This is a genomic window from Streptomyces sp. NPDC057616 (assembly GCF_042800575.1).
Taxonomy (GTDB): Bacteria; Actinomycetota; Actinomycetes; order Streptomycetales; family Streptomycetaceae; genus Streptomyces.
On the sequence record NZ_JBHVGU010000020.1, the window covers coordinates 88854 to 144276 of the forward strand.

Below are 55423 nucleotides of genomic sequence, written 5' to 3' on the forward strand. Positions count from 1 at the left end.
GGGGGTTTAGGGGGGGGGGGGGGGTGGGGGGTGTGGGGGGGGCGGGGGGAGGGGGGGCCCGAGGGGGGGAGCGGGGTGTGGGGGGGCCCCTCGCCACGTCAGCCGATCCCGGTGATCTCCAGCTCCCGGCCGCTGCGCAGCTCGCTGGAGGGCCGATCGCAGCGCGGGCACCAGAAGAACGGCGGCATGCCGACCGCGAACTCCTCGGCGCACGGGCCGCAGTAGGCCTGCGCGGGGACGTGCTCGACCACGAGCCGGGCCGCGGCGAGGGCGGTGCCGTCCCGGGCCACCTCGAAGGCGAAAGTCAGGGCGTCGGGAACGACGCCGGACAGCTCGCCGACCCGGACGGTCACCGCCGAGACGGCGTCCGTCCCGTCCGCCCGGGCGAGCTCGTCGGCCCGCTCGACGATCGCGGTCGCGATCGACAACTCGTGCACGGCGGGCTCACGGGTAGCGGTTGCCGGCGCGCATCCCGCCGGCCATCCGCCAGATCCGCAGCTCGCGCCGCAGGCTCGGCAACTCCCGCACGAACAGCGCGAGGACCAGGGCGCCGACCACCGCGGCCTCGGCCATCAGCAGCCGCTGACCCGTGCGCGATGCCGTTGTGCTTCCCGTTCGTTGGACCGTCATGTCCGGCGACTCCCTACTGTCTGTTCCCTCATGCCGGAGAGATGTTCGGCATGACGTCCAGGAGGGCGTCGTGCCGCTTCCAATGGATCCCGGTGGAGCGGCGCGCGTCGGCGGTGCCGTCCTCGTGATGGCCGACCTGGCGCTCGTACGGCCCCTTGTTGCCCTGGTGCATGCCGGGCACATGCCCGGTCTGGTCGGGCTTGGCCTCGGCGCGGCCGACCCTGATGCTGCCCATGGATGTGCTCCTTCCTCGCCTCCGCGGAGCGGAGTGCGTCCTCACGACCGTTCGGTGAGGTCCGCGAAGAACCTCTCGACGGCCGGCCAGACCTCGCCGCCCCCGGACAGGCCCTGCCACGCGTGGCGTACGACGGCGACCATGCGGAAGCAGTCGTCGACCGGTACGAGCCAGTGGTGGTCGAGGCCGTGGACGGTGTTGACGAGCAGGGCCTCGACGTCGGGCTCCATGGCGGCGAGCTGCGGATGCGCCGCGGCCAGGCGCTGCCAGGCCGCCGCGTCCACCTCCCACCGCATGGCCCCGGCCGGGCTCGGACCCTCGGCGGTGACCGTGCCGTCGGCCCGGGGGACGAAGAAGACCAGCCCGACGGGCACGCCCAGGACCTCAGTGTCCACCCGGGGCAGCCTGATCCGCCTGCGGGGAACGAGGCGGTAGCGGCCCTCGCCCGCTCCGTCGCCGGCGAACAGCACGGAGCAGGGGCCGCAGGCGCAGCAGATCCGGTGCTCCCCGGTGTCGTAGAGGTGCGGATGCTCGCCGGCCACCGGCGCGGCGCACAGGTCGCACCGCTCGTCGGCCTCCACCGGTGTGCGGATGAGGCGGGCCAGGGCCCCGTCCGTGGTCACCGTGCCACCCGGCGCGTCAGGTCGGTCAGCGGCACGAAGGCGGCCGGAGCGGCTGCCTGTACCGGCTCGACGGCCGTCAGCTCGGGAGCGGCGGCCAGCACCGCCTCGCGGACCACGGCCGAGACGTCGGCCGACCCGCCGCCGCACCCGGAACCGCAGCCGCCGCCCGCGGTCAGCCGGACCCGGCCCACCCCCTCCTCCACGCCCGCCCACTCCACGTCCCCGCCGCGCTCGCGCACCGCGGGCCGCAGACGCTCCACCGCGCGGGCGGCCCGCCGCTCGGCGGGTTCCGGGTGGATGGCGTGCAGGACCAGCAGGTGTCCCACCAGCTCGTCCTCGGTGAGGTGCGCCGCCAGCCGCTCGTCCGCGTGGTCCATGACGCGGGCCAGCGCCTCGCCGTAGATCTCGGTCAGCAGCCGGACCGCCTCGATCGCGGAGCGGTTGGCGGGGCCGGGCGCCGACTCCAGTCCGGCCAGCAGCTCGTCGAGCCGGGCGAGCCGGCCCTCGACCGCCGGGTCCGCGAGCCGCCCGGCCGGTGCCCCGGCCTCAGCCATGGTCGGCCCCGTACGTCGGCGAGTGCAGGGTCGTCAGCGTCTTGCCGTTGCCGACGTACATGTGCACACCGCACGGCAGACACGGGTCGAAGCTGCGCACGGTGCGCATGATGTCGACGCCCTTGAAGTCGTCCGGCCCGTTCTCCTCGAAGATCGGCTGGCCCTGGACGGCGTCCTCGTACGGGCCGGGGGTGCCGAACTTGTCGCGGGGGCTGGCGTTCCACGGGGTGGGTGGATACGGGTGGTAGTTGGCGATCTTCTTGTCCTTGATCACCAGGTGGTGGGAGAGCACGCCGCGCACCGCCTCGTGGAAGCCGCAGCCGATCGCCTCGTCGGGCACCTCGAAGTTCTCGAACACCTTGGTGTCGCCGGCCCGCACCAGGCCCATGGCCTCCTCCACGAACTGCAGGGCCATCGCGGCCGCGTAGGCGACGAAGTACGGCCGGGCGCGGTCGCGTTCGAGGGTGTTGCTCCACTTCGGGACCCGCCATTCCAGGGTCGTCTCCGGCAGCGTCTCGCCCTTGGGCAGCGAGATGCGCACGCTGTTGCCGGTGGCCTTGACGTACGGGGTGTCGACCAGGCCGCTGAGCGCGGTCGACCACAGCCGGGCCAGTGCGCCGCCGCCCGTGTCCAGCGCGAGGTGGTCGCCGGTGCGCCCGTCGAGCCAGCGCGGGCTCATCACCCAGCTGTACTTGTCGTCGAAGTCCCGCTTCTGCGGCACCGGGACGGTGGTCTGGTTCCAGGGGTGGCGCATGTCCACGGGGTTGCCGAGCGGGTCGTGGGTGACGAAGGGCTGCTCGTTCACCCAGTCCTCGTAGTACGAGCTGCCCAGCATGATGCGCAGGCCGAGGTTGATGTCGACGAGGTTGTTGGTGACCAGCTCGCCGTCGACGATGATGCCCGGGGTCACGTACATCGCCTTGCCCCAGGCGTTCATGTTCTCGTAGCGGTAGTCCACGACGTCCGGGTTCTGCCAGGCGCCCCAGCAGCCGAGCAGGGTGCGGCGGCGGCCGACCTCCTCGTAGCCGGGCAGCGCCTCGTAGAAGAAGTCGAAGACGTCGTCGTTCATGGCGACGGCCTTCTTGACGAAGTCGATGACCCGCATGAGCCGGCTGAGGTAGTCGGTGAAGACGGTCGGCTGCGGCAACGTGCCGACACCGCCCGGATACAGCGTGGAGGGGTGCACGTGCCGCCCCTCCATCAGGCAGAACATCTCCCGCGTGATCCGGCTGACCTTCAGGGCCTCCTTGTAGACCTCGCCCTCGAAGGGGTTGAACGCCTTCATGATGTCGGCGATGGTCCGGTAGCCGTGGATGTGGCCGTGGGGTGCGTCGGTGCGCTCGGCGCGGGCCAGCACGCCGGGGTTGGTGGCCTTGACCATCGCCTCGCAGAAGTCCACGAAGACCAGGTTGTCCTGGAAGATCGTGTGGTCGAAGATGTACTCCGCCGCCTCGCCGAGGTTGACGATGTGCTCGGCCAGCCGGGGCGGCTTCACGCCGTACGCCATCTGCTGTGCGTAGCCCGAGCAGGTGGTGTGGTTGTCGCCGCAGATGCCGCAGATGCGCGAGGTGATGAAGCCCGCGTCGCGCGGGTCCTTGCCCTTCATGAACACCGAGTAGCCGCGGAACAGGGACGAAGTGCTGTGGCACTCCACGACTTCCTGGTTGGCGAAGTCGATCTTCGTGTAGATGCCCAGGTTGCCGATGATGCGTGTGATCGGATCCCAGGACATGTCCACGATCTGCGGCGGCTTGCGTCCGGTGGGCCGTGCCTCGGTGGTGGTCATGGCTGTTGCTGCCCCTAGCTGTCGGTGTTCCTCGGGTCCGTGGGTGGAGTGCGGGCGTTCGCGCGGTGTCAGGGCCGCCAGTGCGGGTCGTAACCGCTGGTCAGCTTCTCCTTGTTGTGGCGCCATCTGGGCTCGTGGTTGACGAGCTCGTTGGTGAAGCCGCGCAGGCGGCGGATGACGGCGCCGTACGGCTTGATGACGAGCGACGACAGCGTTCCGCCGGGCGGCTCGTCCATGAACGGCATGAAGGCGTCGGGGAAGCCGGGCATGGTGCAGCCGATGCAGATGCCGCCCACGTTCGGGCAGCCGCCGACGCCGGCCATCCAGCCGCGCTTGGGCACGTTGCAGTTGACGACCGGGCCCCAGCAGCCGGTCTTCACCAGGCACTTGGGGGAGTTGTAGTCGCTCGCGAAGGTCGCCTGCTCGTAGTACGAGCCGCGGTCGCAGCCCTCGTGGACCGTCTTCCCGAACAGCCACTGCGGGCGCAGCATGTGGTCCAGCGGGGGCGGGGGAGCGTCACCGGCCGCGTGCTGGAGGACCCAGACCAGGGTCTCCATGAAGTTCTCGGGCTGGATCGGGCAGCCGGGCACGTTGACCACGGGCAGCCCGGCCTGCGACGTGTAGTCCCAGCCGAGGTAGTCCGCGAGGCCCATGCAGCCGGTCGGGTTGCCGGCCATCGCGTGGATGCCGCCGAACGTCGCGCAGGTGCCGGCGGCGACCACCGCCCAGGCCTTCGGGGCGAGCTGGTCGATCCACCAGTTGAGGGTGTGCGGCTCGCCGGTCTCCGGGTCGTTGCCGAAGGACGTCCAGTAGCCGTCGCCCTCGATGATGTTCTGGTTGGGGATCGAGCCCTCGATGACGAGGATGAACGGCGCCAGGTCGCCGCGGGCCGCGGCGCGGTAGGGCGCGAGGAAGTCCTCGCCGCCCAGGCTCGGGGAGAGCACCTTGTTGACCAGGTTCACCTTCGGCAGGCCCGGGATCAGGCCGAGCACGATGTCCTCGATGGAGGGCTGGTCGGCGGCCGTCAGGGAGACGGTGTCGCCGTCGCAGCTCATGCCCTCGGAGATCCAGAGGATGTGGATCTCGTCGATGCCCTTGCGGGCCTCGGTGTGTTCGCCTTCGGTGGGTTGCGCTGTCATGTCATCGGCCTCCGCTGCAGGGGGTGTCGGAGTCGGTCGGGAGCACTGCCGGGGCTGCGGCGGAAGCCGGGGCCCGCGGCCGGTCCGGTGCGTCGGCGGCCTCGAGCGGTTCGAGTTCGTCGGGCCGGAAGTAGTGGAAGCGGCCGTACCAGCTGTTGAGTTCGGCCGCGGGGTCGTCGTCGAGGGTGACGGTCAGGTGGGTGCTGCCGTCCACGTCCCGCAGCACGGCGGCCACCTGGGCGGTCCGCCCGGCCAGGAACATGTCCTGGGCGTCGGCGCCGCGGCCCCGGGGACGCAGCCGCACACGGCTGCCTCCGCGCAGGGCGATGCCGTCGACGAGCACGGTGTCGGTGGCCGGGGACAGCCCCGCCTCGGCGTCCTCGCGCCACCAGGCGGGGCGTTCGGGGGCGGGGGCGGCCGGTGTCAGGGAGCGGACGGCACCGTGCAGACGCGCGAAGACCTCCGGCGGCATCGTGTCGACCCGGTCGAGGATCGCGGCGGCCCGCGGGTCGGTGGCGCGGGCCTCCAGCTTCTCCTCGTCCGTCAGCAGCATGGTGCGCAGGGTCAGGATCTCGTCGATCTCCGCGGCGTCGTGCAGATCGCCGGGGCTCTCGGGCGCCACCTGGGGGTGGTCGGGCAGGATGATCGGCGAGGACAGCACGAGCGCGCCGGTGCCCGTCTCCTCGGCGGGGACCTCGCCCCCGAGTACCGGGAAGGTGAACTCGTTTCGGCACGCGCGGGCGTGCTCGCGCAGCTCCTCGGGCGGATCGATCAGCGAGGCGAACTCCAGGCCGTCGCCGGTGATCAGCGTGTGCGTGGCGACGAGGGCGCGGCACAGGGCCTTGTCGCGCGGGGCCCGCGGATCGGGCGCCGGCCCGCAGTTCACCGTGCGCACCCGGAGCCGGCAGACGTCCTCGCAGAGCCGCTCGGCCGTGAGCGTGGCCTCCGCCCGTACCTCCTCGCGCCACCGGACCACCCGCCCGGCGAGCCCGGGCAGCGGTTCGACCTCCGTGGCGCCCGGTGCTCCGACGGAGACGGTACGTCCGCTCCTCAGCAAGTCGCGCAGGGGGACGGAGAGTTCGGCCTCGCGCGGCACGGCCTCCTCGAAGGTCAGATGCGTCGTGCCGTCTGCGGTCCGCAGTGACGCGACCGCACGGTGGCCGCCCTCCGGGCCGGCCTCCTCCACCTGCTTGTGCTGCGTCTGCAGGTACCGCACCCGCACCCGTACGACGGCGTCGGCCCGCCGGGCGCGCACCAGGCACTCGGTCTGCTGGTACCAGGAGTCCGTCGCTCCGGACAGCCCCGGGAGGACCGGCCCGGACGCCTCCGCCCAGTCGCGGGGGAAGAGCACGCCGAACTGCCAGCGCACACGGTTCTTGGCCGAGGAGCGACGGTACGGGTAGAGCAGATAGCCCTCGTAGAGGACGGCGTCGGCGACGGCGCCCAGCTCCTCGAAGCCGCGGCGCACCGGCTCCGGCGCCCGCCCTGCGCCGCTTTCCGGCACAGCGCGCACCGCCTCGGCCTCGGTCAGGCCCTCTGCCATCCCGCCTCCTCGGATCCGGATGCGCGCCCATGCCTTCCACCACGGTCACCCGGCAAACCGGGCCCCGCCTCTTCCGGCAGACCTGCGTGAGCCGTTCAGGTGACGAGGTGGTGCGGGGCGGGACAGGGGGAGCGGGTCCGGTACGAGGTGACCGCTAGGCGCTCAGCGGTATCCCGTGCTCGTCGGCGAAGATGCGCCGGCACTGGCCGTTGCAGAACCCGTGCACGGTGCCGTCGACCTCGAGGGTGAGGTCGGTGGCGGCGAGGTCGACGGTCATGCCGCAGACCGGGTCGATGACGGTGCCGGGCGGCAGGTCGTCCGTGGCCAGCTGTGCCACGGCGTCACGGTGCGGGGCGGTCAGGTGCCGGATGAGGTCGAGGCTGCCCATGGGACGGCCGTACAGGCCGAGGCTGCCCTCGGCGACACCGACGACGTGGACCAGGGCGTGCGGCTCGTCGCGGAGCCGATCGGGATCGCGGCCGGCCGCCGCCTCGGTCTCGCAGAGGGCCTGGGTGAGGCGGTCGATGGCATGACCGCTCATCTCCTTGCGCCAGGCGGCCGGGGCGGTGACGCGGACCAGGTAGCGGGGCGGGTTGGCGGGAACGGACGAGCCCTCGGGATCGGTGGGGTCGACCCCAGCGCGGTCGCCGGTGACCCACGCGGCGGGCTCGTGGACGAGGACCTGCGTCAGCGCGCGGGCGGAGTCCATCACCGCCTGGGCGTGGGAGTCCTCGGTGCCCATCAGCGCGTCGACGAGCCGTCTGCCCGCCTCCTGGCGCTGTGCCTGGTCCAGGACGCCCGCGGGTGCGAAGAGTTCGATGAGAATCATTCCCTCATGCTCGGCCGACGGGCCGGGGCGGTCGTCCTGCCGGGGAAGCGGGTTCCGGCTACTCCGAGCGCAGTGGCGGAGTACTGCGGCGGGAGTAGGTGGTGCTGGCGGATCACCCACGCCGTCGCGCACGCGCGGCGACCGGTGGTCGCTCCGTTGGGCCGGATGCAGCAGCCGGGAGGGCCCGGTGCCGGGCGCGGGGAAAGGCTGGGCTGCAACATCGGTCCGCCCAGGGAGTTTTGATGCCCCTTCGCCTCGTCCCGACCCGTTCGCCCGCGCTCCGTTCCCGCCTGCGCGCCGGCTGTGTCGTCGCCGTATGCCTGACCGCGCTGTGCCGGCCGGCCACGGGCAACGCGGCCGTTCCCGCGCCGCGCGACGGCGACCTCCAGGCGCAGCTCGAGCAGCTCGTGCGGGCTCCCGGCGGGCCGCCCGGCGCCATCGCCGTGCTGCAGCGGGACGGCGCCACCCGGGTCGTCCGGGCAGGTGTCGCGGACCTCGCCACCGGACGGAGCCCGAGCGTCCGCGACCACATGCGCATCGCCAGCACGGCGAAGGCGTTCAGCGGGGCGGTGGCGCTGAGCCTGGTGAACCGGCACGCGCTGCGGCTGGACGAGACGCTGGGCGAACGGCTGCCGGGCCTCCCCGCGGCCTGGCACGCCGTGACGCTGCGCCAGCTCCTCAACCACACCAGCGGTCTGCCGGACTACTCGCAGGACGCCGAGTTCCGGAGCATCATCACCGCCGACCCGCACCATGTCTTCGACTCCCGCCGCCTCCTCGACTTCGTCGCCGACCAGCCCCTGAACTTCCCGCCGGGCAGCCAGTACCGCTACTCCAACTCCGACAACATCGCCGTGGCGCTCATGGCGGAGGCCGCGACCCGCACCCCGTACGAGCAACTCCTGCGCACGCTCGTCTACCGGCCGCTCGGCCTGCGCGCCACCAGCCTTCCCCAGGGCTACCGGATCCCCGAGCCCTATTTGCACGGCTACGACACGGCCCCGCCGCCGGAGGACGTCAGCGAGGTCATCGGCGCCTCAGGTTCCTGGGCGTCGGGAGGGATCATCTCCACGCCGGCCGACATGACACGCTTCGTCCGCGGCTACGTCGGCGGCGCGCTCTACGACGGACGGCTCGTGCGCGAGCAGCGGCGCTGGATCCCCGGCGCGTCCGAACCGGCGGGCCCCGGCGCGAACATGGCCGGTCTCGCGCTCTTCCGGTACACCACCCGGTGCGGCGTGGTGCTGGGGCACACCGGCAACACCCTGGGCTACACGCAGCTGATCGCCGCCACACCCGACGGCCGGCGCTCGCTGACCTTCTCCGTCACCACGCAGATCAACGCGTCGCAGACCCCCGACCTGTTGAGCCGCATGCGTGCCGTTCAGGAGAACTTCGTCTGCGCGCTGCTCTCGCGTTCCCGGCACTGACCCGCTCTCGCTGTCCGCCCGGTGACGAGCGAAGATGGGGCGGCAAGCGTTTTGGTCAACCCATGTGGAGGAGCGGGCACATGCAGCACGAGCGAGCGGGCAAGCCGGCCGCCCCCGAGGACCTCGTCGACGTCGCCCGGCTGGTCACGGCGTACTACGCCCTGCACCCCGACCCCGCCGATCCGGGGCAGCGGGTGGCGTTCGGCACGTCGGGGCACCGCGGATCGTCCTTGGCGACCGCGTTCAACGAGGACCACATCGCCGCGACCAGCCAGGCGATCTGCGAGTACCGGGACCAGCAGGGCACCGACGGCCCGCTCTTCCTCGGCGCCGACACCCACGCCCTGTCCGAGCCCGCGCGGGTCACCGCGCTGGAGGTGTTCGCGGCCAACGGCGTGACCGTGCTCGTCGACAGCGCGGACGGCTACACGCCCACGCCCGCGGTCTCGCACGCCATCCTCAGCCACAACCGCGGCCGCGCCTCCGGCCTCGCGGACGGCGTGGTGGTCACCCCCTCGCACAACCCGCCCGCCGACGGCGGCTTCAAGTACAACCCGCCGAGCGGCGGCCCGGCCGGCTCCGACGCCACCTCCTGGATTCAGGACCGGGCCAACGAGATCATCGGCAGCGGCATGAAGGACGTACGGCGCATCCCGTACACCCGCGCGCTCGCCGCCGAGACCACCCGCCGCCACGACTACCTCGGTGCCTACGTCGCCGACCTGCCCAACGTGCTGGACCTGGACGCGGTCCGCGCCGCCGGCGTCCGCATCGGCGCCGACCCGCTCGGCGGGGCGTCGGTCGCCTACTGGGGCCGTATCGCCGAACAGCACCGGCTCGACCTGACCGTGGTCAACCCGCTCGCCGACCCCACCTGGCGCTTCATGACGCTCGACTGGGACGGCAAGATCCGGATGGACTGCTCCTCGCCGTACGCGATGGCCTCCCTCATCGAGCAGCGCGACCGCTTCCAGGTCGCCACCGGCAACGACGCCGACGCCGACCGGCACGGCATCGTCACGCCGGACGCGGGGCTGATGAACCCCAACCATTACCTGGCCACGGCCATCGCCTACCTGTACGCCCACCGCACCGAGTGGCCCGCCGACGCCGGGATCGGCAAGACCCTGGTGTCCTCCGGCATGATCGACCGCGTCGCCGCCGACCTGGGACGGCGGCTGGTCGAGGTGCCCGTGGGGTTCAAGTGGTTCGTGGACGGACTGGTCGGCGGCTCCATCGGGTTCGGCGGCGAGGAGTCCGCCGGGGCGTCCTTCCTGCGCCGCGACGGCTCGGTGTGGACCACGGACAAGGACGGCATCATCCTGGCGCTGCTCGCCTCCGAGATCATCGCGGTCACCGGGAAGACGCCGTCGCAGCACTACGCGGCCATGACCGCCCGCTTCGGCGAACCCGCCTACGCGCGCATCGACGCCCCGGCGACGCGTGAGGAGAAGGCGCTGCTGGCCAAGCTCTCCCCCGCACAGGTCACCGCCGACACGCTGGCCGGCGAGCCGGTCACCGGCGTGCTCACCGAGGCGCCCGGCAACGGCGCGCCCATCGGCGGCATCAAGGTGAGCACCGAGAACGCCTGGTTCGCCGCCCGGCCCTCGGGGACCGAGGACGTCTACAAGATCTACGCCGAGTCCTTCCGCGGCTCGGACCACCTGCGGCAGGTGCAGGAGGAGGCGAAGGACGTGGTGATGGCGGCGCTCGGCGGCTGAGCCGCCGGTTCGAGGGGCACAGGCCGCGGCGAGGTGACCGGCGGAACCTCGCCGCGGCCTACTCCACCCGTTATGTCGCTATCATCCCCTTAAACGCGTCATGATGCGGTTTACCCTGAAGGGGCTTTGGCCCACGGCCCCGCCGGAGTGATCGATGTCCCTCGAGCGTGCAGAGCACGGCGACGAACTGCTCACCAGACTCGGGTCGCTGACCGCCCAGGCCCGCGAGCTCGCCGAGCTGCAGCGCTCCCAGGTGGAGTTGGCGCTCGCCCTCCAGCGCGGCATGCTGCCCCGGGACCTGCCCTCCGCCGGCCGCCTCCACCTCGCCGTCCGCTACGTGCCCGCCTGCCACGGGCTCAACGTGGGCGGCGACTGGTACGACGCCTTCGCGATGCCGGACGGCCGTATCGGACTGTCCATCGGCGACGTCCAGGGCCACAACATCGAGGCGGCCGCCTTCATGGGCCAGGTCCGGGTCGGCCTGCGTGCGCTCGCCTCCGTCACCAGCGAGCCCGGCGAACTCCTCTCCCGGACCAACGACCTGCTCCTCACCCTCGGCACCGACCTCTTCGCCACCTGCACCTTCATAAGGCTCGACCCGTCCACCGGGGTGCTGGAGAGCGCGCGGGCCGGGCACATCCCGCACATCTGGGCCACGGCGGACGGAAAGTCCGGCATCGCCGAGGACGAGGGCGGGCCTCCGCTGGGCATCCAGCACGGGACGTGCTACCCGGTGACCCGTTACCAGCTGACGACGGGCGGCGTCTTCGTGATGCTCACCGACGGCGTCGTCGAGGGACCGTCGCTGTCCGTCGAGGACGGCCTGCAGCAGGTCGTACGGCTCGCGGGTATCGCCGCGGTCGCCGGGATGGAGGCCGACGCGCTCGCCGAGGGCGTGATGAAGGTGGCCGAAAGTGTCGGTCACGAGGACGACGCGGCCGTGCTCGTCGTCGGCCACGACGGGCCGTTCGCTCAGCCGTAGGGCCGCGCCACGGCCCTGTTCGCCTCGCCGTCGGGGCGGCCTCGGTGTCTGATGGCAGCTGTGGTGGCTCTTCAGGACCTGCGGCGGCCGGCCGTCTTCGCCCTCCAGACGCTGGCCGTCGCCGCCTGCTACTACGCCGCCGGCCGGCTCGGGCTGCTGCGGCAGCTCGTCGTCGAGCACGCCGTCGTCACACCCATCTGGCCGCCCACCGGCGTCGCGGTCGCCTGCCTGCTCCTGTTCGGGCTGCGCACCTGGCCGGGTATCGCGCTGGGCGCGCTCTTCGTCGTCATGTCCATCACCTCGATCCAGCCCGCCGTGGTCGGCACCCTCGTGGGCAACACCGCGGCCCCCCTCTGCGCGTACTTCCTGCTGCGCAGGGTGGGCTTCCGCAACGACCTCGGCCGGCTGCGCGACGGCTTCGCCCTCGTGTTCCTGGGGGCCTTCACGGCCACGCTGATCAGCGCGACCGTCGGTGCCGGCCTGCTGGTCCTGACCGGCAAGCTCGCCGGGGACGGCTTCTGGGTCGTCTGGTCGGCGTGGTGGGCCGGCGACGCGATGGGCGTCCTGATCATCACGCCGGTCCTCCTGGTGCTGTACGAGGCGCGCGGCCGGCTGCACGCGTCCCGGTGGAAGGAGACCGTGGGCCTGGTCGCCGCCGCCCTGGTGATCGTGCCCTACGCCAGCCGCAGCGACGTGAGCATGCTGTTCCTGGTCTATCCGCTGCTGATCTGGGCGGCCCTGCGCTTCCAGCTCGCGGGCAGCATGCTCTGCGCCCTCTTCGCCTCCGTCATGGCCACCGTCGCGGCGACGGACCAGATCGGGCCGTTCGCCCGGATGACCCGCATCGAGGTGATGATCAAGCTCCAGGCCTTCAACGGGGCGATGGCGCTGACCGCTCTCCTGCTCTCCGCCGTGATCAGCGAGCAGCTCAACACCCGGCGCTCGGTGGAGCAGGCGTGCAAGGAACTCGTCGAGGTCCTGGAACACCTCACCGCGGGGGAGAATCCGCAGGTCCGGCCGCCCAGGGACACGGACGACCGTCTGTGACGGCGTCCGGAGGGGGACTCAGTCCCACAGGGGGTACGACACCGTCTTCGGGAAGTTCGCCGGCGTGCGGCCCTCGTACGTCAGGGTCATCCGGCCGTAGTGCGGCAGCCGGGGGTGCTTCTTCCAGGGCTTGACGTGGTCGAGCCGGACGGTCACCCGGTAGGAGTGGAACCGGCCCGCCGCGCAGTAGGGCTTGCAGTCGTTGACGAGGTTGACGCCCTCGGCCCGCGCCGCGTGCCGACCCCACTGCGACCAGTGCAGCGAGACCAGCCGGCTGTTGCCGTCGCCGCACGCGAGGATGAAGGAGGCTGGGCGCACCTTCGGGTGCCACAGACAGTCCACGAGCACGGGAGAGCGTGGCTGCTGGCGCGCCTCGTCCGCGGCCGGCGCCGCCGTCGGCCGGGCGGACGAGGGCGCTCCGGCCGCCGCCGCGAGCGAGGCGGCGAACAGGACGGTCACCGCGGTCCTCAGTGCGTACCTGCGCATGGTGCTTCCCCCAGTCGTCACGTACCGACGCTACGACGCTACGACCGCCCACACGGATCCACCACTCGGACGGAGCAACCGGATCAGGCCGGGCGGACAGGACCGACGGTGAAGGTCGTCAGGACCGCCGCGTGGTCCGAGGGCCAGTCGTTGCCCGTCACGTCCGGCCAGTCGCGCGGGGTGCCGGTGACGACGGTGCGGGAGTCGACGACGCTCAGGCCGCGGCCGTTGTGCAGGACGTAGTCGATGCGGTCCTGCGGCTCCCGGCGGGAGGGGTCGTCCTCGTTCCAGGTGTGCACCGGCGACCAGGTGTGGCCGGGCGCGCGGCCGGGGTCGGGGTGGGCCTCGCGGTAGGAGTCGCGCAGCCCGGCCGCCTCGGCCGCCCGTGTCACGGGCCAGGCCACCTCGGGCCGGTCCAGGTGGGACGGGCAGTTGAAGTCGCCGGTGAGGATCACCGGGGTGGCCGCGTCCGCCGACTCCCCGATCCGCCGCAGGGTCTCCCGCATCTGCTCCAGCCGTACGTCCTCATGGGCGATCAGCTCCTCGGCGCCGAGCCCGTCGAAGGCCGCCTCGTAGGGGCCGTACGGCGTGTAGTGGAGATGGGCCGTCCATACGTCCACCTCGTGCGCGGCGTCGACGCGGATCCGGGCGCCCGCCGCTCCGTAGAAGCCGACGTCCGGGTCGCCGAGGCGGGCCGTGATGGGGTGTCGGCTGATGATGCCGAGGTTCTCGCCGGCCTGATGGTGGTGCCACCCGAGCGCCTCGGCGAGCTCCGCGGCCGAGGTGGCCGCGGTCTCCTGGAGGCCCACGACGTCGGCCTCGGTGTCCAGGATGACCTTGAGCTGTTTGGCGCGGTGGTCGTCGACCTTCGTGCCGCCGTACCAGAGGTTCCAGCTCAGCACGCGCAGCCGGGGCCGGCCGACCAGGGAGCGCAGCCGGTCGGGGGTCACCTGCTCCAGGCTCGCCACGACCGTCCGGCCCGGTGCCGGGTCGATCGGGGCCAGCGACGGCACCGCGAGCACCGTGCAGCCGGCCGCCTCCGCGGAGCTGACGCCGGTGGGGGTGTCCTCGACGGCCACGCAGTGCGCCGGGTCGACACCGAGGGCCCGGCAGGCGGCGAGATAGGGGTCGGGGGCGGGCTTGGTGTGCGCCGTGTCGTCCGCGGTGACGCAGACCCGGAAGCGGTCGGTGCCCAGCACGGTCAGGACGTCGTCGGTGACGGTGCGCGGGGAGGCGGTGACCAGTGCGGTGGGGACGCCTTCGCGGGCGAGGGCGTCGAGGAGGGCGATCGCGCCGGGGCGCGGCTCGATGCCGGTGCGGACGCGTTCGGTGAACTCCCGGTGCAGGAGGTCCGCCAGCCGCCCGGCCGGCTCGGCCGTGAGCCCGCCGAGCCAGGCCGCGGTGTGCTCGACGGGCCGCCCGAGCACCTCCGGGCGGTCGGCGTCGGTCAGCGGCCGGCCGAGGTCCGACGCGATCCGGTGCACCGCCTCCCACCACAGGCGCTCGGTGTCGACGAGCGTGCCGTCCATGTCGAAGAGGACGGCCTGGAGCGGGGGTCGGGTCACGGTCTCTTCTTTCGCGTGGGGTGCGGGTGTGTGGGGGAGTGCCGGGTGACGAGTCTCGGGCGGGTCACGCCGCGCGTGCGGTGACCAGCACCGGCCGCTCCGGGAGCGACACCCGTACGGCCGCTCCGGCGCTCACCGCGGCGGCCTCGTGCGTGGGCAGGTCGGCCTTCACCTCGGTGCCGTCGGCCAGCCGCACGGTGAGGCGGGTGGCCGCGCCGAGGAACGCGGTGGCGATCACCCGGGCGTCGCCGGTGTCGTCCGCGGTGACCTGCACGGCCTCGGGCCGCACCAGCACGTCCACCTCGCCCGCCGCGGGGAGGGTGCCCTCGGCGGGCAGCCGCAGCCCCAGGACCTCCACGGTGGAGCCGGACAGCTGCCCGGGGATCCGGCTCATCGTGCCGACGAACTCCGCGACGAAGGCGGTGGCGGGGCGGCCGTACAACTCGGCCGGTTCGGCGCACTGTTCGAGCCGGCCGGAGCGCATCACGGCGACCCGGTCGGCGACCGACAGGGCCTCTTCCTGATCGTGCGTCACGAACAGTGTGGTGATGCCGAGTTCCTGCTGCAGTCGGCGGATCTCCTCGCGCAGCGTGAGCCGCACCTTGGCGTCCAGCGCGGACAGCGGTTCGTCCAGCAGCAGGACGCGGGGGCGCAGCGCGAGGGCGCGGGCCAGCGCGATGCGCTGCTGCTGGCCGCCGGAGAGCTGGTGCGGGAACCGGTCGCCCTTGTCGGCGAGACCGACGAGATCCAGCAACCCGGCCGCCCGCGACCGGCGTTCGGCCGTGCCCACCTTCCGCATCCGCAGTCCGAAGGCGACGTTGTCGAGAGCGTTCAGATGCGGGAAGAGGCTGTACGACTGGAACACCATCCCGGCGTCCCGGCGGTGGGCCGGCACCCGGGTGACGTCCTCGCCGTCGACCAGCACCTCGCCGGAGTCGGGGTGCTCGAACCCGGCGAGCATGCGCAGCGCGGTCGTCTTGCCGCAGCCGGAGGGGCCGAGCAGCGCCAGGAACTCGCCGGGCTGCACCGTCAGGTCCAGCCCGTCGAGGGCGACGGTCGCCCCGAACTCCCGGCGCAGTCCGCGGAATTCGACCGTGGCGGCCTTGTCGACGGAGGTCTTCTCAAGCGTGGTGGCGGTCATGGTTCATCCCCGGGACGAAGCGGTACGGTTGCGCCCGCCGACACCGGCGAGCGCGAGGAGCAGGGCCCATGTGACGAGCAGGCTCAGCACGGACACGGCGACGGACAGCTGGGCCTGCGAGCCGCCGACGCTGTAGATCCACACCGCGAACGGCTGGAAGCCGAGCAGCTGGGCCACGGTGAACTCACCGAGGACCAGTGCGAGGGTGAGGAAGGAGGCGTTGAGCAGGGCCCCGCGCAGATTGGGCAGCACGGCCCGCAGCAGCGCCTGCGGCCAGGGGGCGCCGCAGCTGCGGGCGGCCTCGACCAGGGTGCGCACGTCGATGGCGCGCAGCCCGGAGTCCAGCGCCCGGTACACGAACGGCAGCGCCATCACGACGTACGCGAGGACGAGCACGAACGGGAAGTCCGGGTTCTGGACGGCCACGAAGGTCTCGAAGAGCGGGGTGCGAGAGAGGTACTCGGGACCCCACTTCAGCACCGTGGAGATGCCGGCCACGAAGGCGATCGGCGGCACGACCAGCGGCAGCGAGCACACCACCTCCACCACCGGCCGCAGCCGGGGCGCGCCGAGCCTGAGCGCGACCATGGCGGGCACCATCAGGAGCAGGACCAACGCGATGGTGGCCAGGGCGAGTTCGAGCGACAGCAGCAGACTGGAGCCGAAGCCCGCGGTGGAGACGATCTCGCGGTAGGCGTCGAAGGTGACGCCCTGGCCCGGCACGTCGACGGTGAAGACCACGGACGCGGCGAGCGGGACCAGGAAGTACAGGGCGGCGAGGCCGAGGACGACCCACCGCCACGGGTTCAGGCGTCGAGCCATCGCGCGCTCCGTCGTTGCAGGGGCAGGTACACGGCCATGACCAGGCCCGCGACCAGGACCATGTCGAGGCTGAGGGCGAGCGCCACGTTCTCCTGGCCGACCAGCACGTTGCCGGAGATGGCGTCGGCGATCTGCAGGGTGACCATCGGGACCGAACTGCCCACCATGGCGGCGGCGGTGGCGTACGCGGCGAACGCGCTGCCGAAGAGCAGCACCAGCCCGCCGAGCAGCGACGGCAGCAGGACGGGCAGGGCAACGTGCCGCCAGTACTGCACGGAGGTGGCCCCGTTGTTCTGCGCCGCCTCCCGCCACTGGGTGCGCAGGCCCTCCAGGGCCGGCGTGATGGTGAGCACCATCAGCGGGATGAGGAAGTACAGGTAGACGATGACCAGTCCCCAGAAGCTGTAGAGGTTCCAGCCCTTCGCGGTGAGGCCCAAGTGCCGTGTCAGGACACCGGCGTTGCCGAGCGTCGCCACGAACGCGAACGCCAGCGGGACACCGCCGAAGTTGGCGAGCACCCCGGACGCGGTGAGCACCGCCTCGCGCAGCGCGCGGAACCGGGAGGTGACCACGACCTGTGCGAGCGGCAGCCCGAGCACGGCGGCGATGCCCGCGGAGACCGCGGACAGCTTGACGCTGCCGAGCAGCGCCGTGAGATACGCGCCGTGCAACGAGGTGGTCAGGTTCGCCGTGCTGTACGAACCGGCGCCCGTGGTCTGGTCCTTGACCGTGAAGGCGCCGTCCAGCATGGCGATCGCGGGGACCCCGAAGGCGATCGCTGTGAACAGCAGCACCGGGACGACGGCGAGCAGGCCGCCGGCGCGGCGCCGCCGCTTCGGGGAAGCGGCGGTCACCACGTCGGCCCGCGTGAGCGTGGCCGTCATCCGGAGACGGCCTTCGCCCAGCCCTGCGCGATGACCGTCTTGGCCTTGCTCTGCTGGGCCTCGGTCGGGAAGGACGGCGTGCCGGAGACCTTCGGCAGCTTGGCGGCGGCGCTCTTGTCGAGCGTGCCGGCCTTGTCCATGGCCGTCATCAGGGCCGGACGGGCGTAGCCCTTGAGCCACAGGTTCTGGCCCTCGGTGCTGTACAGGTACTCCTGCCACAGGCGCGCGGCCGCCGGGTGCGGGGCGTCCTTGTTGACGGCCTGCGAGTAGTACTGCGAGAACTTGCCGTCGGACGGCACCGACACCTTCCAGTCGACGCCCTTGGACTTGAACTCGTCGGCGTAGCCTGCGTTGAGGTAGTCCCAGTCGATGCTGATCGGCGTCTCGCCCTTCTCGACGGTCGCCGGAGTCGACTCGACGGGCGTGTAGTTGCCGTTCTTCTTCAGCTTGGCGAAGAAGTCGAGGCCGGGCTGGATGTCGTCGAAGGAGCCGCCGCTCGCGAGCGCCGCCGCGTACACGCCGCCGAAGGCCGAACCCGACTTCGTGGGGTTGCCGTTGAGCGCGACCTGGCCCTTGTACTGCGGCTTGAGCAGATCGGCGAAGGTGGTCGGGCAGGTCTTCACGCGCTTGGCGTCGCAGCCGATGGAGATGTAGCCGCCGTAGTCGTTGTACCAGCGCGCCCGCGGGTCCTTCTGCGCGGCCGGGATGTCGGCGAACGAGGCCACCTTGTACGGCGCGAGCAGGCCCTGCTGGGCGGCGCTGAGCGCGAACGAGCTGCCGAGGTCCAGCACGTCCGGGGTGCGGTCCTGGCCCTTGCGGGAGGTCACGGCGTTGATCTCGTCCTGGCTGGAGCCGTCGGGGTTCTCCACCTGCATCTTGATGCCGTACTTCTTGGTGAACCCGTCGATGAGGGCGCCGTAGTTGGCCCAGTCGCGGGGCAGCGCGATGGCGTGCAGCGTCCCCTCCTTCTTGGCGGCCTTCACCAGGGCGTCGAGCCCGCCGAAGTCGGCCGCGGAGGTGGCCGTGGCGGCGTTCTTGCCGTCGGCGGTGGTCGAGGCGTTGTCGGGAGCGGCGCCGCAGGCGCTCAGGGCGAGCGCGGCGACGACGGCGAGCGCGCCGCTCAGTGCGACGGTTCTCGGCTGGGACACGGTGACTCCAGAAGGGGCGCAGGTGACGCACGAGGGTGAGAACTTGTCTGAACAAGTTGGCCCCAGTAAGGCGGTCCGCGGTATCGCTTCCGTAAACTGTGGCGAAATCTTTACCGCTGATTCCCTGCACAATCAGAGGAAAGCGCGATCACCGAGGGGTCTCGTCTACGCTGGTCACGCTGTGCACAGATGCCGACTCGGAGGGGAACGGTGGGGACGCGACACGAGGAGATCGCCGACGCCCTGCGGCGCGCGATCGACCGCGAGGAGTACGTGGTCGGCAGCAGGCTGCCCGCCGAGACCGAGCTCGCCGCCCACTACGGCGTCTCGCGCGGCACCGTCCGCCAGGCCGTCGCCGCGCTGACGGCCGAGGGCCTGATCGGCTCCCGGCAGGGTGCCCGCCGGGTCGTGCTGGCCAGCCGCCGCAGCCAGAGCTTCGCCGAGCTGCGCAGTTTCGCCCAGTGGGCGCGGGCCATGGGCCGGGAGGCGACCGGGCACGTGGTGGCGCAGGAGTACCTGCCGGCCTCCGCGCAGGACGCCGCACGGCTCCAACTGCGCGAAGGTGTACGGGTGTTGCACGTCCTGCGGGTCCGCGGCCTGGACGGCGAACCGGTCCTGCTGGAGCGCACGGTCTACGCCGACTGGATCTCACCCGCCGTCGAGAAGCTCGACCCGGACGCCGCCTCCGTCACCCAACTCCTTTACGACGGAACCGGCTTGGTCTTCGCCTACGGCGAGCACGTCATCGACGCGGTCGCGGCCGGTGCGCAGGACGCCGAACTGCTCGGCATCCGGCGTACCAGCCCCCTGCTCCGTGTCCGGCGCGTCACCACCACCCGCGAAGGGCGCCCGGTGGAGTGGTCCGACGACCGCTACCGCTCGGACGCGGTGAGCTTCAGCGTGCACAACTCGATGGACAACAACGCCCTGGCGCGCAAGACGGCGGAGTGAGCGTCGGACGTCAACGCCCCCACGGCAAAGGCCCGTTCACTGCCTCGGGCGGCGGCCGACCGGACGGCTGAGCAGAGCGGTGACGTGATCGCGCACGACCTGCCAGGCCGCGGAGTGGAGCGTACCCACGGAGGTGGCGCCGAGCGCGCCGATCGCCTCGTCGCTTCCCGTGCTGCAGGGGACGATCTCCGAGAGCACGTCGTAGCCGTCGCGGACGGCGACGTGCAGGCGGCCGAGCCCGTCGTCGCCGGTGTGGACCGCGGCGGCGACGACGAACGGCGGCGGGCCGCCCGCCTCGACGGGCAGCTTGCGGTAGCTGCTCGCGACCGGCGCCCGCCAGTGCAGGCTGAGCAGCAGGTGGTGCTTGGTGACCAGCTCGGCGAGGTCGGTCTCGAAGACGCGGTCGCGGTCGAGCACCGTCGCGCGGGCGTCCAGGACCAGGGCGGCCGGCAGCAGGCAGCGCAGCGTGCTGCCCACGATGTTGCCGCCGACGGTCGCCGTCCGGCGCACGGCGCCCGTGCCCACCGTGGACGCGGCCCGGTGCAGGACCTCGGGCACCCGCTCGTCGATCCGGCCCAGCACCACGGCGGCGCCCAGCGTCACGTCCGTGATCACGTTGGCCTCGGGCAGGTTGCGCAGTGACATGGCCCGCTCCGGGAACCCGTCGCGTTGCCAGCCGGCCCAGACCAGCGTCGCCCCGCCGACGGGGACAGCTCCCTCGGCGACGCACTCCTGCGCTTCGGACACGGACGCGGGCAGACGTAGCAGCACGGGAGCGGACCTGCTTTCTCGACGAGTTGGAGCTGAGGTGCGCGTGCCCGGGAGCGTGAACCCGCGGACATCGCGCATTTTCCTCACCCGCGTGGAGGCGCGTACAGGGCTCACTGATCTACACCGTGCGCCCCCTCGGTGTTCGCCGCGCGGGATCTTCGGGGGAGGATGGGGGTCCGGACGAGAGGGGTGCCGTACCCGTGGGACACGCTGGAGCAGTGCAGGGGGCCGAGTCCGCGCTGATCGTGCGGCACGCGCCGCGCGGGGCGGCGTCCGCGGCGATCATCACCCTGCACGGTGGTTCGGAGCTGAGCCACCGGGCGGCGCGCCCCTGGCAACTGGCCGCGCTCCGCATGCACCCGGTCCTGCGGGCCGCGGCGGTGGGCGCATCCCGGGACGTCCTGCTCGGCCGGGTCCGCTACCGCCACCGCGGCTGGAACGACGGCGACCCCGCCGACGACGCCCTGCGGGCCCTCGACGAACTCCGCCGGCGAGCGGGGGACGCGCCCACGATCCTCGTGGGCCACTCGATGGGAGGCAGGGCGGCGCTGCGCTGTGCGTCGCACCCGCTGGTGCGCGGCGTGCTGGCGCTGGCGCCGTGGTGTCCGCCCCAGGACTCCGCGCGCCATCTCGACGGTGTGCGCCTGGTGGTGCTGCACGGCGACCAGGACCGGGTGACCCCGCCGGCCGAGTCGGCGGACTACGTACGCAGGGCCCGGGAGGCGGGGGCCACGGCCGGCTTGGTGGTGGTCGGGGGCGGCGACCACGCGATGCTCCGCCGCATCGGGGAATGGCATCGCGCCACGACCGAGGTCGTCGGCCAGATGCTCCAAGGGGACGCGGGCGCCGAGGGGTTGACCGCAGAGGCGTGTGCGGCCGAGGGTGCCGTCCACCTGTGAGGGCGGACGGCACCGCGGGTCCGTCGGTCAGGCGTCAGCACGCCCCCTCGTCCTGCCAGGGCCCCCAGTCGGAGGCGGCCGGCGCCTCGTTCTGGGTCCACCACTTGGCCTTCCAGTTGTGCTGGTTGTACGAGACCTCGTCACCGGCGGTGTAGACGGAGCTCGAACTCCAGGCGGTCTTGCAGGAGGTGGGCGTCGGGGTGGGAGTCGGCGTGGGGGTCGTGGACGGTGGTGTGGCGCCCGCGAACTTCACCGAGTACTTGGCGAAGTCCCACGAGTTCTGCGCCACGCTGGAGCAAGTGCCCGACGTGCGGCCGCCGTTGTCCGGCGGGCTGCACTGGCGGTCGCGGTTCAGCGACCAGAAGGTGAAGCGGTCCATGTTGTGGCTGGTGGCGTAGTCGAGCACGGTCTGGAAGTCCGCCTGGGTGAACATCTCGCCCGTGTCGCTGCGCCCGTTCATGCCGGAGAAGCCCTCGTGGGCGTAGGCGGTCGCCTGGTCCCAGCCGAACGTCGACTGCAGGATCGAGTTGAAGTTGGTGAGCGCGCTCGTCTGCGAGGCGGCGCCGTTGAAGCCGCCGTCGAACGGCATGATGGAGAAGTTGTTGGGCGTGAAGCCCTGCGACTTGGCCTCCAGCAGCATCTGCTTGCCGAACCAGCCGGTGCCGTCGGCGGTGCCGGCGGTGGTGACGGAGACGTACAGGCCGGGGTTGTTCTGCTGGAGGATCTTCGCGGCGCCGATCTCGTTCCTGATGGCCGCGGTGTTCTCGTACTCCGGCTCCTCCAGGTCGAAGTCGATCGCGTGCAGGCCGTACTTGGTGATGACCTGCTGGTAGGCCGCCGCCGTGGACGCCGCGTCCGAGCACGCCTGGCCGAGCTTCGTGCCGCCGTAGCCGCCGATGGAGACGGAGACGTCGCCGCCCTTGGCGCGGATGGTGTTGATGACCGACTGCACCGCGGTGTCCGAGGAGACGGGGGCGGTGCCGCCCCAAGTGGGTGAGCAGCCGCCGCCGTTGGGCGCGAGGACGAAGGCGAGCTGGAAGGCCTTGAGGCCGGTGGCGTCCATGATGGTGCCCGCGTCCGGCGGGTCGTTGTCCAGCGGCATCAGGTACGGGGCCGCCGCGTACCAGCGGTTGTCGAGCGCGCTGGTCGCGCCCGAGGCATGTCCTGCTACCAGTGCTGTGGTGCCCGCCGCGGTGAGTCCAACTGCCGCTGCGGCGCCCAGACATGCGCGAAGACGTCTCACGGTGTGCCTCCGGTGAGGGGGTGGGGGAGGGAGTGCCTCAGCTTCCTGCCGGCCCGCGACCGCCGTCCATGGGTTGGACTAGACCAAACACCGTTTTGGTCTGGACCATAGAGTTCTTTTACCTTCGCGCGAGTGCGTCTTGTGCCTTACGGTCGATGTGCGGTATTTCGTGACAGGTGACCTACTACGACCTCGGCAGCCACGGCCGGCGGGTGACGACCTCGTCCGGCGAGGCGCAGACGTGGTTCGACCGCGGACTCAACTGGACCTACGCCTTCAACCACGAGGAGGCCGTCCGCTGCTTCGAGGCCGCCGCCGCGGCGGACCCCGGCTGCGCCATGGCCGAGTGGGGCGTCGCCTACGCGCTCGGCCCCAACTACAACAAGCCGTGGGAGTTCTTCGACGAGAAGGACCTGGCCCGGACGGTGGAGCGCACCCACGCCGCGGTCCGGCGCGCACACGCCAAGGCCGCCGGCGCCACCCCCGTCGAACAGGCCCTGATCGGCGCCCTGGGGGCCCGCTACCCGCAGGAGCGGGCGCCGGCCGTCGAGGTCTGCTCCGTGTGGAACACCGCCTACGCCGAGGCCATGCGCGAGGTCCACCGGCTCGCCCCCGACGACCTCGACGTGGCCGCGCTGTACGCCGACGCGCTGATGAACCTCACCCCCTGGCAGCTCTGGGACCTCCGCACGGGCACACCGGCGCCGGGCGCGCGCACCACTGAGGCCAGGGCGGTGCTGGAGCCGGTGCTCGCCACCGAGGCGGGCGGGCGGCATCCGGGACTGCTGCACATGTACATCCACCTGATGGAGATGTCCCCGACGCCCGAGGCCGCCCTCTTCGCCGGCGACCGGCTGCGCGGCCTGGTGCCGGACGCGGGACACCTGCAGCACATGCCGTCCCACCTGGAGGTGCTCTGCGGCGACTACCGCAGGGTCGTCTCCGACAACACCACGGCGACCGGGGCGGACGAGAAGTTCCTGGCCGAGGCCGGAGCGATGAACTTCTACACGCTCTACCGCTGCCACAACCTCCACTTCAAGATCTACGGCGCGATGTTCCTCGGCCGTCACCAGGACGCGATCGAGACGGTGCGCCGGCTCGAGGCGTCCGTGCCCGAGGACCTGCTGCGGGTCGACAGCCCGCCCATGGCCGACTGGCTGGAGGGCTTCCTCGCGATGCGGGTGCACGTCCTCATCCGCTTCGGGCGCTGGGACGACATCCTCGCCCTTCCGCTGCCCACCGACGCGCGGCTGTACAGCACGACGACGGCGATGGCCCACTACGCGCGCGGCGTCGCCCTCGCGGCGACGGGCCGGATCGACGAGGCGGAGGCCGAGCGCGACCTCTTCCGCGCGGCCGCCGCCCGCGTCCCGGAGACCCGGATGCTGTTCAACAACACCTGCGCGGACCTGCTGGAGATCGCCGCGGCGATGCTGGAGGGAGAACTGGAGTACCGCAAGGGGAACCACGACGCCGCCTTCGCGGCACTGCGCCGCTCCATCGAACTGGACGACTCGCTGCCGTACGACGAACCGTGGGGCTGGATGCAGCCCACCCGGCACGCCTACGGGGCGCTGCTGCTCGAACAGGGCCTGGTCGTGGAGGCGGAGGCGGTCTACCGGGCCGACCTGGGCCTCGACGACACCCTGCCGCGCGCCCGGCAGCACCCGGCCAACGTCTGGTCCCTGCACGGCTTCCGCGAGTGCCTCGTGCGGCTCGGCAAGGACGGCGAGGCGGGCATCGTGGCCCAGCAGCTGAAGATCGCCGCGGCGCTCGCGGACGTACCGATCGAGGCGTCCTGCTTCTGCCGCACGGAGACCGCGGCGGGCTCCGGCGGCTGCTGCGACGGGCAGGACTGAGCCTCGGCAGGACTGGGCGAGAGCGGGACCGAGCCCGGCAGGACCGAGCCTTCCACGCCGGCCGACCCCGGCCGCCCGCACCCGCGTGGTGCACACGACCCTCGACTTTGTCAGGATTTGTACGTGCTGGGTGTCGTACGGCTGATCCGCTCGATCCGCGGTTCCGCGGCGGGCGACGCGGCAAGGCAGGTGGGCGACGTGTCGGTTCCGGCCGCCGTGCTGCGCAGGCTGCTGGCCGGCCTCGGGACCACGCTCGACGAGCCCACCACCTGCGCCGAACTGACCCGCGCCGTCAGCGGCCACTTCCACTGCCCGGCGGCCGTGCTGCGGCTCGACGGGGCGGCCGTCACGGGGTACGAGGCGATCGCCGGGGACGCGGACGTGCTGCCGGACGCCCACTGGGCCGCCGCCGTGGCCCACGACATGGCGCGGCCCTCGCCCGGCGGACGGCCGCCACCGCGCGCCGCCCACCTGTCGGTCGGCCGCGCCCGGCCCGCGCTCTGCGTACCGCTCGCCAACGGTGAGCACCGCTACGGCGTCCTCGTGTGCGCGCGGGAGGGGGCCCCGTTCGCGGCGGTCGAAGCGGATCTCCTCGCCCTCCTGGCGGAGTGCGCGGCCTCGCACATCGGCCACGCCCGCGAGTACGCCGGGGTGAGCCGGACCGCCGGGGATCTGCAGCGCGCCCTGCGCGCCGAGCCGGGACGGCCGCACCCGAACCTCGACGTGGCCATCCGGTACCTGCCGGCCGGGAAGCGGGCCGTGGTCGGGGGTGACTGGTGCGAGACGGTACGGCTGCACTTCGGCCGCACCCTGCTGGTCGTCGGCGACGTCATGGGGCACGGCGTGGAGGCCGCCGTCGACATGGCCTCCTACCGCTCCGACCTGCGCTCCCTCGCCGCCGCCGACCTGCCGCCGCACCGCATCCTGCGCCGGCTCGACGACATCGCCGCGCGGGAGCCGGACCGCAGACCGGCCACCTGCCTGGTCGCCCGGGTCGACCCGGTGCGCGGCCGGGTGACCCTCTCGGGCGCCGGTCACCTGCCGCCCGTCGTGGTCGGCGGCGACGGCCGGACCTCGCCGCTTCCGGTCCCGGTCGGGCCGCCCCTGGGTACCGGGATCGGGGGCTACGAGCCCGCCACCCACGACCTGGACGAGACGCAGACCCTGCTGATGTTCACCGACGGACTCGTCGAGCGCCGGGGCGAGGACATCGACGTGTCCCTGGACCGGCTCGCCCGGATCCGCTTCTCACCGGGGGTCGGTCTCGACGACGTCCTCGAAACCGTCCTCGCCCGCCTGGGCGCCCTGCACGCCGAGGACGACGTGGCGGTCCTGGCGGCCCGGCCGCGCTACACCGGGGCCCGCTGAGGGGCGCGGTGCTCCCGCGGCTTTCCGGTGGGTCAGGTGTGGTCGTGGTCCCCGTCCGGCGAGGGCCGGGAGGACTCGTGATGGGCCAGGAGCGCCAGCAGCTCCGCGACGGTGGCCGGGGCGTCCGCGGGATGGCGCAGGACGGTGCCGGTGGCGATCCGGTAGACGTTCTGGCGGCCCTCCCGGACATGGGTGAGGTATCCGCCCTCCTCCAGATCCGCGATGATCTTCTGCACCGCCCGCTCGGTGAGCCGGCAGCGCACCGCGATGTCGCGGACGCGCGTGGTGCGGTCCTCGGCGATGGCGGCCAGCACTCGGGAGTGATTGGTCAAGAACGTCCAGCCTGCATGCGGTTCCTGCGCTCGCTCCATGCCCCACAGCATACGGAACGCGATTCACGCATTGCAAAGGACGTATTTCTTTTCGTGTATTGGTTGACGCGAAAGGGTGATGGGGTGATGCTGGAGAGGAGTCGTGAAGGCGGTATGAGCGGGAGCCTCGAATGTCCCAGCATGCGGTTCTTCCCCCGGGCGAGGGGGACTGCTCGGAGTGCGGCACCGTGCCCCGGCGATCGCGTACGCCGGAACCGGTGACCTTGCGTGTCGACACGGCCGGTGACCGGCTCGTGGTCACCGTGTCCGGTGAACTCGACCTGGACAGCGACGAGTTGCTGCAGAAGACGCTGAGCGACGCGCTCGACCACGCCACCGGGGGCCTGGAACTGGACCTGGCGGGCGTGGGCTTCTGCGACTGCTCCGCCCTCAGGGTGCTGATGCGGGTGCACCATCGCGCCCGTGCGACCTCCAAGACCCTCGTCCTGCGGGCGAGCAGTCCGGCGGTGCAGCGCCTCCTCGCGCTCTCCGGCGCCCTCCCGCTCTTCGGGGACGGGGCGGGTGAACCGGTGGACGCCGACGGCGAACTCGTCGCGGAGAACGCGCAGTTGCACCGGGCCCTGGAGACCCACGCGACCATCGACCTGGCGCGGGGGATGCTCATGGCGTCGTTCCGCCTGACGCCCGAGCAGGCCTGGCAGGTCCTGGTGACCGCCTCCCAGCGCAGCAACACCAAACTGCATGTGTTGGCCGAGGCGCTGCTGCGGACCGCGCACGGTGAGGCCCTGCCCGAGTCCCTGGCCGATCCCGTGGCCTCGGCGGTCCAGGAGCACGGTGGCGCCGAAGGCTGAACCCGGCGGCCGAACCCGGGCGGCCGAACTCCGGCGGCGGCCCGCCGGGCGCCTCAGCCCGCCTGCCGCACCGCCACCGGCCGCGGTACCGGACGCTTCGCCGTGAAGCCGTCGCCCGGGACGTGTCCGCGCAGCCGTCGCCACACCCAGGGACCTACATGGTCGACGGCCCAACGGACGTCCGCGCAAAGGGCCTTGAGGGCGGGGACGGGAGTGCGTGCGGGCAGGGGCTCGGACCAGTCCTCGTGCCCAGGGACGCCGAAGGTGTGCGCCATGCCGGCCGAGATGCGGGCATGGCCGGCCGGGCTCGCGTGCAGGCGGTCGTCGCTCCACAGTCGGGGATCGGCCGTGAACGGATGCGGGAAGAGGTCGAGCACGTCGACGCCGTGGCGGGCCGCGACGACGCGCAGCCGTGCGTTGAGGTCGACGATGCGGGGCCGCACCCGGCGGGCGACCGGTGAGATCGTGCCCAGGTCGGGGAAGGTCATCGTCGCCACGTGCGCGCCCGCAGCCGTGAGGCGGGTGAACATCTCCTCGATGTTCGCGGCGACGGCCTCCGGGTCGTAGCGCCGCCGTACGACGTCGTTCATGCCCGCCGTCACCGTCACCAGGTCGGGCCGCAGGGCGAGGGCGGCGCCGAGCTGGTCCGCCTTGATCTGCCCGCTGGTCTTGCCGCGCACGGCGAGGTTGGCGTAGGTCAGGCCCGGCTGCGAGCCCGCCAGGATCTCGGCGAACCGGTCGGCCCAGCCGCGGTGCCCGCCCGCCGGACCGGGATCGCCGATGCCCTCGGTCAGGCTGTCGCCGATCGCGACGTAGCGCAGGAACGGGTGCACAACGGTCATGCCACGCAAGTCTATCCGCGGTTCACCCGGAGTTCAGGCGCGCACGGTGGAGCCGCGCTCCCGCATCCGCGGGGCGCACAGCACCCGTTTCTTGCGCACCCGCTTGCCCTCGATGGCGGCGACGGTCAGCCGCGCGGCCTCCGCCGCGATCTCGCTCAGCCCCCAGTCCACCGTGGTGAGCGGCGGCGTCAGCACCCGCGACACGGGATGGTCGTCGAAGCCCACCACGGAGACGTCCCGGCCCACCTCCAGCGAGTCCTCCGCCGCCGCCGCGTACACGCCGTACGCCAGGGAGTCCGAGAAGCAGAACACGGCGGTCGGCGAGTGCGCGCTCTGCAGAACACCGCGCGCCACGGCCGTGGCCTCGCTCAACTCCTGCGGGCAGGGAACCAGTTCGGCCCGCAGGCCGAGCCGGTCGGCCGCCTCACCGACGTACACGTCGGCCGGCCGGTCCGGTGTGCTCGGGCGGGTCGGCGTCAGCACGGTGATCCGGCGGTGCCCGAGCGCGTGCAGATACTCCAGTACGGCGTCGATGCCGGCGCGGTTGTCGAAGATGACCTGGCCGGCCGTGCGGGCCCTGCTCAGCGAGTCGCCGACGGCCACCACCGGCAGCGCGTCCGCGATCGCGGACCAGCCTTCCGCCGAGGGGTTGACCGGGGAGACCAGGAGGGCGTCGACGCGCTGGTCGCGCAGCTGTTTGGCGAGGGCGAGCTCGCGGTCGGGGTCGCCGCCCGCGTCCAGGATCAGCGCGTAGCGGTCGCCGGCGAGCAGTTCTCGGCCGATGGCCGCCATCAGCTGCTGCAGCCACAGGTCCCGGAGGTCTCCGGCGAGGACGCCGACCATGCTGGTGCGGCCGCTGGCGAGGGCGCGGGCGATGGGGTCGGCCTCGTAGCCGAGTTCGGCGGCGGCCCGGCGGACCCGCTCCTCGGTCTCCTTGGAGACGTGCTTGCCGCGCAGCGCGTAGGAGACGGCTGCGGTGGAGAGGCCCGTGGCCTCGGCCACCTCCCGGAGGGTGGTGCGCTTGTTGGGCCTGGCCATGCCGGGAAGCCTACCCGGACGCATGCCGGGCGCGGGTGCAAGGCCCGCCGAACGACCGTCGGCAATGGGGTGCGTGCGGCGGCGGGGCGCCGGTCCCATTCCGGTCGGCCCCTTGACACGCCCTCTTGTTAAGCGGTTAAGTTAACCGTATAAGTGAAACGATTAACAACATCCTTCTCCGACCGTCCCGCACCTGCCCGTCCCGAGGAACGTCCCGCGTGCCCACCGACGTCCACCAGCACATCTGGCCGCCCGCCCTGGTCGAGCTGCTGCGCTCGCGCACGGCGCCCCCGCGCCTCGACGGCTGGACACTGCACCTGGCCGGCGAACCCCCCTACCGCGTCGACCCGGACGACCACGACATCGCCGCCCGCACCCGGCGCGCCACCGACGACGGACTCGACCTGGCCCTGGTGTCGCTCTCCAGTCCGCTCGGCATCGAGTACCTGCCACCCGCCGAGGCCGCCCCGCTCCTGGCCGCGTTCCACGACGGCGCCCTCGCCCTCCCGGCCCCCTTCGGCGTCTGGGCCGCCTGCAGCCTGCCGGCCCCGGACCCGGACGGCGTGGAACGCGAGCTGCGCCGCGGCTGCGTGGGCCTCCAACTCCCGGCCACGGCGCTCCTCGACGCCGAGGGCTGGGCCCGCCGCGCACCCCTCCTCGACGTCCTCACGCGCCACGACAAACCGCTCCTCGTCCACCCGGGGGCGGCCCCGCCCGCCGGTGGCACCCCGCCGTGGTGGCCGGCCCTCGTCCCGTACGTGCAGCAGCTGCACGCGTCCTGGTTCGCCTTCCGCGCCTTCGGCCGCGCCCGCCACCCCCGACTGCGCGTCTGCTTCGCCGCGCTCGCGGGCCTCGCGCCGCTGCACGGCGAACGGCTCGCCGTCCGCGGCGGCGGTCGCGGCGCGATCGACTTCGACGTCTTCTACGACACCTCGTCCTACGGCACCCGGGCCGTCGACGCCCTCGTCCGGGACGTGGGCATCGACGTGGTCGTCAGCGGCAGCGACCGCCCCTACGCACCCCTCGTGATCCCCGACCTCGGCGCGGACGCCGCCGTCCACGCCCTGCGCACCGCCAACCCCGCCCGCCTGCTGCACGGCGGCACCGCCACCGTGCCACCCGCCGGACGCAGCCGAGAAAGGAGCCACCCATGACGTACGAGGCCCTGCCCGAGCGGACCCTCGACAAGCGCGAACTCCAGGCCCTCGTGACCGGCCTGGCCGCCGGCCCCGACCTGTGGCGGGCCCACGTGGCCTTCTCCGACAGCCGGCGGCACTACGCGTCCCTGCACCGGGACGCCTATGTCGACATCTGGCTGCTGTGCTGGACCCGGCAGAACGACACCGGCTGGCACGACCACGACACCTCCGCGGGCGCCGTCACGGTCGTCCAGGGCGAGCTCAACGAGTCCACGCCGCGTATCGGCGGCAGCCACTGCTCCGTCACCTTCGAGGCGGGGGAGTCCTTCTGCTTCGGGCCGGAGCACATCCACCGGCTCACCGGCGCCACCGACGACGCCGTGTCGATCCACGCCTACTCGCCGCCGCTGTGGCGCCTCGGTCAGTACGACATCGCCGCGGACGGCCTGATGCGCCGTCTGTCCGTGTCGTACGCCGACGAACTGAGGCCGCTGGACACACCGGCCGCCTGACGCGGGACCGCGGGTCCTACGACGACAGGGCCAGGACCGCGCGCACCCGCTTGCCGCCACCGGTCACCGACGACACGTCCAGACGCTGCGCCAGGCAGCGCACCATCGCCAGCCCGCGTCCGCACTCACCGTCGGCGGTGAACGGCCGTACCCGGGGCGGCAGCGGGCTGTCGTCGTAGACCTCGACCGTCACCCGCTCCTCGGACACGTGCAGCCTGAGCCGGCAGGCGCTGCGGCCGTGCTGGGTGGCGTTGGCGACCAGTTCGGACACGACGAGCTGCACGTCGTCGATCTCCGCGGGTGCGGCCCCCGTCCGGATCCGGGAGCGGGCAAGGAACTTCGAGGTGAGCCCTCGTGCCCGGCCTGCCGATGCGGCCTCGTCGAGCAGCAGGTACTCCACTCGTACGGAACGCCCATGGGTACGCCGCTGCGTACGCATGGTGGATCACATCCCCTCCTAGGACACCCGGTTCCCCGCGGCCAGTCCGCCCACCGGGGGCCGCGTCAGCTCACGCGGCCGGTCCTGCCCCTGGCTGATGCCCTGTGGCCTTGATCGGCAACCATGTGCATGCGTATTCGCTCGGGCACGGGTCGGGAAATATCAGCCCTGGGGCTCAATTGGGTAAAGCTCGGGGCCGCCGGCGCGGCGGATCTGGCAGTCTGTGCTGTGTCCGAGGGTGAAAGAGGGGCCCCCGCGGAAGGCGGCTCCAGGGTGCCGGGTCACCGGGGAGCACGTCATGGCCGCACAGAAGGCGCAGCGCAGTCACACGCTGCTGCTCTGGCTGCCTGCCGTGGTGATGGCGGTGGTCGCGGCCGCGGACATCCTCACCGTGCCGGGACTGGGATTCCTGCCGCTGGCATCGCTCGGCCCGGCCTTCGCGGGACTGGTCGGCGGCTGGCGCCGTACGGCGTGGTTCGGACTGGCGGCGCTGCTGCTGTGCGTCGCGCTCGGGCTGTACGACGGGCTGTTCCAGGAGCGCCGCGGCTTCATGGCCATGGTGTCGGTGGTCGGTGTGACCTGCGCGGGCATCGCCGCCGCCGTGATGCGCGGGCGCCAGGAGGCCGAACTCGCCAGCGTCCGCTCGATCGCGGAGGTCGCCCAGCGCGTACTGCTGCGCCCGGTGCCGCTGACGGCCGGGCCGCTCCAGGCGGCGGTGTCGTACACCTCGGCCGTCGCCGAGGCGCGCATCGGCGGCGACCTGTACGAGGTGGTGGCCTCACCGCACGGCGTGCGGATGATCGTGGGCGATGTGCAGGGCAAGGGGCTGGCCGCGGTCGAGACGGCCGCCGTGGTGCTCGGCGCGTTCCGTGAGGCGGCGCACGACGAGCCCGATCTGGTGGGCCTCGGCGAGCGCCTGGAGCGCAGCGTGGCCCGCGTGCTGGAGGGGGAGAAGTTCGTCACCGCGGTCCTCGCCGAGGTCGGCACACGGCACGAGGCGGTCTTCCTCAACTACGGCCACCCGCCGCCGATGGTCGTCCGCGAGGACGGCACCGCGCACTTCCCGCAGCCGCCGGCCTACGCACCGCCCCTGGGCCTCGGCCTGCACTCCGAAGGGAGCCCCAAGCCGTTCTCCGTGAGGTTCGCGCCGGGCGAGCAGCTGCTGCTCTACACCGACGGCGTGAGCGAGGCACGCGACCGGCACGGCGAGTTCTATCCGCTCGGCGACCGCGCCTCGCTCCTCAAGGACACCGACGCCCAGGGCGCGCTGGACACCCTGCGCGAGGACCTGGTCCGGCACACCGCAGGACCGCCCCACGACGACGCGGCCATGCTCCTGCTCCGCTACCACCGGCACACGGCCGGCGAATCGGGCGAGGACCTGTGACGCGGGGTTAGTGTCGTCGGCATGACCGAAGACTCCCTGCGCTCCGTCACCGTCGAGCGATCCAGCACCGGACACTTCGTCGCCACGAACACCCGCGGCGGCACCCTCCGCTTCGGCAACGGTTCCGGACCGGACGACGAGTTCACCCCGGTCGAGCTGCTGCTCGCCGCGATCGGCGGCTGCACGGCGGTGGACGTCGACATCGCCACCAGCCGCCACGCCGAACCCGCCGGCTTCTCCGTCAAGGTCACCGGCAACAAGATCGAGGACGACCTCGGCAACCGGCTGACCGATCTCGCGGTCACCTTCACCGTCGTCTTCCCGGGCGGCGAGGGGGCGGACCGCGCCCGCGCCATCCTTCCCCGCGCGGTCAAGACCTCCCACGACCGGCTCTGCACGGTCAGCCGCACGATCGAGATCGGCACCCCCGTGACCGCGACCGTCGAGAACGTCTGACAGGGCCCCGCTCCGGGGTGCGCGCGGGTGCGCGCCCCGGAGCGGGGGCGGATCCGTCCGGTCGTCAGCCGGCCAGTTCCTTCGTTATGCGGTCGAGCATGAACGCCGAGGATTCCTTCGCGCGTTCCTCCCACGCGAAGACGCAGGCCGTGGCCACGCCGTCGAAGTTCAGCTTGCGGAGCGTGCCGAAGAACGCGTCCCAGTCGACCTCGCCCTGACCGATGTCGAGGTGCTGGTGGATCCGGGCGGTAGTGCCGGGCGGGTTCAGGATGTAGCGCAGACCGCCGGAACCCTTGTGGTTGAAGGAGTCCGCGATGTGCACGTGCTGCAGCTTGTCCCCGGCGTCGCGCATCATCGCCGCGATGTCCGCCGTCGGGTCCGTGCCCGAGAGGTGGAAGGAGTGCGGCGCGCAGTACAGGTAGTTCACCCACGGCCTGTTGATGGCGCGGACCAGGTCCACCGCGGGGGCGTTCTCCTCGCAGAAGTCGTCCGGATGGGCCTCCAGGTTGAGGGCGATGCCCTCCCGCTCGAAGACCGGCGGCAGCTCCTCCAGCGAACGCCAGAAGGCGGCCTCGCTCTCGGCGGCACGCTCGGGCCGGCCGTTGAACTCCGAGTTCATCAGCGGGCATCCGAGGTCGGAGGTGATCTCGATCATCCGCTTCCAGTAGCGGACCGCGGCCTGCCGCTCGGTCTCGTCGGGCGAGGACCACTTGTACAGCGGCAGCACCGAGGAGAGCTGGACGCCGTGCGTGCGCAGGGCGTTCTTCAGCTCGGCGACGCGCCCGTCGTCCGCCCGCGGGTGCAGGAAGAACGGCATGAAGTCGTCGCGCGGCGACAACTCGATGTACGCGTAACCGAGTTCGGCCACCGTGCGCACCATGTCGTCGATCGGCAGGGCGCAGAACATGTACGGGTCGATGGCGATCTTCACGCGGCACCTCCGTAGAAGGCGGGACGGGGCTTGAGGTCGGTGCCGACGACCCGGCCCGACTCCAGGGCCTCGACGGTCGCCGCGGTGACGACGGTGGCGGCGTAACCGTCCCACGCCGAGGGGCCGGTGGGCTCCTGGCCGGCGGCGACACCCGCGATCCACTCGCGGAACTCGGTGTCGAACGCGTCCCGGAAGCGGCCCACCCAGTCCGTGAGCACCTCGGTGCTGTGCTGCGCGGCGGTGCGCACGCCGACGGCCGCCGGGTCGGGCAGCCGGACGAGACCCTCCTCGCCGACCGTCTCGCACTGGATGTCGTAGCCGTACTGGCAGTTGACGAAGACCTCCAGGTCGATGCGGACGCCCTTGGCGGTCTCGAAGAGCATGATCTGCGGGTCCTTCAGGTGCGGGAACCGCCTGGCCGTGGCGCGCGGCGTGACGACCTGGGTGGAGACGATCTCGTCGTCCAGCAGCCAGCGCAGCACGTCCACCTCGTGCACGGCCGTGTCCAGCGCGGCCATCGCGGAGGTGTACGACTCCGGGACGGTCGGGTTGCGGTGGGCGCAGTGCACGATCAGCGGGGCGCCGATCCGGCCGGAGTCGATGACCTGCTTCATCTGCCGGTAGCCGGCGTCGTAGCGGCGCATGAAGCCGACCTGCACCAGGCGGCGGCCGTGCGCGGTCTCGGCGTCGATGATCCTCAGACAGTCCTCGGCGGTGGTGGCCACGGGCTTCTCGCAGAACACCGGTTTGCCGGCCGCGATCGCGTCGAGTACATGCTCGGCGTGGGTCGGGCCCCAGGAGGTCACAAGAACGGCGTCGACGTCGTCCGCCGCGACCACGGCCGGGCCGTCGGGCAGCACCCGGGCGCCGACCGGCGCCGCGGCCTCGACGGCGCGGGCGGAGTCGATGTCGGTCACCGCGGTGACCTGGGCGCCGGTGATGGTCTCGGTCAGGCGCCGGATGTGCTCGTGGCCGATCCAGCCGGCGCCGACGACTCCTACACGTACGGTCATGGTCGTTTCCTAACCAGGAGAAGCGCGCCCGGAGTTCGGCTTCGAGGGTTTCGAGGGTGCGGCCCTTCGTCTCGGGGACGCAGAGCTTCACGAAGAGGAGCGAGAAGAGCCCCGCCACCACGAACAGGAAGAAGGTGTTGGAGATCCCGATCCCGGAGACCAGGGACGGGAAGACCAGGCCGATCACGAAGTTGGTCAGCCACAGCACGACCGCGGCGACGCCCATCCCGAAGCCGCGCATCCGCATCGGGAAGATCTCCGACAGCATCAGCCAGGTCACCGGCCCCGGCCGTCGCCGGAGACCTCGAAGTAGTAGATCTCCTCCAGCTCGGCCTCGATCGGGGTGCCGTCCGCGTCGGTGCGGGCCTCGTCGTGCTTGTGCGGCGGGTACGAGGACCGGTTGCCGCCCGGTGTGAGGACCTCGCAGACCAGCAGCCGGCCGGCCTCGAAGGTGCCGGGCAGGCGGTAGTTGCTGACCTGGCGGGAGCAGGCGCCCGCGCCGCGCAGTTCGACGGGGACGTCCTCCTTGCGCCCGTACCGAGCGCGGAGGCCACCACGCCCGGTACGGGCGGCGGGCAGCGCGAACCGTCCCCCGCTCGCGCTGCTGATGAGGGCCTCCGACCCGCGCGGTAGATTCGCGAAGTCGGTGGCCGAGGCGAACACGCCCGTCCGCCCGGCGAGTTCGAAGGCCGTGCCGTCCGCGGTGACGGTGCAGGTGCCCGTCAGCGGCAGGACCAGGAACCCACTGTCCTGGGTGGACGGGGCGTGCGTCTCGCCCGGCTTCAGGGTCAGGATCCTGAGGCCGGAGTATCGCCGGCCCGCCGACTCCGGCGTGACAAGGAGGTCGTAGGGACCGTCCGTGGCGGTCCCGGCCGGCAGGTGGTACTTGTTGGTGCGCGCGCTCACAGCAGGCTCACCGCCTTGTCGACGGCGCCGGCGACATCGCCGCCCGCCGGGTAGAGCAGGGAGCGGCCGACGACCAGGCCCTGCGCGGTGGGTTGTCGCAGGGCCTTGCCCCAGGAGGCGAAGGCGGCGTCGGCGTCCATGACCTCGCCGCCCAGCAGCAGGGCGGGCAGCGTGGAGGAGGCCAGCACGCGCTCCATGCCGTCGACGACGGGCAGCTTGAGCCAGGTGTAGGCGGTACGACGGCCCAGCCCCGACGCGATCGTCACCGACGTGATCACGGCGTCCGTCGACAGGCCGTTGCGGATCTTCCCGTCCTGCCACCGGGACAGGAACGGCTCGACCATGGCGATCAGTCGCCGGTCGTTGAGCTCGTCCACCGCGTGGGCGGTGTTCTCCAGGACGGACGGGGTCGCCGGGTCGCCCAGCGCGATGCGGGTGAGCATCTTGCCGCCGTCGAAGCCCATCGCGGCGATCGTCTCGGCGTCGTAGCCGGTGAACCGGTCGTCGATCTCGAACACCGAACCGGCAAGGCCCGCCCGGTTCATCGACCCGAACACCGATTTGCCGTCCAGGACGCCGAGCAGCAGCAGGTCCTCCAGGATGTCGGCGGTGGCCAGCACGCCGGTCACGCCCGGGCGTTCGAGCGCGGTGCAGAGCCGGTCCAGCAGCTCGAAGCGGTCGGCCATCGCCTGGGGGTTCCCGCCGACGCCGTTGGCGCCGCGCGCGGGTTGGTCGGCGGCGATGATCATCGCCTTGCCATGCTCGCCCAGCAGCGAGGTGGCCCTCACGCGGCTCGCGGCCGCGGCCGCGACGGCGCCGGGGTCGTTCACCCGGGCGCGCACGATCCGGTTCACGTTGTCGGACAGCACGTCGTCACACCTCTCGCCGGGAGTCGTCGCGGGCGGCCTGGAGCCTGGCCTCGACCTCGGTCTCGGTGGGCATGGCGTCGGAGCAGGAGAGCCGGCCCGCGACGATCGCCCCGGCGGCGTTGGCGAAGGACACCGCGCGGCGCGTGTCCCACCCCGACAGCAGCCCGTGGCACAGCGCCCCGCCGAACGCGTCCCCGGCGCCGAGCCCGTTGACCACGTCCACCGGTACCGGCGCGATCTCGACGGCCGAGCCGTCCCGGTCCATCGCCAGCACGCCCTTCCGGCCCTGCTTGACCACCGCCAGCTCCACGCCCGCGGCCAGCAGCGCCTTCGCGGCGGTGTACGGCTCACGCTCGCCCGTGGCGACCTCGACCTCGTCGAGATTGCCCAGGGCGACCGTGGTGTGCCGGAGCGCCTGCGCGTAATACGAGCGCGCCTCGGCCGTATCCGCCCAGAACATCGGGCGCCAGTCCAGGTCGAAGACGGTGGTGCCGGTCCGGGCCCGGTGCTCCAGCGCCGCCAGCGTCGCCGACCGGCTCGGTTCCTCGCTCAGCCCGGTCCCCGTGATCCAGAACACGCTCGCGTCCCGCACGGCGCCCAGGTCCAGCTCGTCCGGCGCGATGTCCAGGTCGGGCGCCTTGGGCAGCCGGTAGAAGTACAGCGGGAAGTCGTCGGGCGGGAAGATGTCGCAGAACGTCACCGGTGTCGGCGCGATGCCCGAGGTGCCCACGAACCGGGCGTCGACCCCGTACCCCGTCAGGGACGAGCGCACGAAGTCCCCGAACGGATCCCGGCCCGTCTTCGTGATCACGGCCGCGGAGTGCCCGTACCGGGCGGCCGCCACCGCGACGTTCGTCGGGCTGCCGCCCAGGTACTTGCCGAACGACGTGACCTCGGCCAGCCCCACGCCCGTCCGGAGCGGATACACATCCACCTCGCACCGGCCCATCGTCAGCACATCCAACGGCATAACGCAGGTTCCCCTTCGCTCCGGAGACTCCGTGGAGCTCTCGCGGAAGACTCTCTGGTGCGCTCTACTAGCGCGCTCTAGTCCGAGTGCGATGACCCCTGTCCAAATGTCATGTCAATAGCGTGTTGCCGGGAGATTTCCCGACCCCCGTTAAAGTGGCCAGGTCGGAGGGTGGAGACACAGGTGGATGCTTCGGGCAAGCAGCGGCCCACGATGGCGGACGTGGCCGAGAAGGCGGGTGTCTCCCGGGCGCTCGTCTCGATCGTGTTCCGTAATCAGCCGGGAGCGAGCGAGGCGACCCGGCAGCGGGTGCTGCGGGTCGCGGACGAGATCGGTTACCGCCCCGACAGCGCGGCCCGGCTGCTGGCCCGCGGCCGCAGCCGCACGATCGGTGTGATGTTCACCGTGCAGCAGACCTTCCACACGGACCTCATCGAGGGCATCTATCCCGAGGCCGAACGGCTCGGCTACGACGTGCTGTTGTCCGCGTCCGCCCAGGGGCGCAGTGAGGAGAAGGCCGTCGAGGCGCTGCTCGGGCACCGCTGTGAGGCGCTGATCCTGCTCGGTCCCGACGCGGATCCCGGCTATCTGGACGAGCTCGGCCAGCGCGCGGTCACCGTCTCGGTCAGCCGCAGACTGCCGCCGCCCGCGTCGACTTCGTGCACAGCGCCGAGGGCAAGGGCGTGCGCCAGGCGATGGACCACCTGGCCGAGCTGGGGCACCGGCGGATCGTGCACATCGACGGCGGCCGCGGACCCGGCTCGGCCGAGCGCCGGCGGGCCTACCGCGCCGCGATACGCCGGCACGGGCTGCAGGAGCAGGAGCGGGTGATCCCGGGCGAGCACACCGAGCAGTCCGGCATAGAGACCGGACGGCTGCTCCTGGCCGAACGCGACCGGGGCCTGCCCCTGCCGACCGCGGTGCTCGCGGGCAACGACCGTTGCGCATGGGGCCTGTTGATGACGCTGACCCGGGCCGGTGTCGAGGTGCCGCGCGACGTGTCCGTCGTCGGCTACGACGACACCCACCTCTCCCATCTCATGCCGATCGGCCTGACCACCGTGCGCCAGGACGCGCGGCTGATGGCGGAGCACGCGGTGCGGTTCGCCGTGGAGCGCCTGGAGAAGCCGGAGTTGGAGCTGCGGGAGGCGGTCCTGGACCCGAAGCTGGTGGTCCGCGGGACGACCGGACCCGTACCGGAGGCGACGGCCTGACCTGCTCGGCGGCCCCCCACCGGCTGGGGTGCCGCCGTCAGGCGCCGGCCGCCACCGCCACACCGAGCAGGAGCAGGACGACACCGGTGACCAGGCGCAGCCTGCGCTGGACGGCCGGCCGGGAGACCAGGGCGCGGCCGCGGTTCACGCCCCAGGTGAACAGCACGTACCAGGAGACGTTCACCAGCGCCCAGACCACACCGAGGAACGTGCTCGACAGGAAGACGGGACCGGACGTGGTGACGAACTGCGGCAGCACCGACACCGCGAACACGCCGGCCTTGGGATTGCCGAGGCAGGTGCCGAGCCCCATGAGGTAGCCGCCCCCGGCACCGGCGCGGTCGCCCGCCTCGGTCACGGCCCGGGTAGCCGCCGCGGCCTCGGCGTCGGTCACGGCCCGGGCGGGGGTCGAGCGCGCGGCGCGCAAGGTGCTCACCCCGATCGCCACCAGCACCACGCCGCCCACGATCCGTACGACTGCGTAGGCGCGGGGGCTGGCCAGCAGGACGGCCGACAGCCCGGCCGCGGCGGCGAGGGACCAGACCAGCAGCCCGCTCGCGTTGCCGAGGATCGTGCCTCGCGCCGCACGCAGTCCGCCCGTCAGGACCTGCCGGATCATGAGCGCCTGACCGGCGCCGGGCAGCATGGCCAGCAGCCAGGTGGTGATCAGGAACGCGGTGAGATGCGTGGGCACGGCGAGGCCTTCCGGGATCGGGCGGTGGTGTCGGTCCGGCTCACCACCGAGCCTGTCCGGGATCTGGCGTTAAGAGAAGTTAAGCAAGATGGCTACAGCATTAAGCTGACTGTATGCGTGTGGATCCAGGCCAGCTGCGGCTGCTCGCCCTGATCGGGGAGTTCGGCTCGCTGACCGCGGCGGCGGAGGCGCTCCGGCTCACGCCCGCCGCGGTGACCCAGCAGGTGGCCAGGGCCGAGCGGCAGTGGCAGGTGCCCCTCGTGGTCCGCGGCCCGCGTGGCGCGCGGCTCACCGAGGCAGGAGCCCTGCTCGCCACCCACGGCCGGGTCGTCGACGAGACCGTGGAGAAGGCCGGGGAGGACATGGCGGCTCTGCTGGGGCATCTGTCGCTGCGGCTGCGCGTCGGCGCGTTCCAGGCGGCCGCCCTGCATCTCGTGCCGCCCGCCCTCGTGGCCCTGCGCCACCGCCATCCCGACGCCGACGTCTCCGTCGTCGACGTCATCTCCGAGCGGGGCCCGGGCGAGGTCGAGGCAGGCCGGCTCGATCTGGCGGTGGCCGCCCTGTGGAGCGACGCGTACACGTTTCCGCCGCAGCTCGCCGCGCATCCGCTGCTGCTCGATCCGCTGGTCCTGGTCCTCCCGGCCGATCATCCGCTGGCCACCGGACCGTCGCCCGAAACCCCTTTGCGCCTGGAGCAGTTGCGTCACGAGGCATGGGTGTCGATCATGGCCGGCAGTGCCGCCCGGGAGCAGTTCGACCGGGCAGCGAAGGAGGCGGGGTTCACCCCCAGGGTGCGCTTCGAGACCGAGTCGTTCGACGTCGCCCAGGCACTGGTCGGCGCGGGCAGCGGCGTGGCCCTGGTCTCCCGGCTGGCGCTCACCCACGTGTCCGGCACCACGCACCGCGAGCTGGCGCGGCCGCTGCTGCACCGCCGGATCCACGCGCTCACGCAGACCGACACCACACTGACCCCGCTGGTGGAGGTGTTCCTCGGGCTCCTGCGCGATGTGGCGCGGGAGCGGGCGGCCGCGTGGCAGGAGGCCGATCGGGAGCCTCCTGCCTGACGACGGGGAGGCGGGCGGTCCGGTCATGGTGATGGCCGCTCCCGGCCGCGGCGGCGGCCGGCCGGCAGGGGGACCGGATCCGGCCCGGTGACCACGGTGTTGGATACGGTGCCGATGCCCTCGACGGTGAGCGTCACCGTGTCGCCGGGCTTCAGCGGCGGCGGATCCTGCCGGCCGCGCACGCCCCACAGCTCGGCGAGGCAGCCGCCGTTGCCGCAGGTGCCGGAGCCGAGCACGTCGCCGGGGCGCACCCAGGTGCCGCGCGAGGCGTAGGCGGCCATCTCCTCGAAGGTCCAGCTCATGTTGGACAGCAGGTCCTTGCCGACCACCTCGCCGTTGACCGAGGCGGTCAGCGCGAGCCGCAGGAAGCCGTCCTCGTCGCGGTGCCTCTCCAGCTCGTCGGCCGTCACCAGGTACGGGCCCAGCGTCGTCGCGGTGTCCTTGCCCTTGCACGGCCCGAGGCCCACCCGCATCTCCGCGGACTGCAGGTCGCGGGCCGACCAGTCGTTGAGGACCGTGTAGCCGACGATGTGCCGGCGGGCCTCCCCGGGGGTGAGGTCGCGGCCCGGCTCGCCGATCACGGCCGCTACCTCGAGCTCGAAGTCGAGCGCGACCGAACCCGGAGGCACCGGGATGTCGTCGTACGGGCCGTACAGGGCATAGGGGTTGGTGAAGTAGAAGGCCGGAGCCGCGTACCACTGCGCGGGCACGCCCACCGCGCCGTCCACGGATCGCCGTACGCCCTCGACGTGTTCCTCGAAGGTCACGAAGTCCCGCACGGTGGGCGGTTGGAGCGGTGGAAACAGGTGTACGTCGGAGACGTGGGGGCCGGGAGGGGCGTCGTGGGCGGCGGAGCCCGCGTCGAGCAGGACGGGCAGTCCGCCGCCGTCCGCCAGCAGGGCGGCCAGCGAGTGGACGCCCGGAAGCGGTCGGAGCGTGCCGTCCTCCTCGACGACGGCGACCCGGCGCCGGTCCCGGTGTTCGTAGGTGGCGAAACGCATCGGTTGGGGTCCCCTTCCGTCAGACCGGCGGGGCCACGAAGCAGCCACGGTCCGGGTCGTTGAAGGACTCCGTGGCGACGAGTTCGTTCATCGGGTTCGCGGTGCCCCACTGGTCGGTGACCTCGGGCCGGGAGAAGTCGTAGACGGAGGGGTGCCAGGTGTCCTCGTCCAGCAGCTCCAACTCCGTCGTGTACTCGACGGTGTTGCCGTGCGGGTCCAGGAAGTACGTGAAGGTGTTGTCGCCCGCCATGTGCCGCCCCGGGCCCCAGATCTTCCGGTAGCCGGCCCGGATCACACGGCCGGAGCCGCGCATGTACTCGTCGATGCCGCGCATCTCGAACGACACGTGGTGCAACGAGGTGTGCGGGCCCTTCGCGAGGGCCATGGAATGGTGCCGGTTGGAGATCCGCATGAAGTGCATGACCTCGCCCAGGTGCGGGGAGCTCAGGGTGTCGGAGAGGCGGAAACCGAGGTGCCGCTCGTACCAGGCGCGGGTCCGGTCCAGGTCGGGCGAGTTCAGTACGACGTGCGAGAGCTTGACCGGGATGGACTCCTTCTCCTCGATCCTGCGGTGCCGGCGCACCTCCACGTCCGCGGACACCTCGACGGTGCGCCCGTCGACGTCGAAGAACCGGAAGCCGTACCCGCCGCCGGGGGTGTCCACCGTGCCCGGCTGCGAGAGCAACCGCACTCCGCCCGCCAGCAGTTGCTCGGCGAGCGTGTCCACCTCCGCCACGCTGCCGGCGCCGTAGGAGACCAGGTCGAGGCGCTTCTCGGCCGCCCTGCGCAGCCGGACGACGTACTGCTCGGGGGAGCCCTCGGCGGCCAGGAAGGAGATGCCGGAGTCCTCGGCGACCTTGGTCAGGCCCCAGACGCCGGCGTAGAAGTCGAGTTGCTTGTCGTAGTCCGGCACGGCGAGGTCGACGTGACGCAGATGGGTGAGCAGGCGGTTGCTCATGGGGCCTCCTCAGGCGAGGTTGAGCAGGGCGGCGGCGTTCGTGCCGCGCACGGCGTGGAAGTCGGGGTCCGGCAGGTCCGCGGCGCGCAGCGCGCCGAGCGGATCCTCGGTGCCCATGTCGAAGGGGAAGTCGGAACCGAGCAGGACCCGGTCCGCGCCGACGGCGCGGATCAACTCCCGCAGGACGTGCGGGTCGTGGACGAGGGAGTCGAAGTAGAGCTGCCGCAGCTGCGTGCTCGGCTCCCGTGAGCAGCGCCGGGCGTCGGGGCGGACCCGCCAGGCGTGGTCGGACCGGCCGATGTGCGTGGGCAGATAGCCGCCGCCGTGCGCCGCGATCAGTTTCAGGCCCGGATGGCGGTCCAGGACGCCGGAGAAGATGAGGTGCGAGAGGGCCACCGCGTTCTCGGTGGGCTGGCCCACGGTGTTGGACAGGTACCACTGGTCCAGGCGCTCGTCGAGGGTGCAGCCGAAGGGGTGGAGGAAGAGGAGCGCGCCCGTCTCCCGCGCCCGCGACCACAAGGGCTCGTACGCCGGGTCCGACAGTTCACGGCCCGGCGCGTGCGAGGAGATCTCCACGCCCCGCAGCCCCTGTTCCAGGGCGTGATCCAGCAACTCGACGGTCAGGGAAGGGTGCTGGAGGGGAACCAGTCCCAGGCCGTGGAGGCGGTCGGGTGCCTTGGCGCAGTGCGCCGCGGTGCCCTCGTTCGCCAACCGGCTGATGCGGGCGGCCAGTTCAGGCTCCGCCCAGGAGTGGTAGTGGGAAGGGGACGGGCTGATCAGCTGGAGGTCCACGCCCTGCTCGTCCATGGCCGCCAGGCGTACGGCCACGTCCGTCAGCTTCGGCACACGGGCGCCGACCATCGGGCCGTTCACGCTCAGAGCCTCGGGGCCGTTGCGGCGGGCGTCGAGTGCGCGGGCCTCCGTCAGGGAGGGGTGACCGGCGACGGCCTCCTCGACCTCCGGGAGCAGGAGGTGGGCGTGGACATCGATCGTCGGTGCCGGCGAAAGTCCGCACGGCGTCAGCGGATCGGTGGTCGAGGGGCCGGTCACGGACGCTCCTCGAGGACGGTCATGGTGCGGCCGAGCAGCCCCGCCATGTCGGCGTCGCGCACGCCGTCCAGCTGCCACCGGCCGATCTGCACGGACGCGTCGACGACGGTGCGCACCCGGGCGATGCGGCGGTCGTGGTAGGCCTGCAGCAGCTCGTCGTCCCAAGTGCGTCCGCTCGTGAGCAGTTCGGCGAGCACGGAGGCGTCCTCCAGGGACATGGCCGCGCCCTGGGCGATGGTGGGCGGGCAGCAGTGGGCGGCGTCGCCGACGAGGACGACCCGGCCCCGGTGCCAGGAGCCCTCGACCAGCAGCCGGTGGAACCAGGTGTAGTTGACCTTCCCGGGGTCGGTGATGTGCGCGGTGATCTCCGGCCAGGCGCCGCCGTAGGCCCGTGCCAGCCGGCGCATCTCGTCGGCGTGGTCGGCCGGGTCGACGGCGGAGCGCTCGCGGCACGCCTCCACGACGTAGGCGTAGAGGGTGTGTTCGCTGGTGGGGCAGTAGCCGGCGATGTAGGCGGGGCCGCCGTAGGCGAGGTCGGTGCGCGTGACGCGCGCGGGCCGCGGGGCGGCGACGCGCCAGATGGCCATGCCGGTCGGCTCGGGCTTCTCGGTGATGCCGATCGCCTCGCGGGTGGCGGAGTTGAGGCCGTCGGCGGCGATCACCAGGTCGTAGCGGCCCTCGCTGCCGTCGCTGAAGAGCACCGAGACGCCGTCGGTGTCCTGCTTGAGCGTCTCGGCGGTGACACCGAGGCGCACGCGGGCGCCCGCGGAGCGGACCGCCTCGCTGAGGATCTGCTGCAGCCGGGGGCGCTGCATGCCGAGGGTCGCGGGCAGGTCCTCGCCGCCGGTCCGGATGTCCTCGGCCTCGAAGAGGACGGTGCCGTCGGGGGCGGTCACGCCCAGGGAGCTGAAGGCGTACCCGGAGGCCTCCACCTCGTCCCACACGCCCAGTTCGCGCAGCACCCGCAGGGCGTTGCCCTGGAGCGTGATGCCGGAGCCCGTGCCGGCGTGCCAGTCGGGTGTCACCTCGATCAGGTCCACGGCGATCCCGGCGCGGCACAGCAGGATGCCGGCGGCGTTGCCGGAGGCGCCCCCGCCGATGACGAGGACGGAGGGCGGGCGGCTGGCGGTCATGTCGGGGTCCCTCCCGAGGACGGTGCGGCACGGCTTGGTGCGGCAGAGATATGAGGTGCGGTACGACGGACGAGCGGAGCGCGCGGGCTACTTCACCGCGACGGGGTTGACCGGAGAGCCGACCGCTCCGGTGATGGGGAGCGGCGCGGCGGTGAGCCAGAACTCGTACACGCCGTCCTCGGCGCAGTCCGCCGCGAGCGCGTCGAGATCCCACATCTCGCCGATCAGCAGGCCCATGTTGGGGATGACGACCTGGTGCAGCGGCTGGAAGGCGTGCGCGAACTCGTTGGGCCGCACCTCGAACCCCCAGGTGTCGGTGGCGATCGCGGCGATCTCGGTGCCGTGCAGCCAGCCGGCCGTGGTGAACGACAGTCCCGGCGCGGGCCCGCCCGCGTAGTCGCCCCAGCCGTCGCGCCTGGCCCGGGCGAGCTGCCCGGTCCGGACGAGCACGATGTCGCCGCGGCCCACCCGCACGCCGTGCGCCTCGGCGGTCCGTGTCAGGTGCTCAACGGTGATGGCGAACCCGTCGGCCAACTCGCCGTCTTCGCAGACCACTTGGGCCACATCCAGCAGGACGCCGCGTCCGGCGACGTACGCGGCCATGTGCTCGATTCCGGTGACGAGGTCGCCGTCGGAGGTGACGACCTTCTCGGCCGCGCGGCCGTTCCACGCCCTGCCGTGATCGAAGATGTGCCCGAGCCCGTCCCACTGGGTGGAGCACTGCAGGGGCATCGCGATCACGTCGTCGGCGCCGCCGATCCCGTGCGGGAAGCCCTGGTTGCCGAGCGCGGCGTCGGTACCGGTGTCGAGCATCGTGTGGACCGGGTTGGTCCGCCGGCGCCAGCCCTTCTGCGGGCCGTTCATGTCGAAGCGCTGCGCGAGGGAGAAGCTGACCCCGCGGCGGACCAGCGCGGCCCCCTCGCGGCGCTTGGCCTCGTCGAGGAAGTTCAGGGTGCCGAGGACGTCGTCCTCGCCCCAACGGCCCCAGTTGGAGTACGACTTGGCGGCCCGGGCGATCGCACCCTCCGGGTCGTGGCGGTCCGGGCTCATGCCGCCCCCTCCGCGACACAGCGGGTGCGCTGGACGCCCAGGCCGGTGATGGAGCCCTCCATGACGTCGCCGTCGCGCAGCAGCCGGCCCCAGTGGATGCCGTTGCCCGCGGGGCTGCCGGTCAGCACCAGGTCACCGGGCAGGAGGCGGGAGGTCCGGGAGATGTACGACACCAGACGCGCGACGCCGAAGAGCATGTCCTTGGTGGACTCGTCCTGCATGGTGTCGCCGTTCAGCTTCAGCGTGACGCGCAGATCGCCCGGGTCGCCGATCGACCCGGCGGGCACGAGCCACGGGCCGAGCGGGGTGAACCCGGGGGCGTTCTTGCAGCGCAGCCAGTCCGTGCCGATGGCCTTCATGTCCCGCCGGAAGACGGTCGCGCGGTCGGTGAGGTCGTTGGCGACGGTGTACCCGGCGACATGGTCCAGTGCCTCCGCGACCGTGACCCGGTAGGTGGGCCGGGCGATGACGGCCGCCAACTCCAGCTCCCAGTCGGGCTGTTGGGCCCACGAGGGCAGCACGACGTCGTCGTAGGGACCGGCGATCGTGGTGGGCAGGCCGATGAACACGTACGGCAGGTCCTCGGCGGCCCGGCGGTCCATGATCGCGGCGATCTCGGCGCGCGCCTCCTCGACCGTACGCGGGTCGTCGGGGGAGCGGTGCGCGACCTCCAGGTCGATCACGTGCTGCCGGTAGTTGGCGCCGGACTGGAAGATCTGCCGGGGCTCGATCGGGGCGTGCACCCGCAGGTCCTCCAGCGGCAGCCAGGCCTGGGTGTCGTCCTCGGCCAGGGCGTGCAGCTCGGGAAGGGTCTCCTCCCACCGTTCGACCACGGCGCGTGTCCCGGACGGCGCCCGGTCCAGCGCCCTGCTCAGGTCGAGCACCCGCTCCCTGGCCAGAAGTCCGGGGAAGGGCTCACCTCCCGGAGCGGAGAAGGCGCCGAGCGCGAACGGGCCGGCAGGTTGCGCGAGCGTTGCCATCAGATGTCCTCCTGCTGGGTTGCGGACTACTCTGGCCCCGATCTGCCGATCACGGAAATAGATCCTGTGGATGCTCCTCATCCATGGAGTGGATGCCCCTGACCGCCTGGATGTGCCCGGTGAACCTGTCCCGACTCGACCTCAATCTGGTCGTCGCCCTGCGCGCCCTGCTGGAGGAGCGCAACGTCACGCGAGCCGGCGAGCGCGTCGGGCTGAGCCAGCCCGCGATGAGCGCGGCCCTGTCCCGGCTGCGCCGCCATTTCGACGACGAATTGCTCTCCCGCACCGGCAACAGCTACGAGCTCACCCCGCTCGGCACCGCCCTGCGCGACCGCAGCGCCACCGCGTGCGACCTGCTGGAACGCGTCTTCGCCAGCCAGGCCGACTTCGAACCGGCAGCCGAGACACGGGAGTTCACGCTGCTCTGCTCGGACTACGGCGCCGCCGTGTTCGGCTCCGCGCTGGCCCGCGCCCTGCACCAGGAGGCACCCGGCATCCGGCTCACCTTCCAGCACTCGACGCCGGCCGTGGTGGAGAACACCGCGACCGCGCTCAGCACCGCCGACGGACTGCTGCTGCCGCACGGCATCATCGACGGCTTCCCCGCGGTGGATCTGCATCAGGACCGCTGGCTGTGCATGGTCGCCGACGACAATCCCGAGGTCGCCGACGAACTTACCCTCGACCATCTCTCACGGCTGCCCTGGGCGGTCTACCAGCGGCCCTACGACGCTCCGGCCGCGCGTCAGCTCAGCATGATCGGGATCAGTCCGCGGGTCGAAGTCTCCGTGCAGACCTTCCAGTTGCTGCCGCACATGGTGGAGGGAACGCGCCGGATCGCGATGATCCAGGAGCGACTGGCCCGCCGGGCGGTGCGGGCGGCGGCGGTGCGGGTGCTGCCCTGCCCGTTCGAGGCCGTGCCGGTGCAGGAGGCCATGTGGTGGCATCCGGTGCACGCCCAGGACGCCGCGCACATCTGGCTGCGCCGGAAGGCGGCGGAGGTGGGGGCGACGTTGGTGGGGTGAGTGCGGGGTGGTTGTGGTGCGCGGTGGGGGTGGGTGCGGTGCCGGGTGGGGGCGGTGGTCGGGTGCGGGCGCGTCGTGGCTTGTCGCGCAGTTCCCCGCGCCCCTTCAGGGGGTTGCCGTCAGGTCGACCGGTTGTGTCCGGCGGCGGGTGGTTGCCCACAGGCCCGTCGCGACCAGCGCCGTGGCCAGGCCCAGGAGGCCCACCGCCGCCGCCAGGCTCCCGACCGCCGCCTCCCCGGCCAGCAGGACCAGTGGGCAGAGGAACTCTCCGCCGAAGAAGGCCGCCGTCCACAGTCCCGTCCCGCGGCCTCGGTCCTCGTACGCCAGGCGGGACATGGCGGTGGTCAGCAGGACCGGGAGCAGTATGCCCGTGCCGACGCAGTTGATCACCGCTCCGACGACCAGCAGTGGTGCGTTGCCCGCGAGGAACATCGCCCCGAAGCCGACCGCGCAGACGGCGAGGGCTGCGGGGAGTACCGGGTCGGGGGAGCGCTTGAGGCGGGCGAAGGCAAGGGCCCCGGCCGCGGTGGCGGCGCTGGCGATCGCGGTGGCCACACCGATCGCGCCGGAGTTCTCGACGCCCAGGTCGTCGAGCAGGTACGACATCTCCACCGGGACCGTGTAGAACACCATCGCGCCGAAGAAGGTGAGGGCGCACACGCCGGCCATCTGCCGTACGGGGAAGGGGCGTTGGGTGTCCGCCGGGGACGGGTCGGCGTGGGTCGCCGGGTCGGGCAGGAGCGTGGCCATCAGCGGGGCGAGCGCGAGGCTCACGGCATACACCCAGAAGGGCACGCGCCAGCCTGCCGAGCCGGCCGCACCACCGAGCACGAAGAAGACGGTGGCCGACGCGGAGGCGCACATCGTCTGCAGGGCGAGGTACTTCACCCGCCGCCCACCCGTGTAGTAGTCGCCGATCAGGGTCGTGCAGCACGTCATGACGGCGGCCTCGGCGACCCCGACCAGGGCGCGGGAGGCGATGATGCCGCCGAGCGAGTCCAGCCAGAGCGGGGCGGTGCCGAAGACGGCGTAGAGCGAAGTGGCCACGACCAGCAGCGGTTTGCGGCCCAGCCGGTCCACGATCACCCCTGCGAAGGGGGCCAGCACCGCCAGCGCCAGTGCCGGGATCGTCAGGGCGAGCGGCACCAGCGCCTTGGCGCCCGGGACGGTCTCGAAGTGGTCCTGCATCTTCGGCAGCACCGGAGCGATGAGCACCGCCCCCAGGATCGGCAGACAGCTGCCCGCCATCAGCAGCGTGACCCGCAGGCGATGGGCGGGGCCCGACACCGGTACGGGTGGCATCGCGGCGGCGTCGACCGTCGGGGGCGAGGGCTGCGGCGGTACGGAACCGGGCATGGCGACTCCAGGGGCCGTGTACGGGAGCGGGCATGCCGAACAGAGGCGTCATCGACGCGCGGCATGCTGAGGACGGCCGCACGACCGGGGCTGGACCGGACAGCGGTGTGCGGGTAGGGACGACTATGGGGCGCGACCGGCCCCGTCGCCATCCTCCAGGCGATCCGAATCCCGTATCCGGCTCATCCACACGGTGGATGAGGTGGGGGCAGGTGTGGTTTGAAATGTCAACCACATGTTCCACTGCCGCGTCAGCGAAGCGTGGTGACCGCCGTGTGGTGGAGGACCTCCTCGGCGCGGTCCCATGACCAGCCGCTCTCGACCACGAGGGCCCGCCAGCCGGAGGGACCGAACCAGAACCACAGCAGGTCGGCCGTCTCCTGCACCGAGTGGGAGGGTGACGCGGACAGCGTGTGCAGATGGCGGGCGGCGGTGTCGAGGGCCTCACGGTAGGCCGCGGTCGCCCGCTCCCAGAGGGCCTCGCCGTCCTCGTGGACGGGGAGTGCCTTGCGGATGGCCTCGTGCACGGCGAACTGGTCCTCGTTGCCCACCCGCGTGCCATGGGCGAGCGCCTTGAGGACCGATTCGGGGGTGCGCAGCTGGAGCAGGTCCTTCATGGCCTGCTCGTGTCCGGAGGCCGAGACGCCGCGGTCCACGATCCGGTTCAGGATGTCGCTCTTGCTGCCGACGCTCGCGAAGACGGTCTTCGAGGCGACACCGGCCGCGGCGGCGATGTCGGCGACGGTCACCCGGCCGTAGCCGCGGTCGGCGAACAGTTCCGTGGCCCGGTCGAGGATCAGCGCGTGGGTCCGCGCGGCTGACTGCTCGCGCAGCGGGGAGACGTAGCGGCGCTTGGACGGCATGGCGCCATCGTACGGTGATGAATTCATTAGGCGTGCTGTAACCTCAATGCGTCGACCGCACACGCGGAGCGCCGAGCCGTCGAAAGGGATCAACGCAATGGGCATGGACGCCACCGAGCTGGCCCACGGCCTCTTCCGGGTTCTCGAGACCGGGGATCCGGCCCTCGCGGCGGAGGTCGTGCACGAGGAGTTCCGCAATCGCGAGTCGGCCGTGTCGCCCGCGGCCTGCGCGGTTCCCGGGCCGGCGGGGGTGCTCGCGTCGAGCGCGTGGATGCGCTCCGCCTTCGCCGACCTGCGCTTCCCAGTCCTCGCTGTCGCCCGCAACGACGGGCAGGTCTGGATACGGCTGCGCATGCAGGGCCGGCACACGGGGCCCTTCGTCCGCTTCCGGGACGGCGCACTCGACCAGGCCGTACCGCCGACCGGCCGGGCCGTCGACTTCGAGCAGATCCACGTCCTCGACGTACGCGACGGCAAGGTGGCCGGCCACGAGGCCGTGCGCGACGACATCGGCATGCTGGGTCAGCTGGGCGTCTTCCCGCCGTCCCCGGCGACCGCGCTGCGCATGGTCGCCTGGAAGGTGACCGGGAGGGCGGCGCGTGCCGCCGACCAGGTGTCGGCGGAGGCGGCGACGGCGGCTGCGCTGGTGCGGGGTGGTGGTCAGGGGGAGCGGGGCTGAGGACGGGCCGAGTGCGGCTGTGGCGATAACAGCCGCGACGGCGACAACCGCGGCTGCGGATGCGGCATTGGCGGTGTCCGGTCCCGCCGCCGTCCCGTCACTCCCGCATCCACGCCCTCGTCCCGAACGAAGCGCACGATCGGGCCGCCACCGAAGCCGCGCAGCGGAGTGCTTCGGTGAAGGTCTCCGGTGTGAGGCCGTGGGCCGCGGTGGTGGCGAGGCCGTGGGTGAGGGCGCCGTGCAGGAAGTCGCCGGCCCCCAGCGTGTCCGCCACCCGGACCGTCGGCACCTCGACCGTGCCGCCGTCGTCGGGGCCCGACCACACGATGGGCCGCCCTCCGCGGCTGACCGCCGACCAGGCGACTCCATGTCTCCGCAGGAACCGCAAGGTCTCCGGCACGGTGTCCACGCCCGGCGGACGGAAGTCGGCCGAGCAGACGGCCACGTCGATGTGCGGCAGCAGGTCCCGCGTGCCGTCCTTCCAGCTGCCCGCGTCCAGGACGGTCGTCCGGCCTGCGGCACGGGCGGCGCGGGCGGTGGCCAGGGCCAGCTCCATGTGATGGCCGTCGAACTCGACGATGTCGCAGGCCGCCACCCACGCGTCGAGGTCGCCGGGCGGCGTCAGCCGGTGGCCGACGGCGTTGGTGGAGGCGACGGCACGCTCCCCGCTGGACGCGGTCACCAGAATGGAGGACACGGCGGGCGGCTCAGGTGAGCCGGCCGCGAGATCCGTCACCGTCACGCCCAGCCCTTCGAGATCCGCGGTGGCCGCGCGTCCGAGGGGATGGGAGCCGACCGCGGTGAGCAGCCGGGCCGCACCCCCCAAGTGGCCGAACGCGGCCGCGGCGTTGGCCGCCGGGCCGCCCGCGGCGACGACCTGCTCACGAGCCGTCAGCTTCTCGTCGGCGGCCGGCACACGGTCCACGAGCTGGATGACGTCCAGCGTGCACAGGCCGACGAACAGCCCTACAGGGCGCCTCTTCCTCGCAGGCTCCACCCGCCGGCACCTCCTCCCGCCCCGACCTTCGGTCAGTGTACGAACCGACGGAAAAGACAACACGTCAGAGCCGGAATGCCTTCTTTGGGCGGTACTTGAGGTGCGCCCCGGAACACCGCGGGGTCAGATGGATTGCGTGCGAAGCTCCATAACTCCCCAGAATGGCCGCTCACGACTGCGCCTCGTCGCCGCCCTGGCCGGCCTCCTCCTGTCCCTGTCCGGACTGCCGGCCGCGCTCGCGAGAGCCGATGGCGTATCGCCCGAGCCCGAGCCCGTCCCCTCCTCCGCCCCTTCCCCCACCCCCGTCCCCGTGCGCGGCAGCGCGTACATGGGCATCGGGGTCCGCGCCCACGAGGCCCCCGGCACCGCGCCCGGCACCACCCCGGCCCTGCGGGTGAACCAGGCCGAAGGCGTCGACGTCGCCAGCTACCAGGGCGACGTCGCCTGGCCCACCCTCTGGAGCAGCGGCGTGCGATGGGCCTACGCGAAGGCCACCGAGGGCACCTACTACACCAACCCCTACTTCACCCAGCAGTACAACGGCCCCTACGGCGTCGGCATGGTCCGCGGCGCGTACCACTTCGCCACGCCGGACACCACCAGCGGCACCACGCAGGCCGACTACTTCCTCGCCCACGGGGGAGGGTGGACGGCCGACGGCAAGACCCTGCCCGGCGCGCTCGACATCGAGTGGAACCCCTACGGCGACGCCTGCTACGGCATGTCCAAGAGCGCCATGGTCACCTGGATCGGCGACTTCCTGAACCGCTACAAGGCGCGCACCCACCGCGACGCCGTCATCTACACGGCCACTGCCTGGTGGTCCGACTGCACGGGCAACTACAACGGGTTCGGTGCCACCAACCCTCTCTGGATCGCCCGCTACGCCTCCACCGCGGGAACGCTCCCCGCGGGCTGGAAGTCGTACACGATGTGGCAGTACACCTCGTCCGGTCCGAACGTCGGCGACCACGACCGCTTCTACGACACCGCGGACAAGCTCCAGAAGTTCGCGCTCGGCTGAGGTCCGATACATCGGATGAGCCGAGCAGCTCCATCGGCACTGTTGAGATGGGTGGGAGGCCCTGAACCCGCTTCCTGCTCAGCCTAGTTCAGCGCATCTTCGCGCAGTGTCAGTTCTGTCGCCGTCGTTGACAGAGGTGCGCAGGATGCTTACGTTCCCCCAGACACCCGATGTATCGATGATCCGTCAGGTCTGGGAGGACGACGATGACCTCGTCGCCGGGGAAACGCTCGCCGATACCGTTCAGGGCCGTGGTCGCCGTATTCTGCGCCGGGCTGGCGTCGACGCTCATGACGACCGGGCCCGCGCGGGCCGACCAGGACGCCGCGCCCAAGGAGCACGTCTGGTCCGTGTCCGGTCCCGGACGCGCCGCCACCGCGGACGCCGCCACCGCGGACGCCGCCACCGCACGCACCGCCACCGCACGCACCGCCATCGCGCGTGAACCACAGGCGCGGATATCCCTGGACGACACCACCGGGTCACTGAGCCTGACCGTGTCCCGTGGCGGCCGGACGGTGATCGAGCCGTCGCCGGTCGGCATCGTGACCGAACAGGCCGACTTCTCGCGGCAGTTGCACTTCCTGCACCGCCGCGACCGGGTGGTCGCCGAGCGGTACCGGGCGACGTCCGGCAAGCGTTCGGACCGCCGGGTCCTGATGAACGAGACCCGCCTGTCGTTCGCGACGGCCGCGGGCGCCCGGATGGACCTCGTCGTCCGTACGTCGGCGGACGGCGTCGCCTACCGGTACGTCCTGCCCGCCGCGCACGGCGACGTGCTCGGTGAGGCGTCGGCCTTCAACCTGCCGCCGGACGCGAGCGCGTGGCTCAGCACCTACCGGGTCGACAACGAGGGCCCGTTCAGTCGGTCGACGGCCGCCACGGCGCCCACCGGCGAGTACTCCGACCAGGCCCTGTTCGCCACCGGCGGCGGCTACACGCTGCTCGCCGAGTCCGACCTCACCGGCCGGTACTCCGGGGCCCGCCTCGCCCACGAGCAGGGCACCGGCACCTACCGCATCAAGCTCGCCGACGACCGGGTCCACACCGACGGCCCGCTCGCCACGCCCTGGCGGGCGCTGGTGACCGGTGACCTCGCCACCGTCACCCGCTCCACCTTCACCGACGACCTCGCCCCCGCCTCCAAGGTCGCCGACCCCTCGTGGATCCGCCCCGGCACCGTTCTGTGGACCTGGCTGGCCGGCGGCAGGGAGGCCGGGCAGAGCCTCGCGGCGCAGAAGGCCTACGTCGACTACGCCGCCGCACGGCACTGGCCCTACGAAGCCGTCGACGCCGGCTGGTACTTCAAGACCGACGCATGGGACACCACAGACCCCGACTGGCAGACCGACAGCTGGATGCCCCAACTCGTCGACTACGCACGCGAGAAGGGCGTCGGCATCGTCGTCTGGATCCACCAGCGCGACCTCGACACCCCCGAGGAGCGCGCGCGGTGGCTGCCCACCCTGGAGCGGTGGGGAGTGAAGGGCGTCAAGATCGACTTCATGAACTCCGAGGCGCAGTCCATGCTCCAGTGGTACGACGCCATCCTTCCGGAGACCGCCGCCCACCACCTCATGGTCGACTTCCACGGATCGACGATCCCCAAGGGCATCCAGCGCACCTGGCCCCAGGTCATGACCCTGGAGGGCGTCGGCGGCGAGGAGAAGCGGACGAACACCTCCGTCCACCTCACCACCCTGCCCTTCACCCGCAACGTCATCGGTTCCATGGACTTCACCCCGGGCGCGTTCCAGCGCGTCGGCCTGCGCCCCAACTCCGACGCCGCCGAGACCGGACTGGCGGTCGTCTACGAGTCGGGCCTGCAGATGCTCGCGGGCACCCCGGAGTCGTACGACGCCCGGCCGCTCGCCCGCGCCTTCTTCGAGCAGATCCCCGCCGCCTGGGACGACACCCGGCTGCTCGCCGGGGAGCCGGGCCAGGAGGCGGTGCTCGCACGCCGCAGCGGCGACCGCTGGTTCCTGGGCGCGGTGTACGCCGGCGCCGCCCGCACGGACCAGGTCCCGCTCTCCGTCGGCACGGGACGATGGCTGGTGGAGACGATCCAGGACGGCACCGGCGGACTCGTCCCCCATCGGCAGGTGCTGCGCGGCGGCGACACCTTGGGCGTCGACGTCGTCGCGGGCGGCGGCTTCGCCGGCATCGCCTGCCCATGGCACCCGGGCATCACCACCTGCTATCGGTGACACGGCAGTTGGCCACGTACGCCGTACGTCGCCGCCGCCGTCGTTCAACGACGGCGGCGGCGGTCGTACGAGTCCGCCCGGCGGCGGGCCTGCCGCGGATCAGACCGTACGGCTCCGGGACCGCAGCATCCGGCGCACGGCGTCCGACCGCTCGAGGAGTGTCTTGCGGACCACCGGGGCCGCGTCCTCGGCGGCGCGTCGGGCCGTGTCGACGTAGGCGTCGTCGATGCCGTGCTGCGGGAAGAGGCGGTTGGTGAAGACCATCGCCAGGATCATGCCGCCCTGGTCCAGGCGGGGAACCGCCTCCAGGTAGTGCTCGGCGTACGGGGCCAGAAGGGCCTCCTGGCCGGGGCGCCAGAACGCGGCCGTCACCTGGCCGACCGCGTGCACGGGCACGGCCCGCTCGACGGCGACCTTCCGCCAGACCTCCGCCTTGGCGTCCGCGTCGGGCCGGGCGGCCCGGACGGTGAGGGCGCGGATCCAGGCGTCGGGGTCGGGGTCGCGTGCCAGCAGACGGGCCGACTCGGCCGCGACGTCCCCGCCGAGCTCCGCCTCGCGGACCAGCGCGCGCCAGTGCAGGTCGACGTCGTCGCCCGCCTGTTCGCGCAGCCAGGCCAGATCGTCCGCGGTGGTCGCGGTACGGGCCAGCCCGCGCAGCGCCACCTGCCGGCGGCCCGCGTCGGCGGCGAGACGGCGGCACACGGCCGCCACCTCCGCGGTCAGGCCGGGGCGCTCGCCGGCCGGCGCCCACAGCTCGGCGATGTCGGAGGCGAGGGTCAGATAC

The 55423-nt window shown here is 72.3% G+C and carries 54 protein-coding genes and 3 pseudogenes (1 of these 57 running past the window's edge); 19 read left to right on the forward strand and 38 right to left on the reverse strand.

Features of this window, described 5'->3' with window-relative positions; all coding sequences use genetic code 11:
• Positions 1–98: 98 nt before the first annotated feature.
• The 9 genes from hypA to ACFU97_RS25115 all read right to left on the reverse strand — a co-directional run bounded on the left by hypA (position 99) and on the right by ACFU97_RS25115 (position 7339).
• Positions 99–437, reverse strand: coding sequence for a hydrogenase maturation nickel metallochaperone HypA (gene hypA / locus ACFU97_RS25075; RefSeq protein WP_384260382.1), 339 nt, complete (start codon positions 435–437; stop codon positions 99–101).
• A 7-nt stretch (positions 438–444) separates the two neighbouring features.
• Complete coding sequence (locus tag ACFU97_RS25080) at positions 445–630, reverse strand: hypothetical protein (RefSeq protein WP_384260385.1); 186 nt, start codon at positions 628–630, stop codon at positions 445–447.
• 28 nt (positions 631–658) lie between these two features.
• Positions 659–865 (reverse strand): hypothetical protein, encoded by a 207-nt coding sequence (locus ACFU97_RS25085; RefSeq protein WP_384260387.1) that lies wholly within the window; start codon positions 863–865, stop codon positions 659–661.
• 41 nt (positions 866–906) lie between these two features.
• Positions 907–1488, reverse strand: a complete 582-nt coding sequence (locus ACFU97_RS25090) for a DUF5947 family protein (protein WP_384260389.1) — start codon at positions 1486–1488, stop codon at positions 907–909.
• Positions 1485–2042: a NifU family protein gene (locus ACFU97_RS25095; protein WP_384260391.1), complete on the reverse strand. Its 558-nt coding sequence runs from the start codon at positions 2040–2042 to the stop codon at positions 1485–1487. Before ACFU97_RS25095 ends, ACFU97_RS25090 begins: the two co-directional genes overlap by 4 nt.
• Positions 2035–3828, reverse strand: a complete 1794-nt coding sequence (locus ACFU97_RS25100; protein WP_384260394.1) for a nickel-dependent hydrogenase large subunit — start codon at positions 3826–3828, stop codon at positions 2035–2037. Before ACFU97_RS25100 ends, ACFU97_RS25095 begins: the two co-directional genes overlap by 8 nt.
• 68 nt (positions 3829–3896) lie before the next feature.
• Entirely contained in the window at positions 3897–4967 is a 1071-nt protein-coding gene (locus ACFU97_RS25105) for a hydrogenase expression protein HypE (RefSeq protein WP_384260396.1), read from the reverse strand.
• A 1-nt stretch (position 4968) separates the two neighbouring features.
• Entirely contained in the window at positions 4969–6510 is a 1542-nt protein-coding gene (locus ACFU97_RS25110; RefSeq protein ID WP_384260398.1) for a hypothetical protein, read from the reverse strand.
• Positions 6511–6664: 154 nt separating this feature from the next.
• Entirely contained in the window at positions 6665–7339 is a 675-nt protein-coding gene (locus ACFU97_RS25115) for a hypothetical protein (protein ID WP_384260401.1), read from the reverse strand.
• A gap of 242 nt (positions 7340–7581) precedes the next feature.
• Between ACFU97_RS25115 and ACFU97_RS25120 the strand changes: the two genes are divergently transcribed.
• From ACFU97_RS25120 to ACFU97_RS25135, 4 genes are all read left to right on the forward strand, one after another.
• Positions 7582–8769 (forward strand): serine hydrolase domain-containing protein, encoded by a 1188-nt coding sequence (locus ACFU97_RS25120; protein WP_384260403.1) that lies wholly within the window; start codon positions 7582–7584, stop codon positions 8767–8769.
• An 80-nt stretch (positions 8770–8849) separates the two neighbouring features.
• Positions 8850–10490 (forward strand): phosphoglucomutase (alpha-D-glucose-1,6-bisphosphate-dependent), encoded by a 1641-nt coding sequence (pgm, locus tag ACFU97_RS25125; protein WP_384260406.1) that lies wholly within the window; start codon positions 8850–8852, stop codon positions 10488–10490.
• Positions 10491–10644: 154 nt separating this feature from the next.
• Positions 10645–11472, forward strand: a complete 828-nt coding sequence (locus ACFU97_RS25130; RefSeq protein ID WP_384260408.1) for a PP2C family protein-serine/threonine phosphatase — start codon at positions 10645–10647, stop codon at positions 11470–11472.
• Positions 11473–11523: 51 nt separating this feature from the next.
• Complete coding sequence (locus ACFU97_RS25135; RefSeq protein WP_384260411.1) at positions 11524–12519, forward strand: MASE1 domain-containing protein; 996 nt, start codon at positions 11524–11526, stop codon at positions 12517–12519.
• 18 nt (positions 12520–12537) lie between these two features.
• Here the strand turns inward: ACFU97_RS25135 and ACFU97_RS25140 are convergent, their stop codons facing one another.
• The 6 genes from ACFU97_RS25140 to ACFU97_RS25165 form a co-directional block, all read right to left on the reverse strand.
• On the reverse strand, positions 12538–13005 hold the full coding sequence (locus tag ACFU97_RS25140) for a hypothetical protein (protein ID WP_384260413.1): 468 nt from the start codon (positions 13003–13005) through the stop codon (positions 12538–12540).
• Positions 13006–13088: 83 nt separating this feature from the next.
• Entirely contained in the window at positions 13089–14570 is a 1482-nt protein-coding gene (locus ACFU97_RS25145; RefSeq protein ID WP_384260415.1) for an HAD-IA family hydrolase, read from the reverse strand.
• Positions 14571–14634: 64 nt separating this feature from the next.
• Complete coding sequence (locus ACFU97_RS25150; RefSeq protein WP_384260418.1) at positions 14635–15711, reverse strand: ABC transporter ATP-binding protein; 1077 nt, start codon at positions 15709–15711, stop codon at positions 14635–14637.
• A gap of 3 nt (positions 15712–15714) precedes the next feature.
• Positions 15715–16533, reverse strand: coding sequence for an ABC transporter permease (locus tag ACFU97_RS25155; protein WP_384260421.1), 819 nt, complete (start codon positions 16531–16533; stop codon positions 15715–15717).
• Positions 16518–17417 carry an ABC transporter permease gene (locus ACFU97_RS25160; protein ID WP_384260423.1) on the reverse strand — a complete coding sequence of 300 codons (900 nt, stop codon included), beginning with the start codon at positions 17415–17417 and terminating at the stop codon, positions 16518–16520. The genes ACFU97_RS25155 and ACFU97_RS25160 overlap by 16 nt, the downstream gene beginning before the upstream one ends.
• Positions 17414–18565 carry an ABC transporter substrate-binding protein gene (locus ACFU97_RS25165; protein ID WP_384260426.1) on the reverse strand — a complete coding sequence of 384 codons (1152 nt, stop codon included), beginning with the start codon at positions 18563–18565 and terminating at the stop codon, positions 17414–17416. The genes ACFU97_RS25160 and ACFU97_RS25165 overlap by 4 nt, the downstream gene beginning before the upstream one ends.
• A gap of 210 nt (positions 18566–18775) precedes the next feature.
• Here ACFU97_RS25165 and ACFU97_RS25170 point away from each other — a divergent pair, with 210 nt between their 5' ends.
• Positions 18776–19516: a GntR family transcriptional regulator gene (locus ACFU97_RS25170; RefSeq protein WP_384260428.1), complete on the forward strand. Its 741-nt coding sequence runs from the start codon at positions 18776–18778 to the stop codon at positions 19514–19516.
• Between the two features lie 36 nt (positions 19517–19552).
• Here the strand turns inward: ACFU97_RS25170 and ACFU97_RS25175 are convergent, their stop codons facing one another.
• The gene (locus ACFU97_RS25175) at positions 19553–20287 is read right to left on the reverse strand and encodes an FAD binding domain-containing protein (protein ID WP_384260430.1); all 735 of its coding nucleotides are present in this window, start codon (positions 20285–20287) and stop codon (positions 19553–19555) included.
• A gap of 218 nt (positions 20288–20505) precedes the next feature.
• On the opposite strand from ACFU97_RS25175, the gene ACFU97_RS25180 reads away from it, so the two are divergent.
• Positions 20506–21186: an alpha/beta fold hydrolase gene (locus tag ACFU97_RS25180; protein WP_384260433.1), complete on the forward strand. Its 681-nt coding sequence runs from the start codon at positions 20506–20508 to the stop codon at positions 21184–21186.
• Positions 21187–21220: 34 nt separating this feature from the next.
• Here the strand turns inward: ACFU97_RS25180 and ACFU97_RS25185 are convergent, their stop codons facing one another.
• Positions 21221–22429, reverse strand: a complete 1209-nt coding sequence (locus ACFU97_RS25185) for a chitinase (protein WP_384260435.1) — start codon at positions 22427–22429, stop codon at positions 21221–21223.
• A 176-nt stretch (positions 22430–22605) separates the two neighbouring features.
• On the opposite strand from ACFU97_RS25185, the gene ACFU97_RS25190 reads away from it, so the two are divergent.
• Both ACFU97_RS25190 and ACFU97_RS25195 read left to right on the forward strand, forming a co-directional pair.
• The gene (locus ACFU97_RS25190; protein ID WP_384260437.1) at positions 22606–24291 is read left to right on the forward strand and encodes a tetratricopeptide repeat protein; all 1686 of its coding nucleotides are present in this window, start codon (positions 22606–22608) and stop codon (positions 24289–24291) included.
• Positions 24292–24414: 123 nt separating this feature from the next.
• Positions 24415–25659 carry a PP2C family protein-serine/threonine phosphatase gene (locus tag ACFU97_RS25195; RefSeq protein WP_384260440.1) on the forward strand — a complete coding sequence of 415 codons (1245 nt, stop codon included), beginning with the start codon at positions 24415–24417 and terminating at the stop codon, positions 25657–25659.
• A gap of 32 nt (positions 25660–25691) precedes the next feature.
• On the opposite strand, the gene ACFU97_RS25200 is transcribed toward ACFU97_RS25195, so the two are convergent.
• Positions 25692–26030: a helix-turn-helix transcriptional regulator gene (locus ACFU97_RS25200; RefSeq protein WP_384260442.1), complete on the reverse strand. Its 339-nt coding sequence runs from the start codon at positions 26028–26030 to the stop codon at positions 25692–25694.
• A 218-nt stretch (positions 26031–26248) separates the two neighbouring features.
• Between ACFU97_RS25200 and ACFU97_RS25205 the strand changes: the two genes are divergently transcribed.
• Complete coding sequence (locus ACFU97_RS25205; RefSeq protein ID WP_384260443.1) at positions 26249–26842, forward strand: anti-sigma factor antagonist; 594 nt, start codon at positions 26249–26251, stop codon at positions 26840–26842.
• A 53-nt stretch (positions 26843–26895) separates the two neighbouring features.
• Here ACFU97_RS25205 and ACFU97_RS25210 read toward each other — a convergent pair whose 3' ends face one another.
• Both ACFU97_RS25210 and ACFU97_RS25215 read right to left on the reverse strand, forming a co-directional pair.
• Positions 26896–27684, reverse strand: coding sequence for an SGNH/GDSL hydrolase family protein (locus ACFU97_RS25210; protein ID WP_384260446.1), 789 nt, complete (start codon positions 27682–27684; stop codon positions 26896–26898).
• 33 nt (positions 27685–27717) lie between these two features.
• Positions 27718–28722, reverse strand: coding sequence for a LacI family DNA-binding transcriptional regulator (locus tag ACFU97_RS25215; RefSeq protein WP_384260448.1), 1005 nt, complete (start codon positions 28720–28722; stop codon positions 27718–27720).
• Between the two features lie 218 nt (positions 28723–28940).
• Here ACFU97_RS25215 and ACFU97_RS25220 point away from each other — a divergent pair, with 218 nt between their 5' ends.
• The gene (locus ACFU97_RS25220; protein ID WP_384260451.1) at positions 28941–29876 is read left to right on the forward strand and encodes an amidohydrolase; all 936 of its coding nucleotides are present in this window, start codon (positions 28941–28943) and stop codon (positions 29874–29876) included.
• The gene (locus tag ACFU97_RS25225; protein WP_384260453.1) at positions 29873–30373 is read left to right on the forward strand and encodes a cysteine dioxygenase; all 501 of its coding nucleotides are present in this window, start codon (positions 29873–29875) and stop codon (positions 30371–30373) included. Before ACFU97_RS25220 ends, ACFU97_RS25225 begins: the two co-directional genes overlap by 4 nt.
• A 16-nt stretch (positions 30374–30389) precedes the next feature.
• Here ACFU97_RS25225 and ACFU97_RS25230 read toward each other — a convergent pair whose 3' ends face one another.
• Entirely contained in the window at positions 30390–30812 is a 423-nt protein-coding gene (locus tag ACFU97_RS25230; RefSeq protein ID WP_384260454.1) for an ATP-binding protein, read from the reverse strand.
• 298 nt (positions 30813–31110) lie between these two features.
• On the opposite strand from ACFU97_RS25230, the gene ACFU97_RS25235 reads away from it, so the two are divergent.
• Positions 31111–32199 carry a PP2C family protein-serine/threonine phosphatase gene (locus ACFU97_RS25235; RefSeq protein WP_384260457.1) on the forward strand — a complete coding sequence of 363 codons (1089 nt, stop codon included), beginning with the start codon at positions 31111–31113 and terminating at the stop codon, positions 32197–32199.
• 21 nt (positions 32200–32220) lie between these two features.
• Positions 32221–32655, forward strand: a complete 435-nt coding sequence (locus ACFU97_RS25240) for an OsmC family protein (RefSeq protein WP_384260459.1) — start codon at positions 32221–32223, stop codon at positions 32653–32655.
• A 64-nt stretch (positions 32656–32719) separates the two neighbouring features.
• On the opposite strand, the gene ACFU97_RS25245 is transcribed toward ACFU97_RS25240, so the two are convergent.
• From ACFU97_RS25245 to iolC, 6 genes and pseudogenes are all read right to left on the reverse strand, one after another.
• Positions 32720–33586 (reverse strand): sugar phosphate isomerase/epimerase family protein, encoded by an 867-nt coding sequence (locus tag ACFU97_RS25245; RefSeq protein ID WP_384260462.1) that lies wholly within the window; start codon positions 33584–33586, stop codon positions 32720–32722.
• A complete protein-coding gene (locus ACFU97_RS25250; RefSeq protein WP_384260464.1) occupies positions 33583–34599 on the reverse strand; it encodes a Gfo/Idh/MocA family protein in 1017 nt (338 codons plus the stop codon). Before ACFU97_RS25250 ends, ACFU97_RS25245 begins: the two co-directional genes overlap by 4 nt.
• 16 nt (positions 34600–34615) lie before the next feature.
• A pseudogene (locus tag ACFU97_RS25255) lies at positions 34616–34882 on the reverse strand (MFS transporter); the annotation flags it as partial.
• Positions 34882–35505, reverse strand: a pseudogene (locus ACFU97_RS25260) (5-deoxy-glucuronate isomerase); the annotation flags it as partial. The pseudogenes ACFU97_RS25255 and ACFU97_RS25260, both read right to left, overlap by 1 nt.
• On the reverse strand, positions 35502–36374 hold the full coding sequence (locus tag ACFU97_RS25265; protein WP_384260467.1) for an aldolase: 873 nt from the start codon (positions 36372–36374) through the stop codon (positions 35502–35504). The gene ACFU97_RS25265 and the pseudogene ACFU97_RS25260, both read right to left, overlap by 4 nt.
• A 4-nt stretch (positions 36375–36378) precedes the next feature.
• On the reverse strand, positions 36379–37344 hold the full coding sequence (gene iolC / locus ACFU97_RS25270; RefSeq protein WP_384260469.1) for a 5-dehydro-2-deoxygluconokinase: 966 nt from the start codon (positions 37342–37344) through the stop codon (positions 36379–36381).
• Positions 37345–37557: 213 nt separating this feature from the next.
• On the opposite strand from iolC, the pseudogene ACFU97_RS25275 reads away from it, so the two are divergent.
• Positions 37558–38558 (forward strand): annotated as a pseudogene (locus ACFU97_RS25275) (LacI family DNA-binding transcriptional regulator).
• A 37-nt stretch (positions 38559–38595) separates the two neighbouring features.
• Here the strand turns inward: ACFU97_RS25275 and ACFU97_RS25280 are convergent.
• Entirely contained in the window at positions 38596–39252 is a 657-nt protein-coding gene (locus ACFU97_RS25280) for a LysE family translocator (RefSeq protein ID WP_384260471.1), read from the reverse strand.
• Between the two features lie 113 nt (positions 39253–39365).
• Between ACFU97_RS25280 and ACFU97_RS25285 the strand changes: the two genes are divergently transcribed.
• Positions 39366–40316 (forward strand): LysR family transcriptional regulator, encoded by a 951-nt coding sequence (locus ACFU97_RS25285; protein ID WP_384260474.1) that lies wholly within the window; start codon positions 39366–39368, stop codon positions 40314–40316.
• A 23-nt stretch (positions 40317–40339) separates the two neighbouring features.
• Here ACFU97_RS25285 and ACFU97_RS25290 read toward each other — a convergent pair whose 3' ends face one another.
• The 6 genes from ACFU97_RS25290 to ACFU97_RS25315 all read right to left on the reverse strand — a co-directional run bounded on the left by ACFU97_RS25290 (position 40340) and on the right by ACFU97_RS25315 (position 46488).
• Positions 40340–41317 carry a fumarylacetoacetate hydrolase family protein gene (locus ACFU97_RS25290; protein WP_384260476.1) on the reverse strand — a complete coding sequence of 326 codons (978 nt, stop codon included), beginning with the start codon at positions 41315–41317 and terminating at the stop codon, positions 40340–40342.
• Positions 41318–41336: 19 nt separating this feature from the next.
• Positions 41337–42275, reverse strand: coding sequence for a VOC family protein (locus tag ACFU97_RS25295; protein WP_384260478.1), 939 nt, complete (start codon positions 42273–42275; stop codon positions 41337–41339).
• A gap of 9 nt (positions 42276–42284) precedes the next feature.
• Positions 42285–43325: an amidohydrolase family protein gene (locus ACFU97_RS25300; protein ID WP_384260480.1), complete on the reverse strand. Its 1041-nt coding sequence runs from the start codon at positions 43323–43325 to the stop codon at positions 42285–42287.
• On the reverse strand, positions 43322–44458 hold the full coding sequence (locus ACFU97_RS25305) for an FAD-dependent oxidoreductase (RefSeq protein ID WP_384260483.1): 1137 nt from the start codon (positions 44456–44458) through the stop codon (positions 43322–43324). The genes ACFU97_RS25300 and ACFU97_RS25305 overlap by 4 nt, the downstream gene beginning before the upstream one ends.
• Positions 44459–44545: 87 nt before the next feature.
• Complete coding sequence (locus tag ACFU97_RS25310; RefSeq protein WP_384260486.1) at positions 44546–45508, reverse strand: cyclase family protein; 963 nt, start codon at positions 45506–45508, stop codon at positions 44546–44548.
• On the reverse strand, positions 45505–46488 hold the full coding sequence (locus ACFU97_RS25315) for a fumarylacetoacetate hydrolase family protein (protein ID WP_384260488.1): 984 nt from the start codon (positions 46486–46488) through the stop codon (positions 45505–45507). The genes ACFU97_RS25310 and ACFU97_RS25315 overlap by 4 nt, the downstream gene beginning before the upstream one ends.
• 119 nt (positions 46489–46607) lie before the next feature.
• Here ACFU97_RS25315 and ACFU97_RS25320 point away from each other — a divergent pair, with 119 nt between their 5' ends.
• On the forward strand, positions 46608–47513 hold the full coding sequence (locus tag ACFU97_RS25320; RefSeq protein ID WP_384260624.1) for a LysR family transcriptional regulator: 906 nt from the start codon (positions 46608–46610) through the stop codon (positions 47511–47513).
• A gap of 105 nt (positions 47514–47618) precedes the next feature.
• Here ACFU97_RS25320 and ACFU97_RS25325 read toward each other — a convergent pair whose 3' ends face one another.
• Both ACFU97_RS25325 and ACFU97_RS25330 read right to left on the reverse strand, forming a co-directional pair.
• Complete coding sequence (locus ACFU97_RS25325; RefSeq protein ID WP_384260490.1) at positions 47619–48869, reverse strand: MFS transporter; 1251 nt, start codon at positions 48867–48869, stop codon at positions 47619–47621.
• A gap of 251 nt (positions 48870–49120) precedes the next feature.
• Entirely contained in the window at positions 49121–49732 is a 612-nt protein-coding gene (locus ACFU97_RS25330; RefSeq protein WP_384260493.1) for a TetR/AcrR family transcriptional regulator, read from the reverse strand.
• A gap of 103 nt (positions 49733–49835) precedes the next feature.
• Here ACFU97_RS25330 and ACFU97_RS25335 point away from each other — a divergent pair, with 103 nt between their 5' ends.
• On the forward strand, positions 49836–50411 hold the full coding sequence (locus ACFU97_RS25335; protein WP_384260495.1) for an ester cyclase: 576 nt from the start codon (positions 49836–49838) through the stop codon (positions 50409–50411).
• Between the two features lie 97 nt (positions 50412–50508).
• Here ACFU97_RS25335 and ACFU97_RS25340 read toward each other — a convergent pair whose 3' ends face one another.
• The gene (locus tag ACFU97_RS25340; RefSeq protein WP_384260498.1) at positions 50509–51408 is read right to left on the reverse strand and encodes a PfkB family carbohydrate kinase; all 900 of its coding nucleotides are present in this window, start codon (positions 51406–51408) and stop codon (positions 50509–50511) included.
• Positions 51409–51535: 127 nt separating this feature from the next.
• Here ACFU97_RS25340 and ACFU97_RS25345 point away from each other — a divergent pair, with 127 nt between their 5' ends.
• Positions 51536–52432: a lysozyme gene (locus ACFU97_RS25345; protein ID WP_384260500.1), complete on the forward strand. Its 897-nt coding sequence runs from the start codon at positions 51536–51538 to the stop codon at positions 52430–52432.
• 206 nt (positions 52433–52638) lie between these two features.
• A complete protein-coding gene (locus ACFU97_RS25350) occupies positions 52639–54639 on the forward strand; it encodes a glycoside hydrolase family 97 catalytic domain-containing protein (protein WP_384260502.1) in 2001 nt (666 codons plus the stop codon).
• A gap of 99 nt (positions 54640–54738) precedes the next feature.
• Here ACFU97_RS25350 and pepN read toward each other — a convergent pair whose 3' ends face one another.
• Positions 54739–55423, reverse strand: the 3' portion of a protein-coding gene (gene pepN, locus ACFU97_RS25355) for an aminopeptidase N (protein WP_384260504.1). The gene runs 1751 nt beyond the window's last position; 685 of the gene's 2436 nt are visible here — the last part of the coding sequence; its start codon lies beyond the right edge, outside the window; its stop codon occupies positions 54739–54741.

Bases quoted from the DNA above. Each gene is read 5' to 3' on its own strand.
- ACFU97_RS25080 (WP_384260385.1), bottom strand. From the start codon at position 630: ATGACGGTCCAACGAACGGGAAGCACAACGGCATCGCGCACGGGTCAG.
- ACFU97_RS25085 (WP_384260387.1), bottom strand. From the start codon at position 865: ATGGGCAGCATCAGGGTCGGCCGCGCCGAGGCCAAGCCCGACCAGACC.
- ACFU97_RS25095 (WP_384260391.1), bottom strand. From the start codon at position 2,042: ATGGCTGAGGCCGGGGCACCGGCCGGGCGGCTCGCGGACCCGGCGGTC.
- ACFU97_RS25100 (WP_384260394.1), bottom strand. From the start codon at position 3,828: ATGACCACCACCGAGGCACGGCCCACCGGACGCAAGCCGCCGCAGATC.
- ACFU97_RS25105 (WP_384260396.1), bottom strand. From the start codon at position 4,967: ATGACAGCGCAACCCACCGAAGGCGAACACACCGAGGCCCGCAAGGGC.
- ACFU97_RS25110 (WP_384260398.1), bottom strand. From the start codon at position 6,510: ATGGCAGAGGGCCTGACCGAGGCCGAGGCGGTGCGCGCTGTGCCGGAA.
- ACFU97_RS25115 (WP_384260401.1), bottom strand. From the start codon at position 7,339: ATGATTCTCATCGAACTCTTCGCACCCGCGGGCGTCCTGGACCAGGCA.
- ACFU97_RS25120 (WP_384260403.1), top strand. From the start codon at position 7,582: ATGCCCCTTCGCCTCGTCCCGACCCGTTCGCCCGCGCTCCGTTCCCGC.
- pgm (WP_384260406.1), top strand. From the start codon at position 8,850: ATGCAGCACGAGCGAGCGGGCAAGCCGGCCGCCCCCGAGGACCTCGTC.
- ACFU97_RS25130 (WP_384260408.1), top strand. From the start codon at position 10,645: ATGTCCCTCGAGCGTGCAGAGCACGGCGACGAACTGCTCACCAGACTC.
- ACFU97_RS25135 (WP_384260411.1), top strand. From the start codon at position 11,524: ATGGCAGCTGTGGTGGCTCTTCAGGACCTGCGGCGGCCGGCCGTCTTC.
- ACFU97_RS25140 (WP_384260413.1), bottom strand. From the start codon at position 13,005: ATGCGCAGGTACGCACTGAGGACCGCGGTGACCGTCCTGTTCGCCGCC.
- ACFU97_RS25150 (WP_384260418.1), bottom strand. From the start codon at position 15,711: ATGACCGCCACCACGCTTGAGAAGACCTCCGTCGACAAGGCCGCCACG.
- ACFU97_RS25155 (WP_384260421.1), bottom strand. From the start codon at position 16,533: ATGGCTCGACGCCTGAACCCGTGGCGGTGGGTCGTCCTCGGCCTCGCC.
- ACFU97_RS25160 (WP_384260423.1), bottom strand. From the start codon at position 17,417: ATGACGGCCACGCTCACGCGGGCCGACGTGGTGACCGCCGCTTCCCCG.
- ACFU97_RS25200 (WP_384260442.1), bottom strand. From the start codon at position 26,030: ATGGAGCGAGCGCAGGAACCGCATGCAGGCTGGACGTTCTTGACCAAT.
- ACFU97_RS25210 (WP_384260446.1), bottom strand. From the start codon at position 27,684: ATGACCGTTGTGCACCCGTTCCTGCGCTACGTCGCGATCGGCGACAGC.
- ACFU97_RS25215 (WP_384260448.1), bottom strand. From the start codon at position 28,722: ATGGCCAGGCCCAACAAGCGCACCACCCTCCGGGAGGTGGCCGAGGCC.
- ACFU97_RS25225 (WP_384260453.1), top strand. From the start codon at position 29,873: ATGACGTACGAGGCCCTGCCCGAGCGGACCCTCGACAAGCGCGAACTC.
- ACFU97_RS25230 (WP_384260454.1), bottom strand. From the start codon at position 30,812: ATGCGTACGCAGCGGCGTACCCATGGGCGTTCCGTACGAGTGGAGTAC.
- ACFU97_RS25235 (WP_384260457.1), top strand. From the start codon at position 31,111: ATGGCCGCACAGAAGGCGCAGCGCAGTCACACGCTGCTGCTCTGGCTG.
- ACFU97_RS25240 (WP_384260459.1), top strand. From the start codon at position 32,221: ATGACCGAAGACTCCCTGCGCTCCGTCACCGTCGAGCGATCCAGCACC.
- ACFU97_RS25250 (WP_384260464.1), bottom strand. From the start codon at position 34,599: ATGACCGTACGTGTAGGAGTCGTCGGCGCCGGCTGGATCGGCCACGAG.
- iolC (WP_384260469.1), bottom strand. From the start codon at position 37,344: ATGCCGTTGGATGTGCTGACGATGGGCCGGTGCGAGGTGGATGTGTAT.
- ACFU97_RS25285 (WP_384260474.1), top strand. From the start codon at position 39,366: ATGCGTGTGGATCCAGGCCAGCTGCGGCTGCTCGCCCTGATCGGGGAG.
- ACFU97_RS25290 (WP_384260476.1), bottom strand. From the start codon at position 41,317: ATGCGTTTCGCCACCTACGAACACCGGGACCGGCGCCGGGTCGCCGTC.
- ACFU97_RS25295 (WP_384260478.1), bottom strand. From the start codon at position 42,275: ATGAGCAACCGCCTGCTCACCCATCTGCGTCACGTCGACCTCGCCGTG.
- ACFU97_RS25305 (WP_384260483.1), bottom strand. From the start codon at position 44,458: ATGACCGCCAGCCGCCCGCCCTCCGTCCTCGTCATCGGCGGGGGCGCC.
- ACFU97_RS25310 (WP_384260486.1), bottom strand. From the start codon at position 45,508: ATGAGCCCGGACCGCCACGACCCGGAGGGTGCGATCGCCCGGGCCGCC.
- ACFU97_RS25315 (WP_384260488.1), bottom strand. From the start codon at position 46,488: ATGGCAACGCTCGCGCAACCTGCCGGCCCGTTCGCGCTCGGCGCCTTC.
- ACFU97_RS25325 (WP_384260490.1), bottom strand. From the start codon at position 48,869: ATGCCCGGTTCCGTACCGCCGCAGCCCTCGCCCCCGACGGTCGACGCC.
- ACFU97_RS25330 (WP_384260493.1), bottom strand. From the start codon at position 49,732: ATGCCGTCCAAGCGCCGCTACGTCTCCCCGCTGCGCGAGCAGTCAGCC.
- ACFU97_RS25335 (WP_384260495.1), top strand. From the start codon at position 49,836: ATGGACGCCACCGAGCTGGCCCACGGCCTCTTCCGGGTTCTCGAGACC.
- ACFU97_RS25345 (WP_384260500.1), top strand. From the start codon at position 51,536: ATGGATTGCGTGCGAAGCTCCATAACTCCCCAGAATGGCCGCTCACGA.
- ACFU97_RS25350 (WP_384260502.1), top strand. From the start codon at position 52,639: ATGACCTCGTCGCCGGGGAAACGCTCGCCGATACCGTTCAGGGCCGTG.